Origin of the sequence: Streptomyces sp. NPDC015139, assembly GCF_043079785.1 — a bacterium.
Classification (GTDB): Bacteria; Actinomycetota; Actinomycetes; order Streptomycetales; family Streptomycetaceae; genus Streptomyces; species Streptomyces albidocamelliae.
The window spans coordinates 1-41,811 of record NZ_JBIBUW010000032.1 but is presented as its reverse complement, the minus strand read 5'-3'; the positions used below and the strand labels follow the sequence as shown (position 1 = coordinate 41,811).

Sequence of the window (41,811 nt, the reverse complement as noted above, 5' to 3'; positions counted from 1 at the left end):
CAACGGCGTTCACCAGGCCATGCTCGGCATCGCCCGACTCCACAACATGGCCCTCAGTGGATAACCCACACCCCATACGGGACAACCTCTAGGAGCGCTTTCGGCCGGAGCAAGGGCCGGGACCCGTTCACCAAGGCCTTCGACAGTGTCCTGCACGGTGCGCTCAAGGGCTCCGAGAAGGCCCTGAAGAAGATCGCCACACACGTCACGGAGACTGTCCCCGAGCGGGCGCGGGCGACTTCCCGGCTGCACAAGCACAACGATCACGGGGTCGGGGACAGGGTCAAGGGCATCGACGTCGGCAAGCACGCAGCAGGCGATGCGTCGGGGCACGGCGCCCCTTCACAACCCGGCCGCAAGAGCGACCCGGGGCTGAAGGTCGACTCGGCGGATCTGTCCAAGCAGGGCCGCGAGTTGCAGGCCAAGGAATGGTGCAACGACCCCATCGACATGGCCACCGGTCAGATGGGGCTCGCGCAAGCCGATGTCGATCTGGCCGGTGTACTGCCGCTCGTACTGCGCCGCACGCATTTGTCCGGCTACGCCGCAGGCCGTTCCTTCGGCCCGTCGTGGGCAGCCACCCTCGACGAACGCCTCCAGCGGGACGACGCACTCGGGGGCATTTGGTGGTACCGCGAGGACGGTTCGGCCCTGGCCTACCCACGCCTTCCCGACCTGCCGGGCGACCGGGTCGGCCCAGCCGAAGGCGTGCGGGTGCCCCTCACCTACGTCACCCGGGGCGCAAGCTATGCCCTGATCTCCCAGGACCCCCGAACCGGGCTGATACGCCACTTCGAACCCGCAGCGGCACAGGACGGCGTGTGGTGGCTCGTCGGCATAGAAGACCGCAACGGCAACGCCATCACCATCGAACGCGACGACCACGACATACCCGTCACCGTCACCCACAGCGGCGGCTACCGCATCCAAGTCGACTCCGACCAGGAACGCCCTGGCAAGGTCACCGCCCTATCGGTCCTCGTCGATGACGCTCTCGTCCGGCTGCGCACCTTCACCTACGACGACGCCGGAAATCTGACCGAGATACGCAACGCGGTCGACGCTCCCACGCGCTTCACCTATGACGAGGCCCGCCGCATCACCGGCTGGCGGGACTCCAACGACACCGCATTCGCCTACGTCTACGACGCTGCCGGCCGCGTCATCCAAACCCACGGCACGGACGGAATCCTCAACTCCACCGTCCACTACGACGAGCCCCGCAGCGACGGCACCAGCACCGTGACCTACACGGACTCCCTTGGCCACGTCACGGTCTATCACGCCAACCGCTACGGCCAGATCACCGCCATCACCGACCCCCTCGGCCACACCATCACCCAGCAATGGGACCGCCACGACCGTCTCCTCTCCCAGACCGACCCGCTCGACCGCACCACCCGCTGGGAATGGGACACCGACGACAACCTCACCTCCGTCACCGCCCCGGACGGATCCGTCACCCGCATCACCTACAACGCCCGGCACTTGCCGATCTCACTGGTCGGACCCGACGGCGCCCAGACGACGCAAACATTCGATGAACGCGGCAACCGCACCACGGTCACCGGCCCGGACGGTGCCACCATCCGCTTCACCTACCACTCGACGGGCGCCCTGGAGACCCAGACCGACCCTCTCGGAGCGGTCCTGCGCATGGAGAACAATGCCGCTGGTCTACCCGTGGCGGTCGAGGACGCCCACCGCGCCCGCACCGTGTGCCGCCGGGACGCGCTCGGACAGCCCATCGAACTGACCGACGCGCTCGGCGCAACCACTCGCTTCGCCTGGGACGCCGAAGGCCGGCTCATCGCGCAGACCGCCCCGGACGGCACCAGCGAGACCTGGGAGTGGGACGGCGAAAGCAACTGCATCCGGCACACCGACCCATCCGGCGGCAGCACCCTCACCTCCTACGGCCCGTTCGACCTCGTCGCTACACGGACCACCCCTGACGGCCACACCCACACCTTCGTTCACGACACCGAGCAACGCCTCCAGAAGGTCATCAACCCAGCCGGCCTGACATGGGCCTACCAGTACGACCCCGCCGGACGCCTGACGTCCGAGACCGACTTCGACGACCGCGTCACCACCACCACCTACGACGCAGCGGGACAGCTCAACGGCCGCACCAACCCGGCCGGGCAGACCGTCGCGTACACCTTCGACGCCAACGGCCGCCTCGCAGCCAAATCCACCGGCGACACACGCACCACATTCTCCTATGACGCAGCGTCACGCCTTGTGACCGCAGCAAATCCCGACTGCAGCCTGGACTTCACCTACGACGCCGCAGGACGCCTCCTGACCCAGACAGTGGACGGCGCCACCCTCAACCTGGCATACGACGCCGCAGGCCGGCGCATCACCCGCACCACCCCCACCGGCGCCCAGACCTCACTGACCTGGGACGCGATCGGAAACCGCAGCAGTCTCACCATCGACGACCGGCACACCCTGTCCTTCACGCACGACAGCCTCGGCCGCGAGACACAACGCAGCACCGGTCACCTTCAGCTCACCTCATCCTGGGACCCCGCAGGCCGACTCACGCAGCAGCACCTCACCGCCGGATCAGACCGCCCCATTCGAGCCCGCAGCTACAGCTACCGCGCCGACGACCATCTCACCGCGGTCCGAGACGAGATCACCGGCAACCACACCTCGTACCTCCTGGACCCCGTCGGCCGACCGCTCCACGCCTCCGGACCTGCAGGGGCAGAAACCTACGCCTACGACGCCTCCGGCAACGAGATCAGCGCCAGCTGGCCCGACCGCGCCGCGGACCCGGCAGCCCGAGGGGAGCGCGACTACACCGGCACCCGCGTCACACGCGCCGGCAACACCCACTACCGCTACGACCAGGCCGGGCGCCTTGTCGAACGCACCAAGAAGCGCCTGTCCCGCAAGCCGGACGTCTGGCAGTACACCTGGGACGCCGAGAACCGCCTCACCTCCTGCACCACACCCGACGACACCACGTGGCACTACCGCTACGACCCCCTGGGCCGCCGGACCGCCAAATACCGGCTCGACGACAGCGGCCACGTCATCGACGAAACCCGATTCACCTGGGACGGCACCCGCCTCGCCGAACAGACGACACCAGCAACGGGCATCACCCTCACCTGGGACTACGACGGCTACCGCCCACTCACCCAGTACGAACGCAAACCGCTCCCCCACGAAGAGGTCGACTCCCGCTTCTTCGCCATCGTCTCCGACCTCGTCGGCACCCCCACCGAACTCGTCGGCGACGACGCCGCCATCGCCTGGCACTCCCGCACCACCGTCTGGGGCACAACCGCCGTCAGCCCCAACGCCACCGCCCACACCCCCCTACGCCAGCCCGGGCAGTACGCCGACGCCGAAACCGGCCTGCACTACAACTACTTCCGGCACTACGACCCCGAGACCGCCCGCTACATCAGCCCCGACCCCCTGGGACTCATCCCCGCTCCCAACCCCCTCGCCTACGTCGACAACCCCCTGGACCTGTACGACCCCGTCGGTCTCGGCCCCTGCCGCAAGGACCACTACGCCTGGGGCGGAAGCGTCCGCTACAAGCCCCTCGACCACCTGGGCCGCCCCACCGGCGTCTCCGCATGCATCCGCCCCGAGATGCTGAACAAAGGCACCGAAGCCGGAAAGATCACCCCACCCGGCTGGCGCGGCCACGGCACCGCATTCAACGAAGCCCGCGGCCACCTCCTCGCCGACCGCCTCGGCGGCGCCGGAAAGGGCCACTCCGCCAAGCACAACCTCGTCACCCAGACCCAGAACCCGACCAACTCCCCCTACCAACGGGACCTGGTCGAAGGAGAGGTCTACAAAGCGGTCAAACGCGGCGAAATCGTCCAATATGACGTCACCCCCATCTACGAGGGCACCAACCCCATCCCCATCCGCTTCGAATACGCCGCCCACGGCAACAAGGGATTCCAACTCACCGGCTGGCTCGACAACCCAGCCGCCGGAGTACGCACCGCCATACCCGGATGGCACCCCTAAAACGTATAAAGTCCCCCTCCGGCCTCCACTGCCACACCCCCGAACAAACCACCCACCAAGCCCCGGGAGCCAAAGCACATGCCGCGCACCACCCCCCCACGCCCCGCCGACGTGGAAGCCGCCTTCCCCGAACTGACCCGCCTGCGCCGGCCGGCAACACGCCTGCACCCACGCCGCGGCACACCCACCGCACAGGACAGCTCCGTCGGCGGCCCGATGCTGTGGCCAGCCGACGAACCCTGGCCCACCTGCACCCTCCCCCACAAACGAAGCAACGGCTACCGGCTCACCGACGTCCTGCAGGAACGCGAAATCCTCGAACGCGCCTGGCAGCGCGCTCCGCAGTCCGGACCCAACGACGAAGAATCCACCATCCTCGCCGGCTTCAAACGCGGCCGCCACGCCCCACACCTGGCCGACACCGACCCCATCCCCATGCTCGCAGTCGCCCAGCTGTACCGCCGCGACGTACCCGGCCTGCCGGAAACGGCAGAACGCGACCTGCTCCAGGTGTTCTGGTGCCCCTTCGAAAAACACGGCGACAGCCGACACGACCTCAACGTCCACCTGCGCTGGCGGCACTCAGAAGACGCCGGGCCACTCCTCCAGGAGCAGCCGGCCCCCGAGGTCGTCGGCCGCCCAGAACTCGTGCCCTCCCGCTGTGTTCTGCACCCCGAGGAAATCGTCGAGCACCCCTACCTCACCGACCTCCCCGAATCCCTACAAACGCGCATCGAGGCATGGGAAGGACCCGAGGACGACGACCACCCCCAGTACATCTACGACCTGTCCACCGCACCCGGCTGGAAGACCGGCGGCTACATCGCCTGGCGGCTCACCGCCCCCCAACCGCTGACTTGCCCAGACTGCACGACGCAGCTCAACCCACTCCTCACCATCGATGAGCGGGAATGGGACCCGGGAACCGCCAGCTGGATCCCACTCGAAGACCAGCAACAAGCGGACGTCATGGACGCCAACATCCCCACGGGCGTGTCGCCAGGCCGCGGCCGCCTCACCATCGCTGTCTGCCCCCGTCACACAAACCATCCCATTGGCCTCGTCACCCAGTGAACGCGGGACCTGCCATAGATCACGGCACGCTGGCAGAGGCACGTCCGCCAGCCGCTCGTTACTCCACCACCGCTGGGGCCGAGAACGTGTTCCTTGATCGGTTGGTCAGTTGATGGGATGTGTCCGTCCGGTTAGTGATCACTGATGCGATGTGGGACCGGATCGAGCCGCTCGTGCTGGCTGGCGGATGCTTCGACGGCGTCGACCGTGGCTCCGTGCTCGCGCACCAGGTGGGCGGTGTGTTTGCCCAGGCCGGAGCACAGGTCCAGGACGCGCAGGCCGGTCAGGTCGCCCAGGACTTCGGCGCCGGGGCCGGTCGGCCAGAAGCCCCAGGAGATGCGGTCGACTTCCGGGATGTCGGTGCCTCGTTGCAGATGGCGGGTGCCGTACGTGGTCCGGGCGCGGGCGTTGACGGCTTCGGGCTCGGTGCTCATTGGCGTCGGGGGAGTGGCGGGGCCGCGCCGGCTGCACGGCCCCGCGTGGACCTCTGCTGGGCGCCGCGGGTTAGCGGTCCTGGGAGAGGCCGTACAGCTCGCCGAGCAAACTTCCCTCGGTCGTGATGAGTTCGTCGAAGGAGCCTTGCTCCCGGACGGTTCCCTGGTCGAGGACGATCACTCGGTCGGCCATCCTCACGTTGTCGAGGCGGTGGGTGACCACCACGGTGATCCGGTCCGAGGCCATGGCCCGCAGCTCCCTGAAGATCTGGTGCTCTCCTCGGGCGTCCATCTCACTGGTCGGCTCGTCCAGGACGAGCACGGCCGGCTCCCTGTACATCGCTCGCGCGCAGGCCAGCCTCTGCCACTGCCCTCCGGACAGCTCGTGGCCGCCCCACACCGACCGGGCGAGCAGCGTCTGCAGTTCCTTGGGGAGATCACGCAGGGCCTTGGTCATGCCGACGCGTCCGGCCGCGTCCCAGATCCGCTCGTCGCCGTGCTCGCGGGGCTGACCCAGGGTGATGTTCTCCCGGGCGGCGAGCGGCCAGTGCCCGTTCTTCTGCGGCACCAGGCCCACGTGCCGCCACACCGACTCCGCGTCGGCGCCGGCCAGGTCGGTGCTGTCCCACAGGACCTTGCCGTCGGTCGGGACGGTCAGCCCGGTGATCATGCGGATCAGTGTGGACTTGCCGGCGCCGTTCTCCCCGACGAGGGCGACGACTTCGCCGCGGTCCAGGGTGAGGGTGATCGGCTGGACGGCCGCGGCCTCCTTGCTTGGGTAGGTGTAGGAGGCGCCTTCCAGGCGGATCTGCTGCGGAGGCTTGGCCCGCGCGGTGCCGCGGGCTGTGGTCATGGCGCGGACCTCGTCGATGAACTCGTAGTAGTCGGAGAGGTAGAGCCCGTGGTGAAACATGACCGTCGAGTAGCGGATGATCGAGTTCAGGGCGCGGCCGGCGGTCTGGGAGGCGACGACTGCGGTGCCTGCGAGCGCGGTCGTCATGGCCCCGGCGAGGACCAGACCGGCGAGCGAGGCCCACATGCCGAGGGTGAACAGGCCGCCGAGCGAGGCGGCCAGCAGCGTGATCCGCAGATACGGGCGCGCACCGGCGACCTCCCTCAACTCAACCCGGTCACACATGGACCGGTACCAAAAGTGGAGGTAGCCGCGCATGGTGTTGGCCCGGAGCTCATCGGCGAGCTCGGCCGTCGTCAGCCATTCTCCGAACTAAGAAGCCTCAGCCTCCATTGAGTTGGGCGCGTCTGGGCGATCCGACGTGTTGGTGCGTGCGACGATCCGATCGAAGCTGGGAACACCTAGAAAGATCGGGGAAGCCTTCTGTGCCTGCCGAGCTTCAAGACGGGCGATCTTCTCCTCTGCGGCCGAGACACTGACCGACAGCCCTTCGACTTCGCCGAGCCATCCCTCTCGTTCTGCCTCCGCGATCCGATCGAGAAGGTTGTCCCGGATCTCGACCATCCGGGGCATGTCGCTGAAGTCGACGACGAGCACTGGGCAGCGGATGCAGGCGTGTTCATGGACGCAATCCGTTCCGTAGGCGCGTCCGCACTCGCCGAGGGCGAGTTTCCTGCGTTCGAAGTGCCCGAGGAACTCGTCCCACTCCTCCGGGGTGACGGCCCGATATTCTTCGGCAGGTCGCAGAGAACGTCTGCGTGCGATGAAGGCCCGGTGAGCCTCGATCGCGTCACTCGGATAGATCGCGGCGTAACCCATCGTGGTCTTGATCGACGTGTGTCCGGCGATCACCTGGGCGATGTGTGGCGGAAGACCGTTGAGGATCGCGTCCGTGATGAAGATCCGGCGGAAGTCATGCGGCTGGAACCTCAGCGGGGCTCCGGCGGCGTCGGTCAGGCCCGATGCTTCGAGGGTGTCCTGAAGGACGCGGCGGATGAAGTTCTCCGCGAAGCGGCGGTTGTCGTCGGTCGTCTCGTATTGGAAGAGAAGGGGTAGAGGTTCGTTCCAGATGCGCTCGTGAGGGTCGTAGCTGACGACCTGCGGAACGCGTCCGTCGGAGCCACGGACTCTGGAGACGACGGCGCTGAGCACGTCCGCAAGTTCGGGTGTGACCAGCAGCAAGCGCTCCTGGTCCGTCTTGGACGGGGCAATCTGCAGGAGCGGAACGACTTGCCCCGTCGACGGGAGCGCGTAACTGATGATGCTGTGGTGCCCGAGCTCCAGGAGCTCTTCGATCCGGATGCCAGTGTGCCGAAGGATCTCGATGGTCGCCCAGGCGAAGAACGCGCCGCGTTCCTCGGCGACCAAGTAGCGCAGCTTTCCGTTCTGATCCGCGACGCGGGCAGCTTGCCCGCCGGCGCGATCGGTCCCGGCGGGGACCGTGAACGTGTCACCCAGAATCGTGAACGTGGAGCCCATAGGTGCTGCGCGGAGAGCTTCCAGCCGAGCACGTGCGTCCTTGAGCCGCTGTGTGGCGACGCGAACGAGGGCGGGCAGGACGGGAAGTCGTTCGCGCGTGCGCTGGTCGGCCTGCGTCTTCTGCCGCAAGCCGTTCTTCTTGGTGGAGCAGTCGGCGTCGCTGATCGGGCAGGGAACGGCCCAGGGGCCCCAACGCTCCGGCTCCTCGAGTGCCCATTGGGCGATGTCCAAGTAGAACGCCCTAACCGTGGCCTTGATGGACGGAGCGCTGTGCCTGGACACGACGACGTCGGCTATCGTTCCGTCGGCCTGGCGTCGACGGACCGTCTTTGTCGCGATGCGTTCTTTCCAAGCTGCGGCGATGTCCTGAGGCAGGCGTAGCGAGTCCAGCTCCGGGTGGTGATGTTCCAGATCTGCCCAGAAGTTGCCGGCCAGGATCGTGGAAAGCCCTTTGAGCGTGTTGTAATCCAGCGCTGGCTGCCGCTCGGTCAGGTAGGAGATCAGCAGGTCCCGCATCGGCCCGTTCTTGATGCCGTAGCGGTCGACGAGTCGCTCCGGAGTGACCTGCCCAGCACGGGTGTTGATGTTCCGCAGGGTGGGTGGGGCGTCGGAGGGGAACTGCCCCATGTCCCGCAGCCAGGTGTAGGCAAGCCGGGTTCCCCGGGTCAGCCTCGGATCGACCAACTCCATCCGCAGGAGGAACTCCCCGACTGTGATGTCCTCGACCCGGCCGCCGTAGGCGGCGATGATCTGGGCAATGGCGGTGAGGGCCTCGGTTCCGTGGCGGGCTCGAAGGACTTCGGACTTCACGAATCCCTCGATCCGGGCGAACCCTTGGGGATCTCGCGCAGTCTTGATGCCGGTCCGTAGGAACCCTGACGGGTTCTGGATCATCCACTGCAGGTCGGGGCGGAAAACGTCCGCGCAAATCAAAGCCAGCAGGCCCGAGTTGAACTTGCTTCGCCGATCGCCTGTGGCAGTCCGGTCGTTCCAGCGCATGACGCTCTGGAAGAGCTCGTCCTTCGTGGAAGCGGTGGTCACCGCGCTCAGCCACCGATCCTGCCAGGTCTCACCGGGCAGGCTCTCCAGCCAGGGCAGCAGGAGCCGAGCGCCAGCAAGCCGGGGCCGACCCGCGGTCGCGGCCCAAAGCGGTGGCCTTTGCAGTCGATCGAGGACCTCGTCGCGGGGCGCCGTCGTCTCAGGCCAGACATCCGGGCGAGGCCGCGGCGGGAAGCGCCGTTGGAGCTCGGAGCTTTCGGCGCCCTTCAGCGACTTCCGTGACATCGGCCTGGCCGCGCTCACCCGTGTCTGGATCATGCAGCACCCCCTCCGAACAGGACCGACAGGGATTCCGGGTTGTAGTCGGGTGACACCGCTGTGGGCTGGGGCTTTCGCTGTGCGGCTTCCATCCGGGCGTGATGGGCTAGACCGGCCGCGATCACGTCGTCCTGGCCGGGCCGGTTGTAGATCTGCAAGGTGGCCAGCTGCTTGTGCCCGAGGATGTGCTGAACGTAGGCCGGTGGCATGTTCGGGTCGTCGAGCATGAGGAACGTGGCGGTGTGCCGCAGGTCGTGCAGGGTCCAGTTGGAGCCCAGAAGATCGTTGGCCCGGTTGAACATCATGCGGGCCGCGTCGTATTCGAGCGGCCGCCAAGGGCGACGCCGGGTCCACCAAAGCGGCTGCTTGCGGCCGCGGGGGACGCCCTTCTTCCAGGCCTCTTCCTGGTAGAGCCGCAGCCAGACGAACGCGTCTGGCGTGGCCGGTAGTTCCTGGTAGTCGCGTGTGCCCTTGCGGGTCACTCCGATCGTCTGCTGGCCGACGATGGCGTCGCCCTGCTTGGAGGTCAGGAGTTCCTCGGCGCGGGCGCCGGTGGCGACCCAGAACGCGAGCAGTGCCCGGTCTCGGTGCGAGCGCAGACCTGCGAAGACCTCGGTGTACTTCTCCTCGGGGATGCGTCGCGGGATCCGCTTGGGCACCCTCGGCCGGTAGAGACCGGCGCGTTGCTTGCGATGTTCCTGCTCGGGGTTGTGGTGAGCGTTGGCCCTGGCCGAACGTCGGCTGCGGACCAGAGGGAAGGGGTTGACCAGCAACTTCCCGGTGTTGCTCTCCAGATGGAAGTCGTAGAACGACCGGAGAACCGTCTCGCAGTGGGCCCTCGTGGCAGGGGCGTACTTCTTCCCGACGGTGAGCTTGCCCGTCACCGGGTTCGGTGACCCCGGAGCCGGCCGCCCCGCCCTGGACGGCGCCGGGATCTTCGCATCGGCCTTGCCCCGGTGACGCCAGTGAACCCGTACCGGCTTGTCCGCCAGCTTCATCCACAACATGAAGTCCCGAGCATCCTCACGGACCGCGCGATCCCATTCGATCCCGAAGGCCCACAGGAAGCGCCACCAACGCAGCAGGTCCGTGCCGTACGACCGTGGCGTCAGCGATGAGCTGTCCGCCGCCATCAAGTCCTTGAAGTACGCCGTGACCGGCTCGACGGGCAGCCCGAGCGGATCCAGAAGCCGATACGGATCCCAAGGATCTTCGGTCTCCTGTAATCGACCGATCTCGGGCAAGACGAAGCTCTTTAGGTCCCTCCTGGGGACTCCCTCATCTGGCATGGCGGGAAGCTAGCAGAAACCCCAACTGACCTGCGAAAGCACTCAAGTTAGTTCGGTCAACACACCCCAGCGCATCATGCCGCGGACATTGCGGGCGGAGATGGTCTGATCGTGGACGCGGTAGTCGACCCGGGCGGCCATCACGCCGCCGAGACCGCGGGGGACCACTGACAGCAGCAGCACACCGAGGAGCAGGGGGTGCAAGGTGGTGAGGACCACGGCCGCGGAGGCGAGCTGGACGAGTCCGTTGGTGAGGGTCTTGGCGTCGTCGGCGAGGTCGGCGGCGCGCAGCGCGCCGATCTCCGCCGCCTGGCTCCGGTCGCCGAACCCTTCCGCGTCGTAGGCGGCGAGTTCGGCCCGCATGTGGAGATCCACGAGCTGCAGGTCCGCGGCGGAGGCGATCTGCGGATTCAGGCGCCGGGTCGCCCAGTCCGCGAGGATCCACATGGACGCGCCGGCGGCCATCGCGACGACGGCGACGGTCAGCGCCGGCCACGCATGGGTCAGACCCTGGCGGGGGTCGCCGGCCATCAGCTGCGGCAGGGCCTTCGCGACGGCGGTGAGCATCACGGCCGTGCCGATGCCGGACAGCAGCTGGCATACGACGATCGTCAGGGCCATGCGCCGGTCGACGCTCCAGGCCAGGCGGGCCGTCTGGATCAGGGCCGCGGGGATGCGGCGGGCCATGTCCCACAAGGCGGCGTCCTCCATCGCCCGCCGGTGTTTGCGCCCGTTGTAGTCGAGCTCCGGCGGTGCCGAGGGCTGCGGAGGGCCCGTCCGCGCGGCCGGGAGGGCCGCCGCCTCGCCGCTGACGTGTGCTGCGCCGGCGGCCGGGGAGTCGGTCCGGTGGTGTGGTGCGGTCATGCGAACACCCCCGCCATCAGCCGGTCCAGGGTGCGCCGTCCGCGTGCGGTGAGGTGGGGGTCGTCGAGCTTCGGCCCCCAGACCAGGCAGCTCACCGCGTCGATCGCCGCCAGGCATTTCAAGGCGTGCTGCTCCTCGACGGTGAGGTTGCGGCCGTAGCCCTGGAGGCACTCGGCGCGCAGGTCGGGCCGATCGGTCCAGGTAGAGCAGGCCATCAGCACGAAGTCCTGCACGGCGGTCGCGGCCCGGGAGCGCTCGAAGTCGATCCATCCGGCCTGCTGCCGGGCGGTCGACCACATGAGGTTGCGCTCCCACGCGTCGCCGTGGATGTACGCGAGCGGCAGCGGTGGCAGGGCCCGCAGCTCCTCGGCCAGCCGGCGCACGAGCTTCTGCTCCGCCGCGGTCAGCCGGTCCCCGGCCGCCGCCAGGTGCCCCTCGGCGCCGTCGGCCGCGGCCTGCAGAGCCTGCGCTGCCTCGGCCCGTCGAGGACCGGACAGATCACTGGCCGCGTGGAGGCGAGCCAGCAGGGCGCCGCCGTGCCGGTGCGCGCGTGCTTCCTCCACGGGCGAGAGCTCCAGCTGCTTGAGGGGCCGTCCTGGGACGGCGGTCAGCAGCAGTGCCAGATCCTTTGCGCTCGAGGCGCGCAGCTGCGGCGCACCGCCGGCGCCGAGGGCCGGTGCAGCACTTCGGAGGGCGAGCGTCTCGCGCTCGTACATCACGGCCTTGGGGGAGATTTTCAGGTAGAAGCGGCGCGCCCTGGGCAGGTCGAGCCGCCAGACGCGGGAGCTCTCGCGCGGATGGCTGACGTCCTTGACGGCGGGACGGGCGCCGAGTGCCCGGCTGGCCCACGCGAGCAGGGCGGGGGACGGAGTCGTCGGGTTGGTCATGCCCCCACCCCGATGACGGTCGTGATGCTGCGGCGAACAGGACGCGGCGGGCATCGACGGGCCGACGGTGCGCGAGGGCCTCGGCGGCCGCAGCAGGAGGGTTCTCAAGAGCAGGGTGAAGGGTGACCAAGCGGACGGGATTCACGGCTTCTCCTCGGTTCGGAAACTGGGTAGAGCACCCGGACAACGCACCTGATCACAGGGCCGCTACGGGCAGCCGCGGGCGACGAGTCGAGTGAAGGTTCGACGCCGGGACGCGGACGGCAAGCGCCGTCTGCGTGGGCGGCTCCTCTCGCTTCGTTCGATTCACACGTACGGGGAAGGCGGCGGGACGGTCGCCCGAGCGGCGGATTGCATGACGCGTCGACAGCACCCGTCTCCTTCGGTGTGGTGTGGCTGTGCTCTGCGGACGGACCCTCGCCCACGCCACTGACAATCCGCGGCCACCAGCACCGTGATCCGGTCATCCCGAGCCTGCCTTGCCGCCAGCCGCCACCCGCGAAACGGAGGGCTCTGACGTGGGGTGATGCTTGGGGAAAGGATTCTTGAACTCTCCGGCCCGGCCCGGAATCCGGCGCCCGCGAGAGTGGCTCGATCTGGTTCGCGGCCGGGTGAGCACCCGGAGCGTCACGCCCCTGGACGGCCGCGACGGCGGCTAGCCTGCAGCCCTGGCACAACACCCTCTCGGGGTGCCAGGACGCGGGCCCATGGCGTTGTTGCGCGCGGACCGTGCCCTTGCCGCGCGTCGCCCACGCGGGGAGAGTCAGCAGCGGCCAGCGACGCCCGCCCGAGTACCGGTGGAAGCAGACAGGGCCGAGTGGCTATGCACGGGACGGTCGGCCGTAGGAGACTCGGCCAGGCGTTCCGGATGAACGGCTACGACTGCGCGGTCAGAACTCGCCGCGGCGTGTGAGCTGCTTCGCCGCGTTCTCTCGGATGATCGTGTTCTCGGCGTCGCGCAATCCCTCGAGGGCTGCCCGGGCCTTAGCTCCGGGAATGGCGCCGAGCGCCCAGATCGCCTTCACCGCGAGCGCCCGGTTCTCGTCCCAGTCCAGGTGCTCGGGAACCCAGTGAGTCGCCAAGACCAGCGTCGGCACCGTCTTGGGCGAGCGGAGCCTGCCCAGCATGGACACGATGTCCTCGTGCGCCCTGTGCCATTCGGCGGGGAACAGCTCGGTCAACGGCTCTAAGAACTCCTCGTCCGAGGCGCCGGCGGCGGCATGGACGATCAACGCCATCTCGACGTCGTCGGCGTCCTGGCGCTCCATGGCGTCCTGGAGCAGCCGGAGCGACAGGGCCCCACCATCGGACTCGCCGAAGTGGGCGAGCACCTCGTCGATCGTGCGCGTCGGCGGCGAGCCCGGCGCGACCACCAGGCCCAGGACCAGACCCTGATCCTCAGAGGTCATCGCCTGAGCACCTCCCATGCGTTCAACGCCCCAGGTCTTGGGCGGACCCTAGCAAGATCATCCTCAGTCCGGACGGGCGGCTGGCACCAGCCCGGCTCCCACCGGCAAGGGCGCAGCGAATAGCAGAACAAGGTGCCGCCGGCTTAAGAGATCGTGCAGCGGGACCCCAATTCGGGTGGATTAGCTCCTACGTTCTCCAGCAGCGGGGCGGGTCCCAGCGTGGCCGCCCGGTCAACCGTCGAGCGTGGCGGAAGGCGCGTCCCCGTTCTGAGCCTGGCGGGCCCGCTTGGCGAGCACCGTGGCCAGGTCCCGGACTCCGTCCTCGTCGATGCCGCCCTTGTCTTTGCCCGCGGAACCCGCCAGCGTCCACAGCAGCGTCGTGCCGACCCGGGTCTGGGTAACGGCGCCGGGCTCGCCGTGGAAGCCGGAGGAACCGAACCGGGCGTCGCGCTTGTCACCGATCGGGCCGATCCCGAACGTCTTGGCCTTCTGTCCGGCCCTCTTGCCGTAGTAGCCGTCCCAGAGGACGTCGTACGCCTGCCGGGCGGCCTGCTCGCTGTCATAGGCGATGATCAGAAAGGTGACGGTGGCGGCCTTGTCGTCGTGCCGGAAGGTTGAGGCGCCGTAGAAGCGGGATTTCTCGCAGCCGGCGTTGTCCTTGATGGGGCAGGCCTGCGAACGGTAAAGCTTGTCCATCTCAACGGCCGTAGGCCGAGCGGACTCCTTCCAACCCGTCATGGCCTCGTCATCCGGCAACGTTTCCCGTACGCGTTCCTTCGTGAGCGCCACCGCCTTGCCGTTCCCGCTGCCACCCTGCGCGCCACCGCCACAGCCGGCCAACACCAGCGCCGCCGCGATCGCCACGCACCACCGGTAGTTGCTCATGGGTCATGCCACCGCCCTTCGAGCGGTGATCTTACGCAAGCGTCTTCGCGCAGAAGGCGGTCGTCCATGAACCGAGGCCGTCAGCCGCCGTCGCGAGCGATCTGTCGACCGATGCCGATCACAAGGGCCGGGAGTCGGTGCAGTCGTACAGTCCGCTGCGGTGGCTGAGCAGCTGCCGGACCGTGATGTGCTTCCCGTTCGGGACCAAGCCGGGTAGGGCCCGTTTCCGCACTTACTTCACATATCCGGGCCGTTTACTGAGGAAGCGTCAGGGCAGTCGGGCCTCATGGATCACACTGCGATAGTGCGAATCGCCTCCGAAAGCGGCGAATCCAGCCCTGTCCTGATCTCATTCCTCTGCCTGTTCCTGATCATGGGCCTGGTCCAGGTCATCCGCCCTCAGCTGATATGGCGGCTGAACAGCCGCATGCAGCGGGGCTGGGTCAAAGACCCGGAAGGGACCGAGCCCACCGGTAAGGGATCCGCCATGCAGCGGGTGACAGGGGTGCTTTTCCTGGCGGTCGCCACCTGGATGCTGATCCAGCAGATCTGACCCAAGGCCAGACCACCGGCCGGTCGCACCACCGCTGGGTGTCCCGGAAAGCCGGCAAGAAGCAGCCGCGTGGAGGGAGGGCACGTATGCCGCAACGGTCCAACCCTGGTGTCCCGCCACGGTGGACGAGGCCGGGAAACCGGTGGGGCCCGCGACTGTACTGGCCCATGCTCGCCATCAGCATCGGCCTGCTGGTGTGGCGCGTGCTGGACAAGGACAGCGTGAGCCGCATCGCGATAGCGGCCGTCCTGGTCCTGGTGTGGTCCTGCCTACTGACAGCCAACTGGTCCACACGACGCAACCAGGACAGGAGAGAGCCATGACCCACGAGACCGGGAACAGCGAAGGCAACCGGTTCTGCAAGGCCTGCGGCACACCCGCCGAAGACGGCAGGCTGTGCGCCCACTGCGGTGCAGCCTTGGATCTTCCGGACGACGCAGGGCTGATCGAAGATCAGGGTGCGGCGATACGGCGTGACTTCGAGGGACGCACCCGACAGCAAGAGCGAAGGTGAAGGAATCAGCACCACCCACCCCGGATCGCTGAACAGCAGGCACGGGGGTATACGGGCCGGCATGGCAACCACAACTGATCGCACCAAGTCCGTGCGGGCCGTGCGGCAGCTGCGCCGGGTCCGCACCTTCTACGCAGTGGCCGCCCTGGTGTGGGCGGCATCGACCGCCTGGACCGGCTGGCAGAGCCCCGGGAGCCGGCAGATGTGGGTATCGGCCCTCCTCCTGGCCATCTTCACCGGCCTGCTGCTCACCGCGTCCTATGGCTCCAGCGCCTGCAGGCCACGGCCCCGGCCGAGCCCGCGCACCACGCTGCACCAGGGCGGGCAACCCGGCCACGCCATGCGCATGCCTGACCTACCGCCGAAGCCGGCCGGGGGAGTTGTACAGACGGCCGAGACTGCGGCTGCTCAGGAGCCGGGGTTCGGAACGCGAGAGGAGAAAGCCCGTGTACGGCTCGGAGGCTGGAGTTTAGAATAGAGAGCACAGAGCGTGTCCTGATCGGGCAGGTGAGAGAGTGCTGAAACGGGCTTTCTATCACTTAGCAGCGATTGTGACGGCCGTGGTGATCACGTTGGGTGTCTTGTGGGCCGTGGGGAAAATTCACTTCCCCGCTCCCGGCCATGGAAGCTCGACACAGCCGTCCGATCCTTGGGACGACCCATTCTGGCCCCCAGCTAACCCCGCGCCACCACAACCACCGCCGTTCGTCCAGCCGCCACCGGTCTACCGATAGTCCGCGGCGCCGCTTCGAACACCTCTGGCAACGGCCTGTCAGACATGGGCCCACTCCCACGCAGTGGAAGCCCGCAGAGCACACGCGAGCTCGGCCCCTTCCCCTCCGTGGCGCAGCAGGCCGCCCCGGTGCGCTCCTCTCTACCCTGGAACCCGCCTGACCTACCCGGCCGTTCTGGACTACAGCAGCCTCGGAGACCAGCAGCCCCGCAGTACGTCGGCCTCACCGAAAATGCCGGCGCCTGACCCACAGACGCCGAGTACGCCCAGGCGCGCCGGGACCATCCCCCAGGGTGGGGGGATCAGGGCCAGATGGGCAGCAGCACGGACTCCCCGCCGGGTCTACCCCCGCTGTCCCCGGGGACAGTTGAGAGCCCCTTCGTGTTCATTGTGCCCGCGGGGCCATCCCCACGGGCACGAGCTCGGTGGCTCGGGTCTCCGACTATCCCCGCGCGCGGGGATGGTCCCTTCCGTGGCCGTATCGGTGACGTGATCAACGTTTGCTCCCCGCACGCGCGGGGTGGTCCCACGTCCGTCCGGGACATGGACATGCACGTCAGCTGCTCCCTGCACGTGCGGGGATGGTCTCGTTCTGGAACTCACGGTCCGTCTTCCAGCACACTGCTTCCCGCACGCACGGGGATGGTCCCTTGCGTTCGCAGTCTTTCAGGGAGGTGCGACGTCGCTACATCAGGGACTTTCGCACTGCGTCGACCAGCGAAGCCGCACGTACATCGTCGGTTCCTCCGATGATGTGGTTCGTCACGTATCCGAAGGCGATCGTGTGCTCGGGATCGGCGAAGCCGAGTGATCCGCCTCGGCCGGTGTGGCCGAAGGCGTTCGGGCTGGTCATGCGGATGCCTTCGATGGGCAGCATGTATCCGGCGCTGAATCGGCTGGGGATGACCATTACTTGGTCTTTCCCGTTGGCCTGTTCCTTGGTCGCCGCCTGGAGGGTTTCCGGGGTGAGCAAGCGGACGCCGTTCACCTTGCCGATTAGCGCGGCGTACATGCGCGCCAGCGCGCGAGCAGTGCTGACGCCGTTCGAGGCCGGGAGTTCCGCCGCCTGCACCTCGGGCGAGTCGAAGTCGATCTCGGCGGGTTCGGTCACCGAATACGCCCTGTTGCTAAATGAGTTCGGATCGCGCCACGCGGCGACTAGTTCCCGGAGCTCATCGGGGATCGACTCGGCAGGCACGGTGGTGAGGTCGACCTCCGGCCGCCGGTACACCATGCGACTGACACGGTCGCGTTCATTCGCCGGCAATCCGATGAAGAAGTCTAGCCCGAGGGGGGCAGCGATCTCTTCGGCGAAGAAGCGGCCCGGTGTCCGGCCGGACGCTCGGCGGATCACCTCGCCGACGAGCCAGCCCCAGGTCCGGCCGTGGTATCCGTGCGTAGTGCCCGGAGTCCACAGGGGACGCTGAGCGGCCAGTGCCGCCGCCATCGGATACCAGGCCAACGCCTCATGGAGCGGCACCGGTTGGTCCAGCGCCACCAACCCCGCTTGGTGGGACAGTAGCCAGCGCACCGGGATGTCCGCCTTGCCGTTTGCGGCGAATTCTGGCCAGTACTTTGCCACCGGCGCGTCCAGGTCCAGCGCACCGCGTTCGGCCAGCATGTGGGCCGCGGTCGCGGTCGCCCCCTTGGTAGCCGAGTAGATGAGTTGCAGTGTGTCCCGCATCCACGGACGACCGGTCTCGGGGTCGGCGATGCCACCCCACAGATCCACCACCGGTCGGCCGTATTGGTACACGCACACCGCCGCGCCGATGTCCCCGTGCTGGGAGAAGTTCGCCGAGAACGCTTCACGCACCGGTTCGAATCCCGCCGCGACCTCACCGTCGATCGTCGTCATGCCGTCCATCCTGGCATTGAGGTCGCCTGCTCCGAGGGGGCGGGCTCACCCTCGAAATCCGAGACGGCTGGTGTCAGGATGCAATAGGCAGCGCCTGAAGGCGCTCGCGGAACTCACGGACAGCGGGGACGGACTTACGGGGTTCGAGCCGTGCGGAGAACTCCTTCAAGCGATCCAGAGCCCGCATGGAGCTGACATGGCTCTCCAGGAGACTGGCGCCGTAGTTCGCGGCGTCCAGCGCCCCTTCCAGGTCGCCGCCGGCGAGCCGGGCCTCAGCCAGGCGGCTGGACCGTACGGCCTTGTCCCGAGGCGCCGCGCTCTTCACGGAGGTCTCCAAAGAATGTGTCGCGCGCTCCACCTGCCCGGACCGCAGCAGGACCTTGCCCTCGGTCGACTTCAGCTGGGCCTCGCCGAACCAGTTGAGCCAGTCGGGGTTCTCCTCCGCTGTGTAGTGCTCCCATAGGGACACGGCGCGGTGGAGCGCCGTCCCCGCCCTCCGGTGGTCGCCGTCGCGCGACAGTGCCTCGGCCTTGTGCAGGTAGAGGAAGGATTGGGTGTCCGGCGACAGCGTTCGAGGGGCGTTGTCGATGGCGGTCGAGATGAGGTCGACCCGCTCGGCGGTCCGTCCGGCCTCGGAGACGTGAACGCCCATTTCCGCAAGGATGAAGGAGCCGAAGGCGTCGTCTCCAGCGGTACGGGCACTGCGCAGAGCCCCGACGTAGTACCGCTGGCCAGCAGAGCGCAGCCCTGCGTCGTAGGCCATCCACCCGGTCAGGTGCGACACTCGGGCCGCAAGGGCGTAGAGACGGAGTCGGACGCTGTCGGTATACCGGCCGGCGCTCAGGAGACCGGTGACCAACGCGAGATCGCCGCGTGCCTGCTCCAGGAGCCTGGCGCCTCCGAGCTGGTCGTCGAGGGTGCGGAGCGTGCCGATGCGCTGCTCGATCGTCGAGACCATTGTGTCTGTGACCTGATCCCCGTTGAGGGCCGAGGCGAAGGCGGAGGGCGCGTCCACCCAGCTCGCTGCGAGGCCCGTCAGGGCGGCGCCGGTGATGGTGAGAAAGCCCCGGCGGTCCATGCGGCCACTCCCCACGAGGTCGGACAACGCCTCAACGGTACCGGCCTCGGTCCACGGCGCGGCGAGCCCCGTCACCTCCCAGACCGGGAGCCACCGGGGCCATCCTTCCTCCCGCACCTGTTCGTACGGGACGCGCAGTAAGTCGGCGAGTACGCGCTGGGCGTCCGTGTCCGGCGCCTGGCCCTGCTCCCACTTCCATACAGTCGTCCGGTTGGTCGCGAGCGGGATTCCGAGCAACCGCCCGTGCGCCTGCATGAGTCGGGCGAACTCGGCCTTCCCCCAGCCATGCTTCTGGCGGAGGAAGCTCAGCGGGTGCATTGCCAACGGCTCAGCAGGCACGTCATCACTCCCGTCATCCCCTCACGGCGTAGCGCGGAGGCTACTTCGCGTGGCCGCGTACGGGGGAGGGCGTCCCCATGGGAAACCCCCTAGAAACGTTCCGCCCTGAGGACTGGAGGCCGTTGACTGAGTATCAGCCGTCCACGGGGCTCGCCCAGGGCGTCCGCTCTGGAACGGCCCCCAGATCGGCGGCTCCGCCCCCGTTCCCCGTCGGGGACGGAGCCGCTCTCCAGCTCTTCGGAGGCATCCGCCATGCCCACGCTCGTCCATCGATTCATCCTCACAGGTGCGGCTAGGGACGTGTCCCTAGCCCGGTGCAAGGTCGTCGACAAGGTGCGCACGTGGGGCGTGCCGATGGACGACGAGACAGCTGACGCCATCCGGCTTGTTGCTTCCGAGCTCATCACCAACGCCGTGGTGCACGGGAAGGGGCCCGTCACCGTCGCGCTGTACCACCGGTCCGGTCACCTGGTGATCGATGTCCACGATGACAATCCCGCGGCTCCGCATATGAGTTGTGCCCAGAACGACGACGAGAGTGGGCGCGGTCTGACGCTGGTCGGACTTCTCGCTTCGCGGTGTGCCTGGGAGCCCTCCGGCCGCGGGAAGCGCGTATGGGCAGAGATCGCGCTTCCCACGGCGGCGCCAGCTATCCGAGCCGCCGTTCTGCGCTGGTTATTCACGTTCCGGCCGAAGCACGGGGTGGTTGCTGAGCGCGAGACGTTCACTCTGGCGGTTGCGTGATGGGACGGCACGCCTTACGAGCAAATCCGCTTCCTGATCCCGATGTGGTCTTCCGGCCCACCCGCCGCGATACCGACCCTGCCACAAGGGAGCCTACTGAGTACGCGCTGTGGGACCGCCACGAATGGTTGGCGCGCGGTGAGTGCTGGCTGTGGTGCGGACGCGACGACGTCGAGGTGACGTGGATCGGGCCCGTCCGGTCAAGTGGCATGCACGCGTCCCTCTACGCCTGCCGTGCGTGTCTGTACGAACTGGACCAGCGTGTTCTGGAGACCAACATCCGCCAGGACACAGGAACCTTGCCGATGAATCGCGGACCTGTCCAGTCGCGAGTGTAGGACCGCGACCCGTCGGCCCCCAATGCCTGCCGCCCCACGGCACCACTTCTCCCACCGCCGTGGGGTAGCCCCTGGCCTTCCGCCGGAGCCCTGGCGGGAGAACCGAAGAGGAAGGAGCACGAGGTGGCAGAGCACACAGCACCGCCTCCGGCCCAGAGCGGCCTCCTGGTGGCGGTGGAAGAGCTGACCGCCGTCCACGACCGGTACGACAGCCTCCGGTCGGACAACGCCGGGAGTTCCGGCGACGCGCCGTGGCCGGGTGGTGACGGCAACCTGCACGACAGCGAGTAGCTGCCAAGCGGTGGGGGCCGGTGCGGTCGGTCGTGTCGGCCCCCACCGTGTCCGGATCACGTGGTCGAACCCATGAAGGAGGCAACGATGGAACATCGGTTGATCAGCGCCATCGAGACAGCACTCGGATGGAGTGGAGCGGAGGAGCTGGGCAAGGGCTTCGTGCGCGGGAGTATGGAGGACCCCACACTCGTCTCCCGCATCATTACTGCGAACCGCCTGCTCGACATCGCGATGCGCAGGAGCCTGGACCGCCCGCAGTTCCGGTGCTTCCAAAAAGGTGAGGAGGTCCACCCGGCCATCTACTACACCGACAGCGTCAGTCCCCGGGGCCAGAGCATCCCCATGGTCAACATGCGCAGCCTGGGCAGGCTCCTGCGACAAGGCGCGACGCTCATTCTCGACCAGGCCAACGTCTTCGATCCGACAATGGAGGTCGCCTGCCGGGCCCTGCAGTGGTGGTCCCGCGAGCGAGTTCAGGTCAACGCGTACCTGACGACCAACGACGCCGCCGGCTTCCCCTTGCACTGGGACGACCACGATGTCGTGATAGTCCAACTCGCGGGTGAGAAGGAGTGGGAGGTGCGCGCTGCGTCCCGCAAGGTCCCGATGTACCGGGACTCCGACCCCAACAACACTCCGAGTGACGAAATCATCTGGTCCGGCGTCATGCGGACCGGTGACGTCATGCACATCCCCCGAGGCCACTGGCACCAGGCCACGCGGGCCGGCAGCGGCGCAGGCAAGAGCCTTCACGTCACCTTCGGCGTCACCAAGCGCACGGGAGCGAGCTGGCTCGCATGGCTGGCCGATTGGTGCCGCGAGCGCGAGACCTTCCGCCACGACCTCGACCGCTGGCACGGAACCGGCGGCGAAGCCCTAACCATGGCCGCCGGCCAGCTGATTGGCGAACGCTCCCCAGCCGACTTCCTGGCCGCCTACGAGCAGGAGACGACGCTGCCTCGACATGTGCCGTTCCTCGACATACTCGGACCGCTCGACGCCGTGGTGTGCACCACCCACTTCCCTCCCCGGATCCAGGAGAACGGGCAGAGCGTCGACATTGTGGCCTCAGGGAAGAAGCTCACCCTCGCGGCCAAGACCCTGCCCGCACTGCATCTGCTGCTGAGCGGCAGGCCCGTCCCGCTGGAGCGGGCAGCAGCCGTCGTCGGGACCGAAGTGACGGAGCTCGCCGAGATCCTGGTGAAGGAGGAACTGTGCGCGGTACTGACCCCCGAGTTGTCCTCGGGCTACACCGGTCTCGTCACGAACGCCGTCTCCTGACCGGGGCACTGGAGCTTGGTGTCACCGCACTCGACACCAGCACCAACTACCTCGGCTTCCGCTCGCACCAGATGCTGGCGCGGACAGCTGGCGACCTGCTGCCGAAGTTCACGCTCTCCACCAAGGTCGGCTATTTCCCAGGGCCGGACGGGACGGAGCACTCCCTGGATTCCGTACGGCTGCACGCGGCGGTGGAACAGGCGGCCAAGGACCTCGGACGGGAGCCGGACCTGGTGTTCCTGCATAACCCGGAACATTCACTCCCCGAAACCGCTCCTCGCTACCACAACTTGCTGGCACAAGCGTGCGCCACCCTTGATGCCGCCGCAGCGAAGGGACTGTGCGCCGCCTGGGGCGTCGCATCCTGGGACCCGACACCGCTGCTGAACCTGATCGACACGACCGCACCGAGGCCAGCGGCCCTCATGGTCCGCGCCGGCTTGCTGGTCGGAGCCAGAACGCTGGATGCCGCAGATGCGCTTATCAAGGCGTGGTGCCCGGGCGGCGTGGTGTGGGGGATGAGCCCTTTCGGAGGCAGCACCAGCGCCCCCGTGTGGGCCAGGATCGATCCGCGCGTCTTTCTCCAGGAGGGCAGCCTGCTCTCCCGTGTGCAGGCGGCATTCAGAGCCGCCTATCACCTTCCGGAGGTCGACTCTGTTGCCGTGGGCACCGATGAACCCGCCCATCTGGGCGAACTGGTCGCAGCCCTGGTCGGAGAGGTCGATGAGCGGACCGTCCAGGAGTACCGGAGTCTCCTGCGAGACCGCTCGCGCGGTCAGCCTGCCTGAAGCTCCTCAATGACCTGCTCGGCCATGCGCTGGGCGGGTTCCAGCCGAGGGTCATCCGGGTGCGCGTACGGTCCGAGGATTTTCGAGCAGACGAACAACGTCATCAACTTGCCGTCCCGGCTCTCGAAGTCGGACCGGCGCTCGTGCCGTACGCGTTCGGCCAGAGCCGGGACAGCAAGGGAACTGGCCCACAGAGAGGCCGAGTCCAGCCCCAGCGGTGCGTTACCCCAGTCCTCCCAGTCGAAGAGGCTGAACGCCGGAGAGGTCATGTTGGCCCAGTTCAGATCCGCATGGGCCGGCACCCACCGCTCCACAGTTGTGTCGAAGTCGCCGGGGAAGACACTGCGGATGGACTCGGTGACAAGGGTCTGGTTGACGGTGACGGTGTCCGGTGTGGCAACCCGCGTCGTGCTCTGAGCCGCCAGCGCGTTCAACGAGGCGTTGAGCGCTCCCCACCACTCGTCCGGCAGTTCCGGGGCCTCGCTCAACACGGCGGTACCGACAGGAGCGCCCGGCAGCAGCTCCGTCTCATCGGCCCGCCACATCACTGGCTCGCTCGTGTCGCGCCAGACCACGCATCCCAGCCATACGGGCTGGATGACGCCTTCCAGACGCGCGGCACATTCGGTGCCGTTCCACCCCTGATGGGTGATCTTGTTGAGCAAGCGTCGCTCGATCCGAACCCAAGTATCGCGGTCTGTCTGGGCTCCCACAGAACGGCGCTTGCGGATCAACCCATCTGATAGCAAGCGCACCTGGAGAGACCGCTCGACGTGATCCAGAACCGCATCAACCGGCTGCACCCGTAGATCAACAGCCCGACTCGTGGAGACCGAGAGCGTCATACACACGACCGTAGCAGTGCAGCGGGAGGGAGGTATCACGGCGCGGCACCGCCACTGTGTGGGAAACTCGCAGCGCCGGGACCGCCAGCCGCCGTGGAAGCTTCGAAGGGTTGCTAGCTCCCGGACGACGGTGTTCTTGCAACGGCCCGGCGGTGGAAGGTTGTCAGTACGCCTGGGAGACCAGCAAGGGCAGTTGCCTGGAGGTTTCGACGTGCACGCCGGGCGCGAACTTCCCACAGTCACGCGTAAGAGCCAACTGACGGACCTCGCCGGGTGTGAGCCTCGCGGGACTCGCGAACGCCGACCCTGCCCTTTGTGCAACCCATGCGCAGCGTGGTGACCTGCATGTTCGGGTCTGTGGTGGGGGTAGCCGGCAGTCGTGGTCGGGACTGTGGTCGGGGTGGTGTGCAGGGCCGTGCGCGGCGCCGTGGCTGGCACTGCGTAGGCCTGCGCAGTGGATAGTGTGGCGCATCGCTACTGGCTGGCCGTACTTGCAGGCTGCTCGGTAGGGCGGTGGCAGGGGTGCTGGCCAGGCGGCCTCACGTCCGCGGGGGATGTCGCTGCCCACCCGGTCCGCCTTGCCCGGCTGGGGGACCGGCTCGGGGTTCAGGACGCTAGGGCGTAGATCAGCATGGTGAGCCGGGACAGGAAGGTGCTCCAGTACTCCACCCGCCGGCCTACGCGGGTGTCGGTGCGCCAGACGGCGGGAATGTCGAGGCGCCCCTCTGCTATAGCCGTCGCGGCTCGCTGCACATCGTCGGGGTGATAGTCGTAGAAGGTCAGTGCGGCCCCGTAGGTGCCCCGGCCTTCTCCGCCGTACGTGCGACGCGGACTTTCGCCTGACCAGCGGCGCACGGCAGCCAGTGCTCCCGCACCGGCCACAGCCTGGCGGCCTCGCTGCTGCTCAGCTAAGGCTCCTCTGCGTCCGTCAGTTCAGATGTGTGCTGATCTGGCGTTGGCGGCATATCTCCCCCTCACTGCGGCAGACCTCCAGTACATACCCGCCGCTGCGCATGCCGACAGAGTGCCTGCGGCGCTGGGACATGCGATCTTTGGGCAGCCTTCCGGGCGCTCAGGCGGCAGCGCCGTGATCTGCGTGGTCGGGGCTGTGGTCGGGGGTGGCGGGAAGCCGTGGTCGGGGTGGTGCGTAGTTCCGGTGGTGATACTACGCACGGCTTGCGCACTCCCCGGGCGTCGATGCGCAGTAGCGCGCAGTGCGTTCGAAAGGTCAGTGCATCCAGCTGACGCGTTGCTCAGGGTCGTGGATGGGGTGCCAGATGGGTGCGGCGGGCCCTTGGCGCGTCAGGTCGGTGAGGGGTGTGGCGAGGACGGGGCTGGTGCGCAGCAGGTTGGTTGCGGCCGGGTCTTTGGAGGCGGCGTGTAGGGCTTGGATGCGGGTCTTGGTGCCGGCAGGGCCGGTGCCGTCCAGGACGAACAACAGCCGTGGGAAGAGCGGGTACCGGCGCCGCCACTCCTCCTGCGCGGGCTCGAGTGTCGGCCGCCGATCGATGGGCTGCGGCATATAGCTGTGAAGCCGGGCGTAGGCGCCCAGCTTGGCGGCGAGGCGTTCGGGGCCCATGGTGGCGCGGTCGATTTCCACGAAAGCTCGCAGCATCACGCCTTCCTCGCCCTCGGCGCCGCGCCGGTAGTAGAGGAGCGCGTCGGGGATGACGGCCTCACCACCACCGAGTGGATGGTGGACTTCGGGCAGCCAGTCCAGCGGCCGGCACACCTCCCCGCGACGGCGGGCGTCGGTCAGGAACTGCACCGCGGTCTCGGTCACGGCGAGCGCGTGCCCGACACCGAGGCGCACAGCGGTGCGATCCGTTGCCGTCCTCGGCGGCCGCCGGCCCCGCAGCTCGGGCCACGCGGACGCGATCTGCACCCCATAGCTGGTGGGGTGCCAGACACGGGTACGTCCGGCCTGGGGCAGGGTGACCCGGTCGATAAGCCCCTCGGCGCGCAGCTTCAATAGCCGGCGCCGGGTCTGCTCGATCCTGACGTCGGGAGAGAGGATCAGGTGCATCTGCTCGGTGGTGGCCATCCGGTACTGCGCCAGCACGGCCAGCGCCAGACGGTCGCGGCCGCCGGCGTCGATCTCCGTCATCGCCAGGGTCTCCTCGCGTACAAGGGGCGACACCACCCCTTGCCGGGCGCCGCGCGTACAGCGAGGGCATCAGCACGCCCCGACCGCACCACCGACCCTCAAGACCCGACCACGATCACGGATCCACAACACCGCCGTAGACCAGTCCGACAACCTCGCCGACAGCCCGTCCGATAACTGTCCGCGCTCTGCTCGATGTTGGCAGCGAATGCGCAGTTCACCACGCCTTTTGAGGCGTGGTCGGTAGCCCGACATCCCCCTCTGCACACCCCCGCGTCACCTAGACAGAAATAGAAGGGAAGGGGAAGGGAGGACGGGCGGTGGTTGGGGCGTGCGGCCGGGGGATCGGGGCGGCTCTGTGTGGTGTTGCGCGTCGGCGGCGCCTCCGCGCTCCGCGCCGCATGAAGCGGCGCATCGGGAGGACCAGGGGCTCGGACGGACGCGGCTGCCCGGGGACAGCGGCAGGGCGAGGGCTGTCCCTGCGGGGCCGGTTTGGTGTAGTCGTGGTCCGGGCCGCGTTGCTGGTATTGGGTGCGGGCTTCGCTTGTGGCGCGTTGCCACATGCGTTCGTTGCCGCCGTGCTCGCGTGCGAGCTGTGCGGCGAGGCCGCGCTGGTATCCGCCGGCCTGCTGGAGTGCTGCGAGGGCGGTGGCCACGGCTTGCTCCCGCCGGTCACCTTGGGCGCGGCTGCCGATCAGCGGATCGCGAGACCGAGACCGTGGCGACCCACCTGCGGCTGCAGACCGGCGCGGTCCGCCAGGCGCTCGCCGCGGTGGAGAAGCGGGCGCCCGATGCTTGGCGGCTGTCGCCGAAGGCGCGGCCACGGCCGGCCCTCGAGGCCCAGCCGCGGAGCGGGCGGGCGGGTTCGTGGTGGAGAAGCAGCTGCACGCCGGGCATCAACTGGGGGCTTGCGTGCACCATGCCGGCTGCACGGTGATCCAGCGCGTCGCCAACACCGCCGGCACCGTGAAGCGGTCACCCCCCGAGGCTGCTATGTCGTGTCAAGCCGCTTGAGCGAGTTCCTCAGCCTCGGCGAGTTGGCTTCCGTCGGCACGTTCGAGGATCTTGAAGATCTGGCGGCAGACCGCCCTCTTGAGGCATCGCTGGGCGTCACGGGCCGTCTTCCCTTCGGCGATCTTCCGTGCGACGTATGTCTTCGTGGAGGGATCGAGTCGCATCCGAATGAGGGTGATGGTGTGCATGGCCCGGTTGAGTTGGCGGTCGCCGCTGCGGTTGAGTCGGTGCCTGGTGGTCAGCCCGGACGAGGCAGGGATCGGTGAGACGCCGGCGAAGGAGGCGAAGGCGGCTTCCGAGCGGAATCGTCCCTGGTGAGATCTGGGCGGCGGTGATCGGCCCGACTCCGAGCAAGCCCAGGAGTTCGGGGGCCTGCTGGCGGACCAGGGCGAGGATCTCGTTCTCGAGTTCCTTGGCCTCGGCCTGCAGGACCTGGATGCGTTGCGCCGTGGACCGCATGACCCGCGCCGTCATCCGGTGCTCAATGTCCTGGGCAGGGCGGTCGCGGAGGTGAGCGCAGTGGGTGATCTGGGCGGGGCGCTTGAGCTTGCGCAGTTCGGCGCGGAGCTCGTCCGGAGCGGAGACGATCAGTGCCTTGAGCTGGTTGATGGCCGCGGTGGAGGCGAGGACTGCACCTTGTCGGGTGGCGAGGAGGACGCGCAGTGCCTCGCGTTCGCCACGGAGGCGGGGCTGTATCAGGTGCTCGGTGGCCAGGGCCTCCTTGGCGGCGCGGATGGCGTCGAGCATGTCGGTCTTGCGGCCGCCGCGGTTGGATGCCCGTTTGGGCCGGCAGACCTCGACGACCTGCTCGCCGGCCTGGTCAAGGAAGGCCGCGAGGCCGGCGCCGTAGCTGCCGATGCCTTCCACGGCCCAGCAGCGGCGGCCGGGGATGTGCTGGCGGGCGAAGTCCAGCAGGCGCCGGTAACCGCGGGCGTTCGCAGGGGCATCGGTGCTTTTCAGGACTGCGCCGATGGGGCTGACGGCCGCTGCGGCGAGGGTGTCTCGGTGCGTATCGACGCCGATGACGCCGTCGACTTGTTCTGCGAGGATGGCCACGTGGTCGTTCTCCTTGCTGGGCGGACGGCTGTGGTCGGCGTCGGCCTGGATGGAGTCACCGCGTGGCGGAACTGTGATGAGTCACGCCGTAAGGCGGACAAGCTGCTGATCAAGCCAACGGGTGGGCCAGGTCGACGCCGATGTCCGGCAGACATCTCGGAGGAACGGCAGCCACCTGACAGGGCGCCAGTTATGTTTCGAGTCATGCCGAATCATCGGCGCCGAGCCTGACAGCAACCCATCCCAGGCTGCAGAAAAACTCTCACAGTTATGTTTTTCGCGGTCCTGCAATGGGGCCGCTGGCCTCCGGGCCCGGTATGACTGTGTCCCCTCTGTCGAACGGATGACCTGGGGGGTGGTGTCGCCGGGCCCGAAGGTGCCGTCGGAGACGCTGATGAGAGACCCGGCCACCGTCCGGCCTGGTGCAATGCCGGGCAGCTCGCGGGCGGCAGGTCTGCATAACGTGGATGCGCGAGCACGGTGCCACCGCCATGGCCGACAACGTCAACCACCTGGAAAGGGTGCGATGTTAGACACCGAAGGCGTGGCCGTCTTCCTCGGGATGGACGTCGGCAAGACAGCTCACCACGGCCACGGGCTCACGCCGGCCGGGAAGAAGGTCTTCGACAAGCCGATGCCCAACAGCGAACCGAAGCTGCGAGCCGCCTTCGACAAGCTCAAGGCCAAGTTCGGCACCGTCCTGGTGATCGTCGACCAGCCCGCCTCGATCGGCGCCCTGCCCCTGACCGTCGCCCGCGACGCGGGCTGCGAGGTCGCCTACCTGCCCGGACTTGCGATGCGGCGGATCGCCGACCTCTACCCGGGAGAGGCGAAAACAGACGCGAAGGACGCCGCGGTGATCGCAGACGCGGCCCGGACGATGCCTCACACTCTGCGTTCGCTGGAGCTGACCGACGAGATCACCGCCGAGCTCACGGTGCTGACCGGCTTCGACCACCAGGACCTCGCGGCCGAGGCGACCCGCACCAGCAACCGGATCCGCGGCCTGCTCACCCAGTTCCACCCCTCGCTGGAACGCGTACTCGGACCGCGACTGGACCACCCGGCGGTCACCTGACTCCTCGAGCGATACGGCTCCCCGGCCGCTCTGCGAAAAGCCGGCCGCCGCAGACTCGTCGAGGTGATCCGCCCCAAGGCCCCCCGCATGGCCGCCCGGCTGATCGACAACGTCTTCGATGCCCTCGACGAGCAGACTGTCGTGGTCCCGGGCACGGGCACTCTCGACGTGGTCATCCCGTCGCTGGCCCGCTCGCTCGCCGCGGTCCACGAACAGCGCCGGGCCCTGGAAGCCCAGATCAGCACCCTGCTGGAGGCTCACCCTCTTCACCCGGTCCTGACCTCGATGCCGGGAGTCGGGGTCAGGACCGCAGCCGTCCTACTGGTCACCGTCGGCGACGGAAGCGGCTTTCCCAGCGCTGCCCACCTCGCCGCCTACGCCGGCCTCGCCCCCACGACCAGGTCGTCGGGGACCTCGATTCATGGCGAACACGCACCACGGGGCGGAAACCGGCAGCTCAAACGCGCGATGTTCCTCTCCGCCTTCGCCTGCATGAACGCCGACCCCGCCTCACGCACCTACTACGACCGCCAAAGAGCCCGAGGCAAAACCCACACCCAGGCCCTCCTCCGCCTCGCCCGCCAACGCATCAGCGTCCTGTTCGCCATGCTCCGCGACGGCGCCTTCTACGAATCCCGGACCCCCTGCGTCACCCTCGCCGCATGACCATCCCGAACAGCCTCAGACCCGACGCCCGTCCTTGACCAAGGACATAGAGACACCCCCCCCGCGGAGGATGTCCTGCAGCTCCACTGAGTCGTGGAGATCGCGAGCAGAACCTGGTGGACCCGTTGGTTGCGGTACGCCCAGTCATCGAGGGACACGCTGTGTTGCGGCAATTGGCGCCGTAGTTCGGGATCTCGACATCTGCGGCCGCCCGCATCTGCGATCAATTGGCGTGGTTGTGATCGGCGCCAGCAGCCGCCTAGTGGTGATCGGTCTTCCTCAGCCCGGCAACCGCAATGACTGCCGGGGCCTTCACCGACGCAGTCGACCAGGCCGGCCACTGCGCCCCGACCATCGCCGAGGGCGGATGCCAAGGAGTCGGGCTGAATATCCCGCACCGCTAACGACGGAGCCAGACCCACGTCAGCCGACAGCGGGAGGCAGAGAGGCCGTCCACCCGGGCCCGAGTGGACGGCCTCCTGTTGCGGTTGAGGAACTGGAAGAGCCTGCGGGACTGCTGCCTCAAGGGCCAGGCGTTTTACCAAGCCGGGCTAGGCATCGCCCGGCTCTACAACCTGTCGCCTACCGGACAACCCAGAGCCTCATACGAGACGACCCCTGGTCAGGGGCAACTCCCCGGGCCCATGACCTGCGCCGGGGTGCCCCAAGTCGAGCACCTCAGGCCCGGTGTGTGGTTCGGGTACCAGATGTGCCCGAACTCGTGCGCGGCAACCAGGGCGACGTCCCTCGCCACGTAGTAGTTCCAGGGATTCAGGTAGATGTGCTGCTGTCCTAGGATGTTACAGCCACCGATAGGGCCGGAAGGATCGCAGGCTGCCAGATTCGTCGAGCAGTCAACATGCCAGCCCCCGGGATAGGACACTTCTTGCGCGTTGCCCCAGTAGTTGGCGCCGCGCTGGATGTCGCCCTTCCATGGGTTACAGGACGGGCCGATGCTGTACTGGAAGGATCCCGTCTGTATGGCTGCCGACCCCTTAGCAGAGTGCGCGGTGTCTGTGTTCTTGCCAGCTGCCTTTGCAATAGGCCACGCGGCGGACTGCGCCTTGAGTGCGAGGTGGGTTCCGGACTGCGCTGCCGTCATCTGCGGCAGCAGCACACTCGCTGCAGCCACGCCGAGCGCTGCTGCTCCTGTGAGAATGGCGCTACGTCTCGAGTTAGCAAAATTCTGAAGCACGCTGCCTCCACTGAATTGTGACTTGGCGGGGGATTGAACGATGCGTAGCGCGCGCTCGTGGTGGTGTTTCAGAGAGCGAGAGCTGACCGCCACTGCGGGGACTCCTCCCCGCCAACACTTCTTTGTTGCACCGCAGTTCACTTGCGGTGAGGAAAAGAGTTGCAGAGTGCCGCTACGAAGAGCAACTCGCCTTTATGCATAACTTGGCGTTATAGTCCGCATGCGGGAGGGGGATTTGAGGGGTGAGCTCGGCAAGCGGCTCCTGATGGACCAATTGGACGGGCGGCTAGGGTGAACGCTCTCAGGATGTCCGGTAACCAGCTGGACAGTTGGTGAGTTGACTGTCGGGCTGGTGATATCAGCAGGTGATTCACAGTGGATTGAGCCGTCCCGGTCTGAGATAGGGGGCTCCCTTACGGTGGTGGCGTTGGTTCGACGTTGTGGCGGCGAGGCCCCGCATGGGCCGGCCGTCACGGCTGCCGCGGAAGCCCCGGGCACTACTGCTAGCGACGTATGGGAGGACAGACCTGACTTTGCGGAAGGTGGCTCCACTGTCCGGCGAACCCAAGTGCGGCGGCCGACCGCATTCTCCGTCACCTACGTTGCTGCTGTCCCTATATCGCCGCCTTTGGCGCGAACTGCTGATACTCGGCCAACATGAAGTCTGTCATCGCTGCAAACGGTCGCCTGGTTGCGGCGATCGGCCTGCCGCTGCCCGGCAGCCGCGACTCGCGGTCTGCCACCGGTCCCGAGGGCGTGTGTAACACGCCCCGTCGCGGTTGAAGACCTGGAGGATCCTGCGCGACTGCCGCCTCAAAACCAGCCATGCTCAGCATCACCCGATTCTGCAACCTGGCCCTCACCGGGCACCCCATGTCCCCCGTGGGACGGCCTCTAGTTCCGAGGCACAGCCACTACTGTGCTCGATACGAGGTCAGGGGCCCAACAGGCCAGCAAGGCACCTGCGGCAGCGGGGGCGCCGACACTTTGACGGCATCGCTGATCCGAATACCGGGCTGCCCCTGCGGGGCGCGACGGACAAGAGGGCACCCCGCTGCCTTCGCGGTGTAACCGCGTTCGAGGCGTAAACCTGGCTCTCCTCGCCGACCGCGTGCTCGTGACGCAGCGGCAGCCTGCCGCCGAGCCTGGAGTCTCATTGCGTCTGAGTCATCGGTGAGTGAATTTCGACAGCGCAACGAGGTCGGTGGTGCAACTGGGCGTTTTGCCTACGACCTGATGAACATGCGCCTCAGGGAACTGAGTTGTAAGGGCGTCAGAACTGGTTGACGGAGCAGCAGGGTGGGGGCCTTGCGCCGACGAAGCCGCGCAGACGACAAGTTCATATTCGCCTACCAGGTGACAGTCTGCCCCTGCTGAGGTGTTTCTCTCCGCCCCCTGCTATCGCATTTCCGTATGTCATCTATACGGATTTGAGGTTCTGCGCGCTCTTTGGTACACGACTGTTGCTCCGAGCTCTGCCAGTGGGGCTCTGCTGCTCTCTAGTATCCGCATCATGGACATTGAGGTGCGTCACTTGCGAGTGATCTGTGCGATAGCGGAGGCTGGAAGCCTGACCCGTGCCGCTGCATCGTTGTGTATGACCCAGCCTGGGCTCAGTGCCCAACTGCGGCGCATCGAGGCCATGCTGGGTGGACCGATCTTCGACCGGGGGCACGCCGGGGCGGAGCCCACTGCTCTGGGTGAGTTGGTGCTTTCCAGGGCGCGGGCAATTCTTCCAAGCGTCGACGGTCTGATCGCCGACACGGCCCGAGCCGTCCGCTGCGGAACCGCCTCCGGGCAAGTGCGTCTCGGCTCTGTGGGGGCTCCTTTACTTGCCCATCTGGTCGCCGCAGCCAAGGATTTGCTCGTGGGTTCGGAAGTCACGGCACGTTGCCAGTATTCGCCGCTGCCGCTGCTTGACGACCTCGCGGCCGGACGCCTGGAGGCGGCGATTCTTGGTGACAACCCGGGCAACGAACTCCCGCCTAGAGATGGAGTCGTACTCCATCCGATTGTCACCGAGCCTGTCTTTGCTCTGCTGCCGTCGAATCACTCGATGGCCTGCTGCGAAGAGGTGGGTTTGGAAGAACTCCTCAAGGATGACTGGGTCATGCCGCCCCCGGATAGCGATCGCACCTGGGAGTACTGGACTTCCGTCTTCGCCCAGGCGGGTTGTCAGCCGTATGTTCCCTACGAGGCGGAGGGACGTCAGCTGATCGAAATCGTACGCACGGGACTTGCCATTAGCCTCTGTCAACCCACCTTCATCGAGGTCCCCGGCGTTGCCGTGCGTCCTCTGAAGGGTAACCCGCTCTGGTATCGCCATGTTCTCGGCTGGCGCAGCGACGGGCCCGTAGCCACGCATAGCGACGAGATTGCCCGCAGGATAAGAGAGGGCTACCTCGTCACTTGCGCCAATTCACCGGCCTACATGCGATGGCGTCAGCGCAATCCAGATCCCCGGCGCCCCCTCGAATGAAAAGGCGCGGCGATGGCCGGCCCCTAATACTTGCTTACTGCATGCTTCGTGCTGCGTAAGGTGAATTCGCGCCGGTAGCCATATCTGGTCGAGTCCTGCGGCATCCGTATCCATCGCGTTAGCGGTTCGAAGGCCAGCGCTGTCCGCCCACACGAGTTGTGCTGATTCCATGCAGCAGCCGGGGCGAGTTGGCGATAGTAGTCGAAGGTCGATCCTGAAGCTTGGGCGTCGGTGAAGTCGACGGACAGCATAAGTATGCGGATGGTGCCGGTGGCGCGCTGAAGCTGAGTTCTGTCGGTGGTGTGTCCCTCATCCAGCCAGCCGGTTCTGCCAGGGAGGGCGCAGTTGGCGACCGGAGCCGCGCTGCGCTGCAAAACGGCCGTGGTTGCCGGAGCTGTGGCGCCGAGCGTCAGGGCCGCCGCCATGGTGCCGGCAGTGACAAGGGTTCTGAGTCGTTGCGGGAGTGCGGTCATATACCGGTCTCGTGCACACTTGTTGAGATGGCGGAATGAGATTAAGTCTGCCCAGCTGCCATATCCATTAGGCGGGTCAGCACGCCTTCACCGGACGCGGTCACTCCGTCGTGCTCCCATTCGTTGGTGACCCAGGCACGCATCGCGCCGATGGAACGTGCAGTCGACAGCGACAGTTCTGTGGGTACGTACATGTCGTCGTGGAAGATTGCGGCAGCTACGGGCACCTGATTGGCGAGCAGTTGTGCGGGGCGGTAGAGCTCAGGCCAGTCGGTACGCTCGGCCAGCAGGTGGACCGCCGCGCGGAACGGCCGCAGCCCGGTAATCTCCTCGAACATCCAGGGGTAGAACGTCTCGCCGGTGAGGAGGAGCGGGTCGGCGTCCTCAGCGAACTCGGGGCGGCAAGCGAGCGCGCGGGCAGCGGCCCAGTCACTGGGCTGACCACCCTGGGCGAAGATGGTTTCCTGAAGGACGGCGAAGAGCGGATTGTCGACGAGCCCGGTCAGGTTCATGACCTGCTGGAGGAACGTTGCCGAGAGTTCACCGTCAGGGGTGAGGGCTTCATCCAGCAGCCAGTGCAGACGCTCAAGCCCGTTGCCCATTCCCAGCATCAGGCCCAGGGTGCGTAAACGCCGGACGGTGAGCCGGTCTCCGTCGGGCAGCCACACGCTGTGGCGCTTGAGCACGCCCGCGATCCGATGGACGAGATCGCGGTCACCGGGGTACCGGTTGTAGAAGGCGGTCGTCTTGTCCCTGATCTTCGGATATGTGGCGCTGTAGACGTCGTCAGCAGTGGCGCTTAGGCCAGGAAGGCCGCCGGCGATGTAGCAGGAGCGCAGCCCCTCGGGAGCCAAGGACAGGTAGGTCAGGGTGATGAAGCCTCCGTAGCTCTGTCCCAGCGTCTCCCACGGCTCGTCCCCACTGAGTTGATGCCTAATCAGTTCAGCGTCGCCAACAATGGAGTCCGCGCGGAAGAGAGTGAGATAGCGTGCCAACGCGCCAGCATCTGAGAAACGGCTGACTGACCGGCACGTGACCGGGGAGCTGCGCCCCGTACCCCGCTGGTCCAGCAGCAGCACCCGGTGGGTCCGCAGGGCGCGCGCGAGCCAGCCGGAGCTGGCGTTCAGCGGCCGAGGCGATTTGCCTCCCGGGCCGCCCTGCAGATACAGCATCCAGGGAAGTCGCTCACCCTTGCGAGCCGGGTCGGACACTTCTCGGGCGAATACGTTGATCGAGGGCCCAGTGGGATCAGCGTGGTTGAGAGGAACGGCGAAGGTGTGGTCCGTCACGGCAAGACCGGGCAGTCGGTAGCTGCGGCTCATGAGTCTCCCTCTTCCAGGCAGGGTGCTCTTCTCTCGTGGTACGGGGAAGCTCGGGGTTGCGGAGGCAGCGGTCTGCGAAAGGGAACGGCCGAGGTGGCCGGGCATGGCTGTTTCACGTCGCCCGGTGATGCGGCCGTCATGGCGCGGCACCTCGCGTCGCTGTCGGGTGGCTTCGGTGAGGTCACCCGCCTCTCGTGACGACGGGAAGCCGACGGGGAGCATGCCCGACAGATGAACTGGCCCATTGGCCGAATACCCCGCGAGGGACTGATCAGTGCTGACTGTCCGGCGAGGGGCTGGGCGCCGAGCTGCTCCAGCTCATCAGCGACGCCGAGGAGACATCTACTGAGAGCTGAGGCTGCCAGCCGCATTCGCGGTTGTCAGCGCTGTTTGCCGCCAGCCCCTCGCCGGCACAGCCGGGCGTTAAAGCTTCCTCGTGCGGTGCTCGTACGGTGTCGGCACCGCTTCCTTCAGCCGGTGAAAGACAGCGAAGGCGGACCAGGCAGCGGATCGGGATAGTGGCAGGCCACCTTGTGATCCTCGGCGATTTCCCTCAGCACGGGTCGCTCGGCGGCGCAGCGTTCGGCTGCCTTGGGACACCGAGTTCGGAACGGGCATCCGCTGGGCGGGCGCAGCGGGCTGGGCAAGTCGCCGCGCAGGACGAGTCGCTCGCGAGCCCGTTCCTCGTCCGGGTCGGGCAGTGGCACGGCGGAGAGGAGAGCGTGGGTGTACGGATGGGCGGCCTGGGCGTAGAGCGTGTCGCGGTCGGCCGTCTCCACGACCGTGCCCAGGTACATCACTGCGACGCGTGTACTGATCTGCCGGACCGCGCCGAGGTCGTGAGCGATGAAAACGTAAGCGAGCCCGTACTCCTGCTGCAGGTCTTTCAGAAGGTTGAGGATCTGTGCCTGCACCGATACGTCGAGAGCGGAGACGGGCTCGTCACACACCACCAGTCTCGGGCGTAGGGCCAGTGCCCGGGCAATTCCGATGCGTTGGGCCTGTCCGCCGGAGAATTCGTGGGGGTAGCGGGCTGCGTGTTCTGGCCGCAGTCCCACCCGCTGCAGTAGCTGCTCCGCAGTGGTTTCGACCCCCAGGCCTTGGTAGCGGTAAGGGGCTGCGAGGATCTGCCGGACGGTTTGGCGCGGGTTAAGAGAGGAGAAGGGGTCCTGGAAGATCATCTGCAGATCGCGGCGCACGGAGCGCATTGGCTGCGCGTCCAGTGTGCTGATATCCCGTCCGGCGAGAGAGATATTCCCTGAGGTGGGTGCGATGAGACGGGTGATCAGCCGGGCGACCGTGGACTTGCCGCAGCCGGACTCTCCGACCAGCCCCAGTGTTTCGCCGGCATCCACCCGCAGTGACACGCCGTTGACCGCTCGGACGTGCCCGGTGATCCGCCTGGTCAGGCCGTGCCGGATGTGGAACCGCTTCACCAGGTCGTGTGTTTCGAGCAGAGGCGTGCTCACGCGGTTACCTCCGGTATCGACAAGGTGGGCAGTCGGTCGGGCAGGGGGCCGTCGATGCGTGGAACACAGGCGAGCAGGCCTTTGGTGTAGAGGTCGCGTGGACGGTAGAAGACGTCACGGACCGTGCCGCGCTCGACCGCGCGGCCTGCGTGCATGACGACTACGTCGTCGGCCAGCCCCGCGACCACACCCATGTCGTGGGTGATGAGCATGATGGCTGTGCCTGAGTGCTCTCGCAGCTCGCGCAGCAGGTCGAGGATCTGGGCCTGCACGGTCACGTCGAGAGCAGTGGTGGGTTCGTCGGCAATGAGCAGGTCTGGTTCCAGGCACAGCGCCATGGCGATCATTACGCGCTGACGCATACCGCCGGAGAACTCGTGCGGGTAGGCGCGGGCGCGTCGATCGGGCTCGGGAATCCCGACTCGGTCCAGCATCTGCACGGCGACGCGGCGTCCTGCGCGGTATCCGGCCCGACGGTGCGCGCGGTAGGCCTCGGCAATCTGAAAGCCCACAGGGTAGTAGGGGTTCAGACAGGACAGCGGATCCTGGAAGATCATCGCGATGCGGTCTCCGCGCAGCCTGCGCAGCGCGCGCCGTTCCAGTCCAGTCAGGCGCTGCCCGTCGAAGCAGACGTCTCCTGTGATTCTGGCATCGGGGAGGAGGCCCATGACGGCCAAACTAGTAACGGACTTGCCACTGCCTGACTCACCTACTACGCCCAGTACATGTCCGGCGGCTAGGTCCATGTCGAGACCGTCAACGGCTCGTACGCCGCTTGCGAAGTCCACCGTCAGATCGCGTACGGTCAGCAAACTCATCCCGCGGCCCTCACTCTCGGGTCGAGAAGCGCATAGACGAGGTCCACCGCGACGTTGGCGAGCACAACAAAGGCTGCGGCGAACAGGGTCACTCCGATGATCACCGGCTGGTCGGCGCTGTTAATTGCGTCGGACGCGAGCTTGCCCACGCCGGGCAGGCCGAAGACGGTTTCGGTGATGAGGGCACCGCCGAGCAGTGCGCCTAGGTCCATGCCGAATATCGTCACGATGGGCATCAGCGCCGGTCGGAGCGCATGCCTGCGCACTACGGTCGGCTCGGGCAGGCCTTTGGCGCGGGCGGTGCGTACGTAGTTCTGACTGAGGCTGTCGAGCATCTCGCCGCGGGTAATTCGCGCGTAGACGCCTGCGTACAGCAGTGCCAGCGTGATCCACGGCATGACCATAGACTCCGCCCAGCCCACCGGATCGGCGGTGAACGGGATCGCCTGCGGATAGGGAAGGACACCGAGCCGGACGACCAGCAGATACTGCAGCACCAGGGCAGTGAAATACACCGGCAGTGAAACCCCCCCGAGAGCGGCCGTCATCGCGGCCCGGTCCCACACACTGCCGCGGCGCAGAGCGGAGATCACTCCGGCCGTGACGCCGACGATCAGCCATAGCACCGCCGCGCCCACGGCGATGGAGATGCTTACCGGCAGACGGTTGGTCAGCATCTGCCACACCGGTTGATCGGTCTGGAAGCTGAATCCCAAGCACGGTGCGGGGCAGTGCACGGCCTGTGCCCCGGTACCGAAGCTGCGGCCGGCCACGATGCCGACGAGGTAGTCCCGGAACTGCACGAGGATCGAGTGGTGCAGGCCGAGCGTTGCTCGGATCTGGGCGATCCGCTCCGGACTACACGCCTTGCCGCAGGCGCCCTGGGCCGGGTCGGCGGGCATCAGGTAGAAGATCCCGAAGGTGGTCGCGCAGATCACCAGAAGAATCGCCGCTGTCGCGGCCAGTCTGCGCAGAACATAGAAGATCATTGCTGGCGGCTCCGTGGATCGAGCGCGTCGCGTACTGCGTCGCCGAGTACGTTGAAGGCGAGCACGGTGATGAAGAGGAAGGCGCCCGGGACGAGGAAGTACACCGGGTCGGCGGCGTACCACGGCACTGCTGAGGCAATCATTTGGCCCCACGAGGGGGTCGGTGGGCGCACCCCGATGCCGAGGAAGGACAGTCCGGCCTCGGTAGCGACATAGCCGGGAATCGACATGGTCGCCACGACGATGATTGGTCCGCTCAGGTTCGGCAGAACTTCACGCACCAGCAGTGCTGATCGCGAGGCACCCAGGACCCGGGCTGCCGCCACGAACTCTCCGCGGGCGAGGACCATTGCCTGCCCGCGCACGATCCGCCCGACGTAGGGCCAGCCGAAGAAGCCGAGGACGATCACCAGGAGGAGCTGCCGGTTGACACCAGGTGCCGCGGAGATCAGAGCAATCATGAAGATCAGAGCGGGGAAGGACATCAGTAGATCCATCAGCCTGCTCACGATGGTGTCGGTCCAGCCGCCGAAAAATCCGGCGGCCAGTCCGAGTGCCGTTCCGAGTGCCATCGAGACAGCGGTGGCGAAGAGGGCGATCAACAGTGAGACCCGGGCACCGTAGACGACGCGGGCGAGGATGTCCCGGCCGCTGCCGGCCTCGACGCCGAGCCAATGCTCGGCGCTGATCCCGCCTGCGGCACCGCGCGGCAGTCCGCCCAGCTCCGGATTCACCGCTTCTGAATGGAATTCTGTCGGTGAAGTGCCCGCAGCCCAGGTGATGAGGGGGGCCGCAAGAGCGATCAGCACCAGGAGGACGACCGCCGTCAGCGCGACCACCGCGGATCGTTGCGCGACCAGCCGGCGCGCCAGGGACTTCTGGCCGGGAGCGGTCAGTGGCTGGGCGTCGGCTGGCAGCGGGGACGACAGAGTGGCAGTCACTTGCGCAGCCCCAGGGAGACCAGGTCTAGCCGTCCCACGTAAGCGACGTGCCCGTAAGCGCCGGTGACATGCGGTCCCCTCAGAACGGCCGCCTTGTCCCAGAGGAACGGCACGACCGGAGCGTCCCGCATGATCTGCTTGGCGAGCTGACCGTAGGCGGTAGCGGCAGCGGACGGGTCCTTCATCCGGGCAATCGCATCGATGCGGGAGTTGATCGCGGGGGAGTCGTACTGCGCGTGGTTGTTGTTGCCCTCGGGGGTGATCAGCCGACCGTCGAACACTAGAGGCAGGAAGGTCGACGCGCCGGGCCAGTCGGGCGTCCACCCGTCGATCACGAGGTCATGCTCCTGGGCGGTGTTGCCCACCGTGCTGTAGTACGCCGACGAACTGATGGTGTTGATCTTCACTTTGATACCTGCCTTGGCGAGGGCAGCCTGAACGGCCTCGCCCTGCTTCTGACCGCCGGCAGTGGCCACGGTGTCGAGCGTGAGGGTTAGGTCCGAAGCATGGCCCGCCTGCTTGAGCAGCGCCTTGGCTCTGCTTGGGTCGCCCTTGCTACCCGGGCTCGGATAGGGATCGTCGCTGGCGGAGCCTTGCAACGACGGCGCCAGCAAGGTAGTGGCCACCTTGCCAGCGATGGGGCCGCCACGGGTGGTGCGCAACGCGTCCTTGTCCAGCGCATAGGCGATTGCTTGCCGCACGTGGACATCGTCGAGCGGCTTGCGCCGGGTGTTGATGCTGAGGTACCGCGTACTCATCGACTCACCCGTCACCAGCCGTGCCCGGACAGCGGGGTTGGCCATCACCGGTCCGACCGAGGCCGGTCCGACCGGTTCGAAAGCGACGGCATCCGCATCCTGCCCCTGAGCGGCGATGAGCCGTTGGTCGACGACAGCGCCGTCCAGGTTGAGGTCGATTACGATCTTGTCCGGCTGCCCCTTGCGTACCGAGTCGGTGGCTTTCCTCCAGCCGGAGTTGCGCACTAGGGTCAGCCGCTTCTTGGGCTCGAACGATGCAACCTTGTACGGGCCGGAAGAGAAGGGCCTGCTGTCGTAGCGAACTCCGGTGTCCTTGTCCCGCGGAACAGGAGCGAAAATTGGCTGTGACACTGCGGATCCGAAGTCGGCCACCGGCCGGTTGAGCTTGAAAACGATCGTTCTGTCGTCCGGTGTCTTGATTGATGCGAGCCCGTGCTTGTCCTTGTAGGGGCCCTTGTAATTTTGTCCCCCGACGAGCCACAGCCGCCCGTACGGAGCTCCCTCGGGAAGTTCTGCAGCAAAAGTCCGCTCAACGCCGTACTTGATGTCCCGGCTGGTAATAGGGCGCCCATCCTCGAACTTAACTCCCGATTTGAGAGTGAAGGTCCAGGTGCGCGCCCCATTACTGGGGCGTCCGGTGTCTGTTGCCAGATCCGGCACGATCTTCCCGCCGGCAGGGCCGGGCGCAGCCGCGAACGTCGTCAGCGTCCGGTAGATGAGGCGGCCCACGTCCTGAGAAGACGAGACATAATTGCGGGCCGGATCGAGGTGCTCAAGGTCCAGACTGGAAAGCACATGAAGAGTGCCTCCCGCGCCCGTTCCGCCCCGATCAACGTCTCCGCCGGCTCCACCGCAACCAGCGACGGCGACAAGGGAGACAGCAGCAGCCACGACCATCCCGGATCGTCTAGCTTCCAAGATGCACTCCTATGCGATGTGACATTACACAGAGATGTTGCGGGCCCATGATGCAGCGGGGAAGAACCAACTGGTAGCTACCGAATCACCAGAACATCTGGTTATGGAGACATGAAGCAGGATGAGCCAGCCGAGACCTGCGCGCACCGTGCGACGCACCGCCGCCGACGAGACAGGTCCGCGCAGTACGCTCTACGCGCCATCTGACTCTCGGCCATGAGCGACACCCCGCTGAGAACTTCGCCGCCGGCGCAGCCACGCAGTCGGCTGCTAGTGCCTCCAGTCGCAGTGCTGGGTCTTCAGGCCGGTGGCGAAGCAATTCGCAACACTGCTCTGACCTGCACTTCACAGCGGATGTTTCTGCTGCTCGATGTGCCACTGACGGCGATCGACAGTGGCGCTCCGCCGACCGATCCTACGAAGTACGAGCCGACTCAGAGGTGTTACAGCCGCCAGTAGTGCTTGACCAAGCCGGGGTACTCCTGGTGGAGCCTGCGGGAGTGACTAGTGCCGCATCAAGCAACGTTCGCCCTGTTCACGACCCTGCGCAGGTGTTCGTCGGCGGCGTGCTTGTTCCGCCAGATTATGTAGCGGCGGA

31 protein-coding genes and 5 pseudogenes are annotated in these 41,811 nt (G+C 67.1%); 13 read left to right on the top strand and 23 right to left on the bottom strand.

The window, feature by feature from the left end; translation table 11 throughout:
* Both ACF08B_RS39675 and ACF08B_RS39670 read left to right on the top strand, forming a co-directional pair.
* Nucleotides 1–4,014: RHS repeat-associated core domain-containing protein (locus ACF08B_RS39675; protein WP_392321901.1), on the top strand; the 4,014-nt coding region annotated here is incomplete at its 5' end.
* Between the two features lie 78 nt (nucleotides 4,015–4,092).
* Complete coding sequence (locus ACF08B_RS39670; protein WP_392321900.1) at nucleotides 4,093–5,088, top strand: hypothetical protein; 996 nt, start codon at nucleotides 4,093–4,095, stop codon at nucleotides 5,086–5,088.
* Between the two features lie 131 nt (nucleotides 5,089–5,219).
* Here the strand turns inward: ACF08B_RS39670 and ACF08B_RS39665 are convergent, their stop codons facing one another.
* From ACF08B_RS39665 to ACF08B_RS39630, 8 genes are all read right to left on the bottom strand, one after another.
* Nucleotides 5,220–5,522: a hypothetical protein gene (locus ACF08B_RS39665; protein ID WP_392321899.1), complete on the bottom strand. Its 303-nt coding sequence runs from the start codon at nucleotides 5,520–5,522 to the stop codon at nucleotides 5,220–5,222.
* A gap of 70 nt (nucleotides 5,523–5,592) precedes the next feature.
* On the bottom strand, nucleotides 5,593–6,660 hold the full coding sequence (locus ACF08B_RS39660) for an ATP-binding cassette domain-containing protein (RefSeq protein WP_392321898.1): 1,068 nt from the start codon (nucleotides 6,658–6,660) through the stop codon (nucleotides 5,593–5,595).
* A gap of 87 nt (nucleotides 6,661–6,747) precedes the next feature.
* Complete coding sequence (locus ACF08B_RS39655) at nucleotides 6,748–9,231, bottom strand: tyrosine-type recombinase/integrase (protein ID WP_392321897.1); 2,484 nt, start codon at nucleotides 9,229–9,231, stop codon at nucleotides 6,748–6,750.
* A complete protein-coding gene (locus ACF08B_RS39650; protein WP_392321896.1) occupies nucleotides 9,228–10,475 on the bottom strand; it encodes a tyrosine-type recombinase/integrase in 1,248 nt (415 codons plus the stop codon). Before ACF08B_RS39650 ends, ACF08B_RS39655 begins: the two co-directional genes overlap by 4 nt.
* Nucleotides 10,476–10,562: 87 nt before the next feature.
* Complete coding sequence (locus ACF08B_RS39645; RefSeq protein WP_392321895.1) at nucleotides 10,563–11,384, bottom strand: hypothetical protein; 822 nt, start codon at nucleotides 11,382–11,384, stop codon at nucleotides 10,563–10,565.
* Nucleotides 11,381–12,271 (bottom strand): phosphotransferase, encoded by an 891-nt coding sequence (locus ACF08B_RS39640; protein ID WP_392321894.1) that lies wholly within the window; start codon nucleotides 12,269–12,271, stop codon nucleotides 11,381–11,383. Before ACF08B_RS39640 ends, ACF08B_RS39645 begins: the two co-directional genes overlap by 4 nt.
* A gap of 890 nt (nucleotides 12,272–13,161) precedes the next feature.
* Nucleotides 13,162–13,680, bottom strand: coding sequence for a HEAT repeat domain-containing protein (locus ACF08B_RS39635; protein WP_392321893.1), 519 nt, complete (start codon nucleotides 13,678–13,680; stop codon nucleotides 13,162–13,164).
* A 231-nt stretch (nucleotides 13,681–13,911) separates the two neighbouring features.
* Nucleotides 13,912–14,565: a hypothetical protein gene (locus ACF08B_RS39630; protein WP_392321892.1), complete on the bottom strand. Its 654-nt coding sequence runs from the start codon at nucleotides 14,563–14,565 to the stop codon at nucleotides 13,912–13,914.
* A gap of 304 nt (nucleotides 14,566–14,869) precedes the next feature.
* Here ACF08B_RS39630 and ACF08B_RS39625 point away from each other — a divergent pair, with 304 nt between their 5' ends.
* From ACF08B_RS39625 to ACF08B_RS39615, 3 genes are all read left to right on the top strand, one after another.
* Complete coding sequence (locus ACF08B_RS39625) at nucleotides 14,870–15,118, top strand: DUF6199 family natural product biosynthesis protein (RefSeq protein ID WP_392321891.1); 249 nt, start codon at nucleotides 14,870–14,872, stop codon at nucleotides 15,116–15,118.
* Nucleotides 15,119–15,285: 167 nt separating this feature from the next.
* On the top strand, nucleotides 15,286–15,441 hold the full coding sequence (locus ACF08B_RS39620) for a hypothetical protein (RefSeq protein WP_392321890.1): 156 nt from the start codon (nucleotides 15,286–15,288) through the stop codon (nucleotides 15,439–15,441).
* Nucleotides 15,438–15,632 carry a hypothetical protein gene (locus ACF08B_RS39615; RefSeq protein ID WP_392321889.1) on the top strand — a complete coding sequence of 65 codons (195 nt, stop codon included), beginning with the start codon at nucleotides 15,438–15,440 and terminating at the stop codon, nucleotides 15,630–15,632. Before ACF08B_RS39620 ends, ACF08B_RS39615 begins: the two co-directional genes overlap by 4 nt.
* Nucleotides 15,633–17,050: 1,418 nt before the next feature.
* Here ACF08B_RS39615 and ACF08B_RS39610 read toward each other — a convergent pair.
* Both ACF08B_RS39610 and ACF08B_RS39605 read right to left on the bottom strand, forming a co-directional pair.
* Nucleotides 17,051–18,223 (bottom strand): serine hydrolase domain-containing protein, encoded by a 1,173-nt coding sequence (locus ACF08B_RS39610; RefSeq protein ID WP_392321888.1) that lies wholly within the window; start codon nucleotides 18,221–18,223, stop codon nucleotides 17,051–17,053.
* A gap of 73 nt (nucleotides 18,224–18,296) precedes the next feature.
* A complete protein-coding gene (locus ACF08B_RS39605) occupies nucleotides 18,297–19,619 on the bottom strand; it encodes a transcriptional regulator (RefSeq protein ID WP_392321887.1) in 1,323 nt (440 codons plus the stop codon).
* Between the two features lie 273 nt (nucleotides 19,620–19,892).
* Here ACF08B_RS39605 and ACF08B_RS39600 point away from each other — a divergent pair, with 273 nt between their 5' ends.
* The 4 genes from ACF08B_RS39600 (at nucleotide 19,893) to ACF08B_RS39585 (ending at nucleotide 23,085) form a co-directional block, all read left to right on the top strand.
* Nucleotides 19,893–20,384, top strand: coding sequence for an ATP-binding protein (locus ACF08B_RS39600; protein WP_392321886.1), 492 nt, complete (start codon nucleotides 19,893–19,895; stop codon nucleotides 20,382–20,384).
* Nucleotides 20,385–20,845: 461 nt separating this feature from the next.
* Nucleotides 20,846–21,013, top strand: a complete 168-nt coding sequence (locus tag ACF08B_RS39595; RefSeq protein WP_181924954.1) for a hypothetical protein — start codon at nucleotides 20,846–20,848, stop codon at nucleotides 21,011–21,013.
* Nucleotides 21,014–21,100: 87 nt separating this feature from the next.
* The gene (locus tag ACF08B_RS39590) at nucleotides 21,101–22,297 is read left to right on the top strand and encodes a JmjC domain-containing protein (RefSeq protein WP_392321885.1); all 1,197 of its coding nucleotides are present in this window, start codon (nucleotides 21,101–21,103) and stop codon (nucleotides 22,295–22,297) included.
* Entirely contained in the window at nucleotides 22,231–23,085 is an 855-nt protein-coding gene (locus tag ACF08B_RS39585) for an aldo/keto reductase (protein ID WP_392321884.1), read from the top strand. The genes ACF08B_RS39590 and ACF08B_RS39585 overlap by 67 nt, the downstream gene beginning before the upstream one ends.
* Here ACF08B_RS39585 and ACF08B_RS39580 read toward each other — a convergent pair.
* The 5 genes and pseudogenes from ACF08B_RS39580 to ACF08B_RS39560 all read right to left on the bottom strand — a co-directional run.
* Entirely contained in the window at nucleotides 23,073–23,930 is an 858-nt protein-coding gene (locus tag ACF08B_RS39580) for a hypothetical protein (RefSeq protein WP_392321883.1), read from the bottom strand. The genes ACF08B_RS39585 and ACF08B_RS39580 overlap by 13 nt on opposite strands.
* Before the next feature lie 606 nt (nucleotides 23,931–24,536).
* Nucleotides 24,537–24,785: a hypothetical protein gene (locus ACF08B_RS39575; protein ID WP_392321882.1), complete on the bottom strand. Its 249-nt coding sequence runs from the start codon at nucleotides 24,783–24,785 to the stop codon at nucleotides 24,537–24,539.
* 373 nt (nucleotides 24,786–25,158) lie between these two features.
* A complete protein-coding gene (locus ACF08B_RS39570) occupies nucleotides 25,159–26,037 on the bottom strand; it encodes a replication-relaxation family protein (protein ID WP_392321881.1) in 879 nt (292 codons plus the stop codon).
* A gap of 1,001 nt (nucleotides 26,038–27,038) precedes the next feature.
* Nucleotides 27,039–27,311, bottom strand: coding sequence for a transposase (locus ACF08B_RS39565; protein ID WP_392321902.1), 273 nt, complete (start codon nucleotides 27,309–27,311; stop codon nucleotides 27,039–27,041).
* Nucleotides 27,312–27,696: 385 nt separating this feature from the next.
* Nucleotides 27,697–28,107: pseudogene (locus ACF08B_RS39560) on the bottom strand (transposase); the annotation flags it as partial.
* A 526-nt stretch (nucleotides 28,108–28,633) separates the two neighbouring features.
* Here ACF08B_RS39560 and ACF08B_RS39555 point away from each other — a divergent pair.
* The 4 genes and pseudogenes from ACF08B_RS39555 (at nucleotide 28,634) to ACF08B_RS39540 (ending at nucleotide 33,525) form a co-directional block, all read left to right on the top strand.
* Nucleotides 28,634–29,851: pseudogene (locus tag ACF08B_RS39555) on the top strand (IS110 family transposase).
* A gap of 235 nt (nucleotides 29,852–30,086) precedes the next feature.
* Nucleotides 30,087–30,441: pseudogene (locus ACF08B_RS39550) on the top strand (IS5/IS1182 family transposase); the annotation flags it as partial.
* Nucleotides 30,442–31,383: 942 nt separating this feature from the next.
* Nucleotides 31,384–31,913, top strand: a pseudogene (locus ACF08B_RS39545) (IS5/IS1182 family transposase); the annotation flags it as partial.
* A gap of 646 nt (nucleotides 31,914–32,559) precedes the next feature.
* The gene (locus tag ACF08B_RS39540; protein ID WP_392321880.1) at nucleotides 32,560–33,525 is read left to right on the top strand and encodes a LysR family transcriptional regulator; all 966 of its coding nucleotides are present in this window, start codon (nucleotides 32,560–32,562) and stop codon (nucleotides 33,523–33,525) included.
* A gap of 23 nt (nucleotides 33,526–33,548) precedes the next feature.
* Here ACF08B_RS39540 and ACF08B_RS39535 read toward each other — a convergent pair whose 3' ends face one another.
* The 8 genes and pseudogenes from ACF08B_RS39535 to ACF08B_RS39500 form a co-directional block, all read right to left on the bottom strand.
* Nucleotides 33,549–33,998 carry a hypothetical protein gene (locus tag ACF08B_RS39535; protein WP_392321879.1) on the bottom strand — a complete coding sequence of 150 codons (450 nt, stop codon included), beginning with the start codon at nucleotides 33,996–33,998 and terminating at the stop codon, nucleotides 33,549–33,551.
* A 41-nt stretch (nucleotides 33,999–34,039) separates the two neighbouring features.
* On the bottom strand, nucleotides 34,040–35,320 hold the full coding sequence (locus tag ACF08B_RS39530) for an alpha/beta fold hydrolase (RefSeq protein ID WP_392321878.1): 1,281 nt from the start codon (nucleotides 35,318–35,320) through the stop codon (nucleotides 34,040–34,042).
* 470 nt (nucleotides 35,321–35,790) lie between these two features.
* Nucleotides 35,791–36,789: an ABC transporter ATP-binding protein gene (locus ACF08B_RS39525; protein WP_392321877.1), complete on the bottom strand. Its 999-nt coding sequence runs from the start codon at nucleotides 36,787–36,789 to the stop codon at nucleotides 35,791–35,793.
* Nucleotides 36,786–37,607 carry an ABC transporter ATP-binding protein gene (locus ACF08B_RS39520; protein WP_392321876.1) on the bottom strand — a complete coding sequence of 274 codons (822 nt, stop codon included), beginning with the start codon at nucleotides 37,605–37,607 and terminating at the stop codon, nucleotides 36,786–36,788. Before ACF08B_RS39520 ends, ACF08B_RS39525 begins: the two co-directional genes overlap by 4 nt.
* Entirely contained in the window at nucleotides 37,604–38,596 is a 993-nt protein-coding gene (locus ACF08B_RS39515) for an ABC transporter permease (RefSeq protein ID WP_392321875.1), read from the bottom strand. The genes ACF08B_RS39520 and ACF08B_RS39515 overlap by 4 nt, the downstream gene beginning before the upstream one ends.
* Complete coding sequence (locus tag ACF08B_RS39510; RefSeq protein WP_392321874.1) at nucleotides 38,593–39,537, bottom strand: ABC transporter permease; 945 nt, start codon at nucleotides 39,535–39,537, stop codon at nucleotides 38,593–38,595. Before ACF08B_RS39510 ends, ACF08B_RS39515 begins: the two co-directional genes overlap by 4 nt.
* Entirely contained in the window at nucleotides 39,534–41,090 is a 1,557-nt protein-coding gene (locus ACF08B_RS39505; protein ID WP_392321873.1) for an ABC transporter substrate-binding protein, read from the bottom strand. The genes ACF08B_RS39510 and ACF08B_RS39505 overlap by 4 nt, the downstream gene beginning before the upstream one ends.
* A gap of 638 nt (nucleotides 41,091–41,728) precedes the next feature.
* A pseudogene (locus ACF08B_RS39500) lies at nucleotides 41,729–41,811 on the bottom strand (transposase); the annotation flags it as partial.

Bases quoted from the DNA above. Each gene is read 5' to 3' on its own strand.
- ACF08B_RS39530 (WP_392321878.1), bottom strand. From the start codon at position 35,320: ATGAGCCGCAGCTACCGACTGCCCGGTCTTGCCGTGACGGACCACACC.
- ACF08B_RS39635 (WP_392321893.1), bottom strand. From the start codon at position 13,680: ATGACCTCTGAGGATCAGGGTCTGGTCCTGGGCCTGGTGGTCGCGCCG.
- ACF08B_RS39630 (WP_392321892.1), bottom strand. From the start codon at position 14,565: ATGAGCAACTACCGGTGGTGCGTGGCGATCGCGGCGGCGCTGGTGTTG.
- ACF08B_RS39660 (WP_392321898.1), bottom strand. From the start codon at position 6,660: ATGTGTGACCGGGTTGAGTTGAGGGAGGTCGCCGGTGCGCGCCCGTAT.
- ACF08B_RS39580 (WP_392321883.1), bottom strand. From the start codon at position 23,930: ATGACGCTCTCGGTCTCCACGAGTCGGGCTGTTGATCTACGGGTGCAG.
- ACF08B_RS39655 (WP_392321897.1), bottom strand. From the start codon at position 9,231: ATGATCCAGACACGGGTGAGCGCGGCCAGGCCGATGTCACGGAAGTCG.
- ACF08B_RS39645 (WP_392321895.1), bottom strand. From the start codon at position 11,384: ATGACCGCACCACACCACCGGACCGACTCCCCGGCCGCCGGCGCAGCA.
- ACF08B_RS39535 (WP_392321879.1), bottom strand. From the start codon at position 33,998: ATGACCGCACTCCCGCAACGACTCAGAACCCTTGTCACTGCCGGCACC.
- ACF08B_RS39670 (WP_392321900.1), top strand. From the start codon at position 4,093: ATGCCGCGCACCACCCCCCCACGCCCCGCCGACGTGGAAGCCGCCTTC.
- ACF08B_RS39520 (WP_392321876.1), bottom strand. From the start codon at position 37,607: ATGAGTTTGCTGACCGTACGCGATCTGACGGTGGACTTCGCAAGCGGC.
- ACF08B_RS39610 (WP_392321888.1), bottom strand. From the start codon at position 18,223: ATGACGACGATCGACGGTGAGGTCGCGGCGGGATTCGAACCGGTGCGT.
- ACF08B_RS39590 (WP_392321885.1), top strand. From the start codon at position 21,101: ATGGAACATCGGTTGATCAGCGCCATCGAGACAGCACTCGGATGGAGT.
- ACF08B_RS39665 (WP_392321899.1), bottom strand. From the start codon at position 5,522: ATGAGCACCGAGCCCGAAGCCGTCAACGCCCGCGCCCGGACCACGTAC.
- ACF08B_RS39570 (WP_392321881.1), bottom strand. From the start codon at position 26,037: ATGACGGAGATCGACGCCGGCGGCCGCGACCGTCTGGCGCTGGCCGTG.
- ACF08B_RS39640 (WP_392321894.1), bottom strand. From the start codon at position 12,271: ATGACCAACCCGACGACTCCGTCCCCCGCCCTGCTCGCGTGGGCCAGC.
- ACF08B_RS39620 (WP_392321890.1), top strand. From the start codon at position 15,286: ATGCTCGCCATCAGCATCGGCCTGCTGGTGTGGCGCGTGCTGGACAAG.
- ACF08B_RS39605 (WP_392321887.1), bottom strand. From the start codon at position 19,619: ATGCACCCGCTGAGCTTCCTCCGCCAGAAGCATGGCTGGGGGAAGGCC.
- ACF08B_RS39615 (WP_392321889.1), top strand. From the start codon at position 15,438: ATGACCCACGAGACCGGGAACAGCGAAGGCAACCGGTTCTGCAAGGCC.
- ACF08B_RS39600 (WP_392321886.1), top strand. From the start codon at position 19,893: ATGCCCACGCTCGTCCATCGATTCATCCTCACAGGTGCGGCTAGGGAC.
- ACF08B_RS39540 (WP_392321880.1), top strand. From the start codon at position 32,560: ATGGACATTGAGGTGCGTCACTTGCGAGTGATCTGTGCGATAGCGGAG.
- ACF08B_RS39515 (WP_392321875.1), bottom strand. From the start codon at position 38,596: ATGATCTTCTATGTTCTGCGCAGACTGGCCGCGACAGCGGCGATTCTT.